The sequence below is a fragment of the Streptomyces sp. NPDC051104 genome (assembly GCF_040682835.1).
Taxonomy (GTDB): domain Bacteria; phylum Actinomycetota; class Actinomycetes; order Streptomycetales; family Streptomycetaceae; genus Streptomyces; species Streptomyces cynarae.
This window is the reverse complement of record NZ_JBFBBS010000026.1, coordinates 1-57671: the sequence shown is the minus strand read 5'-3', so window position 1 is coordinate 57671 and position 57671 is coordinate 1. Positions and strand designations below refer to the sequence as shown.

The following is a 57671-nucleotide window of genomic DNA, read 5'->3' as shown; positions in this document are numbered from 1 at the left end:
ACCTGTTCCTCGGGCGCGAAATCCGAAGGTGGGGATTCCTCGATGAAGTGGAGATGGAACGCTGTACCCGGGACCTGCTGAAGCGCCTGGCGACCGGCCTGGTCGATCTGCGCTCCCCGGTCGTCTCCCTGTCGAGCGGCCAGCGGCAGATGGTCGCCATCGCGCGCTCGCTCCTCGGCGACCCGCGGCTCCTCCTCCTGGACGAGCCGACGGCGTCCCTCGGATTCCAGCAGACCGCCGAGGTCCTGGAGCTCGTCGACCAGCTGCGTGACCGCGGCATGGGGGTACTGCTCATCAGTCACAACATGGCCGACGTCAAAGCTCTCGCAGACCGGGCGGCGGTGCTGCGACTGGGCCGCAACAACGGCTTCTTCAACGTGAACACCGCGTCTCAGGAAGAGATCATTTCCTCCATCACCGGGGCCACGGAGAACGTTCCGCATCGGGTGGCCCACCGGGAGGTGGAGTGGTGAAAGAGAGCCGCAAGAGGGCAGACGAGACGCGGGCCGCCCCCGTCGCCCCCCGTCAGCCGCAGCCCGGGCGGAAGATCGTCCCTGTCGTGGCGGGCTGGGCCGCTGCGTCCCGGCGCAGGTTCATCGCCGGCGAACTGGGCTCGCTCCCGGTCATCCTCGTGCTCGCCTCGGTGTGGATCGTCTTCCAGTCCCTCAACCCCAACTTCCTCTCACCTCGGAACCTGTCCAACCTCAGTGTCGACATCGTGGGTACGGGCCTGATCGCGGTCGGCATCGTCTTCGTGCTGCTGATCGGCGAGCTCGACCTGTCGGTCGGCTCGATCAGCGGCCTCGCGGCGGCCGTCTTCGCCGTACTGAACGTCAACAACGGCATGCCCGAATGGCTCGCCGTCATCCTCGCCGTCCTCACCGGCACGGTGGCGGGGACCATCCAGGGCTTCTCCGTCGCCCGGACCCGCGTACCCGCGTTCGTGGTCACGCTGGCGGGACTGCTGACCTGGAACGGCGTCATGCTCTACATCCTCGGCACCACCGGCACCATCGACCTCGACGAGAACGGTTTCGTCGCCCAGCTGACCAGCCACTACTTCGGCCACCACAGCGTCGCCTACGGTCTGGCGGCGTTCGGCGCCGGCCTGTTCTTCCTCATCTCCTACCGGGACAGGCGCCGCCGGCGCGCCCTCGACCTGCCACACCGCTCGCTCGGGGAGATCGGGGTACGAACGGGAGCACTCGCGGTGGTCGCGTTCGGCGCCGCCTGCGTACTCAACCGGTTCCAGGGCCTGCCGCTGGCCCTCCTGATCTTCCTCGTCATCACGGCCGGCCTGGACGTCCTCCTGCGCGGCACGCACTACGGACGGCAGGTCTACGCACTCGGCGGCGGCATCGAGGCGGCCCGCCGCGCCAGTCTCAGCGTGGTCTGGGTACAGACCGCGGTGCTCGCGTTCTCGGGCACGATGGCCGCGATCGGCGGCCTGTTCCTCGCCTCACGGATCACCTCCGTGAGCCAGTCCTCCGGTTCCGGCGTCCTGCTGCTGAACGCCATCGCGGCCGCGGTCATCGGCGGCACCAGCCTGTTCGGCGGACGCGGTACCACCTGGTCCGCGGTGCTCGGCGCACTGATCATCCAGTCGATCTCCTCCGGCATGGCGATCACGGGCATCCCGATCGCCCTCCAGTTCGTGATCACCGGCGGAGTCCTCTTCGCCGCAGCGGTCATCGACGCGCTGTCACGACGCTCGCAGGAGGCGCATGGGCGGGCGTGAGGGGCCTCCGATTCCGGCCTGCCGCCCGCGGCGGCGCGAAAAAAGTGGAAGAGTAAACGAAAAGAAACTCTCCTCATTCGTTTACGCCGTCAACGAGTCATTTGATTGAAGGGCTGACGCGGCCCTGTGTACGGTGGCTCGCATGGCAGACACACCCGCCACCTCGGGCACTCCCTTGGTCACCGGCTCCGAGATCGCCCGGCTCGCGGGCGTCACCCGGGCCGCTGTCTCGAACTGGAGGCGGCGGTACGACGACTTCCCCGCGCCGGCGGGCGGCGGTGTGAACAGCCCGCTTTTCGACCTGGCCGAAGTGAAGGCATGGCTGGACAAGCAGCGCAAGGGACGGGACCTCTCGGAGGAGGTCCAACTGTGGCAGGCCCTGCGCAGTGCCTACGGTGATGAGATGATCGCCGCTGTCGCGGATGCGGCGCAGCTCGTTGCCGGGCCAGAGAAGAAGGCCCCGGCCGCGCTGCCCGAGGATGCCGTCCGATTGGTGCGCGGCTTGGTCGAGAGCAGTTCGGCGGGGGATGTGGTGAACGCTCTCGCCGAGCGCTTCACCGATTCGGTGCGACGGGCGGGATCGGACCAGGTCACCTCACCGCGGATCGTGCGCGCCGTGCGGCATTTCGCCGGTGAGGTGGAGGTGGATGCGACACTCTTCGACCCGGCGTGCGGTACAGGAACCCTTCTGCTCGCCGTGGGCCCCCAGAGCGGGCCGAGGCGGTGCGGACAGGAGGCCGATGCCCGTAGCGCCAGGTTCGCGCAGCTGCGAGCCGACCTCAGCGGACGTACCCGCGTCGACATCGTCACGGGGGACTCCCTGCGTGACGACCGGTGGGCCGATCTCAAGGCGGACCTGGTCGTGTGCGATCCGCCCGTCGGCGACACCGACTGGGGACGGGAGGAGCTACTCCTCGACTCCCGCTGGGAGCTCGGCACGCCCTCGCGCGCCGAGGGAGAGCTTGCCTGGTTGCAGCATGCCTACGCGCACACCGCACCCGGCGGCCGCGTCCTCATGGTCATGCCCGCCTCGGTCGCCTACCGCAAGGCGGGCCGCCGCATCCGCGCCGAGCTCGTACGCCGCGGCATCCTCACCCAGATCACCGCGCTGCCGCCCGGTGTGGCGGCATCGCATGTACTGCCTGTGCATATTTGGCACCTGCGCCGCCCGCATTCCCTCGGTGACGCAGGCACCAGTGTGCGGATGGTCGACCTGACCACGAACGACCCGGACGGCTCGCTGGACCCACGACTCGATCAAGTGGCGGACGTCTCGCTGATCGAGCTCCTCGACGACCTGGTAGACCTGACTCCAGGCCGCCACGTGGAGGGGTCCCATCGCGACTACGCGGCCGAATACCAAGCGCTGCAGAGGGAGCTGACCGAACAGGTCCGGCTGTTGGCCGAGCCGCTACCTATGCTGAGGGCGGCCGGCGGACCAAGCACCTTGGACGGTGCCTCCGTCAGCGTCGCCGACCTCGCGCGCGCCGGCCTCGTCGAGTACGGCGATCCGGAACCGGTTTCGGCCAGCGACCAGCTCGACACCGACTTCCTCCAAGGCTTTCTGCGCAGCGCGGCCAATACTCGCCGCTCCACGAGCGCCAGCGGTACCTTCCGGCTCGACGGCAAGGGAGCCCGTGTCCCGCAGATGGACATCGCCGAGCAGCGGCGGTACGGGGCCGCATTCCGCGCCCTTCAGGAGTTCGAGGAGCGGGCGAGGAGACTGGCGGAGCTGAGCCGGGAGGCCGCTGCGCTGGCGCGGGACGGCCTCTGTAACGGCGCTCTGGCACCCGACGACTGACGAACCGTCGCTCCTGGGGCCCGCCAGGGCCGCTACGTCACGTCGCCGGTGGTACGAACGAGCTGGCCGTCCCGCTCCACGACACCGCGAGCGCTTCCCGGGCTCGCGTGCTGGCGACGAACAGCAGGCACCGCTCGCGCAGCAGGTCGGACTCGTGCTGGAGTGCGTCCACCGAGGCCGGCGTCACCTCGCGTGCGAACGGCACCGCGCTCGCCGTCACTCCCAGCACGGCGACGCAGCGGAACTCGAGCCCCTTCATGGCGTGCATGGTGGCCAGACGCACCCCGTCGACGTCCGGCGCAGGATTGTCCCGGACCCGGACCACCGGCACTCCGGCGGCGGTCAGCTTGTCGTAAGCCTTGTCGAGCAGCACGTTGAAGCGCGCGCACACACCTACTTCGGAGGGGCGGATGCCCTGCGCGATCCACCCTTCCACGCGCTCGACGAGGGCGGCCACCTCTGCCTGCTCCGATCCGTACGCGTCCACCTGCGGTCTGCGGCCGTGCAGCAGCGAGCGGTAGCCGGCCAGCGTGTCACTGCCCTCGCCGCCCAGGTCGTCGACCGACACGGGGCTGAGTATCCCCGTCGACCAGGCGAGGATCTCTTCGGTGCTGCGGTAGTTGATGCGCAGGCGGTGGGTGCGCCCGGTGACCGAGATGCCCAGTGACCCGAGGGAGACCCTGGAGTCGTAGATCCGCTGGTGCGGGTCGCCCGTGATGAACAGGTCGTCACTGCCGGGTGCCACCGCGCCGCGCAGGACGCGCCACTGGGCCGGGTGGAGATCCTGTGCCTCGTCGACCACCACGTGATCGTGCGTGGGCGTCGAGGCGGCCAACAGCTCGGCGGCCCGTGCGCACACCTTCAGGTGCGTGGTGGCCTTCTGCTCACGCAGCAACGACTCGAACAGCTCGACGGCGGGCCACAGTTGGTCTCGCTTGGCCGGCGACAGTGCGCTGCCACGGCCGCGGCGGGTCGCCGCGCGGTACGCGTCGAGGCTGCGCAGGTCCTGGGCCAGGATCACGTGCCGGTACTCCTGCGCCAGGAACTGCTCCGTCCACGGCAGCCCGAGCTTCTTGGCGACCCGCTGCCACAGCTGCCGTTCCTCCCGGTCGTTGATGGGGGAGGGGGCCTTGCCGTCGAGGCGGGTCACGATGCCGTGCGCATAGGCGTTGACCGTCGTCACCTCGACGCGGGCGAGCAGCGACTCGTCCCCGTCGAGGAGGAGGGAGAGGTTCTCGCGCAGCGAGGCAGCCAGTGCGTTGGTGTAGGTGGTCAGCAGGACCCGGGTGTCCGGCGAGCGACTGAGGAGGTGCTTCACCCGGTGGAGCGCCGCGACCGTCTTGCCGGTACCCGGACCACCCGTGACCTGGACCGGTCCGCCGTACGACACCCGGTAGGCGACCCGTCGCTGCGAGGGGTGCAGGAACACCCGCCAGGCCGCGAACGGCTTCTCCAGGATGTCGGCGAGCTCTTCGGGGCCGGTGACCAGGGTGATGCGGCTCGTGGTGTTGGCGATCGCCACGGCGAGGCTCTCGTCCGGTTCGGGACCGGCATCGACGGGACGCCGCACGGCGACCACATCCCGGTAGACCTCCTCCGGACCGAACCCTTCGGCGAGGTACTGCAACACCTCGAACTGGTCCTCGGGCAGCAGTGTCCCGAACGCCTCCAGCTGCGCCTTGTCCACGATGGTGCGGACCGCACGCAGCACCTGATCGTCGATGCCGAGCTCGCGCAGCACAGTGTCCGAGTAGGCGGCGAACAAAAGGGCATCGGCGGCGGCCGCCGCCTTCTCCAGCTGCGGGGTCAGCTGCTCGATCGCCACCACGTTGCGCACCTCTAGCGCCCTGGTCGCGGAGTTCGTCGTGTACAGCCGCTTGGCAGCCCAGGTGTACGCGTCGTCGTGGGGAACGACGTTGACGAGCAGGAACACGTCACTTCCGTCGTCCGGGGCGAGAACGACACCGCGCCAGAAGTCGTTGATGCGGATGGTCCGCATACGCGGATCCCGGGCGTTCTCGACGGACTCCAAATGCAGCCCCTTGTCCGCCTGCATTTCCGGAACGGTGAGCTGCTGGAACTTCTGCATCGCCTTGCGCACGCCGGCCCTGACGGGCCTCTCGAGGACGTCGTAGCTCTCCCAGAAGCTGTTGGCGAACGCGAGCTGCGGCACGACGTGCACTCCCCACCCTGAACGGACACTGCGCAGTCGATCATACGCGCGGGGTGGTCAGCGCAGGTCAGTCGCGTCGCACGCCGGTCATGCGCTGGGCGACGGCCGAGATGTCCGCCAGGAGCCCCGCCGGCTCCTGATCCAGGTCGAGGGCGTGCTGGTGGATGACGATGCCCGCGTGACGCACTCGGTGGGCCGCGTGCGAGGCGTTGCCCTTGGCGTACACGAGGTGTCCTTCGCGCAGACGCAGGGCGGTGCAGTACGCCAGCATCTGGTACAGGTCGGCGTCCGGGAAGCCGCCCCACTTCTCCGCCTTGTACTTCGCGTCCGCCACCGCGCACGGGGTGCCGTCCGGCCCGTACAGCACGAAGTCCGGCTTCATCCGGATCGCGGCGGCGTCGTCGAGGTGGTGCGTGTCCTGGAACCGGGCGGAGAACCCCGAGCCGCGAAAAGCCTCCCGCAGAGCGACCGTGACGAAGTCCTCGAAAAGCTTGTTCATGTCGAGCAGGAATCCGTCGATCCGCAGCCCGCCCGGCGCGTGCTCGACCGAGGTGCCGTCGAGCACGGCGCGGGCGAGGTGCAGCGCATGGTGGTACCGGGCGTTGAGGCGGGTCGGCCGCCACTCGGGAACCGGCTGCCCACGCACGATCGCCGGGACGTCGGCGAGTCGGGCACGCTGGTGCAGCAGTCTCCGGCGCACGTCGCGCGGTACACCGGGCAGGCGCAGCAGACGTTCGACGGCCGTGCGCAGGATGCGGTTCTCCGCGATGTCGGTGGTGAACTCGTCGTAGGCCACCTCCACGGGCAGCGTCGCCCCGAACCGTCGCCGTATCTGCTCGGCCTCCCGGATCCGGCCGCGGACGACGAGAGCTGTCTCCTCCGTCGCCCGGTACCCTTGCAACAGGCCCTGTCGCAGCGCCCGGTCCACCTGCCGCTCCACGGCGTGCGCGAGTGCGGGCAGCACATCGCGGTGCTCGGCCACCTCGACGTCCCCGTCCCGCCATGTGCCTTTGGGGTCGAGGCTGTAGCCGAGCAGGAAGAAGAGGCGCGCGATGGGCACCTTCGGCCTGACGCGCACGGTGAACGACTCCCTGCCGCCCGGCACCGCGACGGCCACCGCGCCGACCTTGCTGCCGGCGCGCAACGACCAGCGGCCGGGGGTGTAGGGATCGGGTGACGCATCCACGACACCGCCGGCGGCGAGGGCCCGGCCGATGCCATCCGGCAGGGCGATGCTGATCGCCGGCGCGTGCTCGACGAGCTCGACGGACGATGCCGGCCCCTCGACTTCAACGACGGCTGTCACGCCAGGGACTCCCGCAGCGCGGCCAGCCCGTACCGCTTCTCGATGTCCACGCCTTCCCCGTAGTGGTGCTCCTCCAGAAGCGGAAGGATCTTTGTCCGCCAGGTCCGCTCCAGACCGCCTTCCCGAAAGACCCCCTTCTTCATCAGGTACGAGGGCCCGATGCGGAAGTCTGGGTCATCGATACGGGAGTTGAGCGCGTCGAGCAGATCGGCGGGCTCGGCGTCCTTGCCCTCCCTGACCAGCCAGCGGCGCAGCAACCCGCTCGTCGGCTCCGTTCGGGGCGACAGCTCGACGAACGCGAAACGACGGCGCATGGCCGCGTCGACGAGCGCGATGGACCGGTCCGCGGTGTTCATGGTGCCGATCACGAACAGGTTCGGCGGCAGTGCGAAGTCGTCACCGGAGTAGGTCAGGCGCACCGACTTGTTCCGGTACTCCAGCAGAAAATACAGCTCGCCGAAGACCTTCGCCAGATTGGCGCGGTTGATCTCGTCGATGATCAGGAAGTGCGGGATGTGCCGGTTGCCCTCCCGGGAAGCGAGGTCGGCGAGTTCGCGCAGCGGCCCGGCGGTGAGCCGGAAGGCGACCTCCCGGGTCTCCGGGTCCTCCTGCGGCCGGAAGCCCTCGAAGAAGTCCTCGTAGGAGTACGAGGGATGGAACTGTACGAGCTTGACCTGCTCGGGGCCTCCGCCCAGGAACTCCGCCAGCTTCAGCGCGAGGTACGTCTTTCCGGTGCCGGGCGGCCCGTACAGCACGAGCTGCCGCTCGTCCCAGAGCAGATCCCGAACCTCGCGCAGCCATTCCACGCCGTGCACGAGGAGTTCGGCGGCCAGTTCGTCCGTCGGCTCGGGCAGTTGGAGCTCGCGGCGGGCGGTGAGCGCAGCGAGCTCGACGCTCGGATCGCGTTCTATGGCCTCGGCTTCCTCGACCAGCTCCTGATCGCTCAGACCCAGCCCCTCCACGAGGGCCTGAACGGACGACAGGTCGACGACGTCGTGCTGGATGGACAGCCTCTGCTGCAGTTCCTCGGGCAGTTCGTCGTAGGGGTGGCCATCGGGCTGCCACTCCACGGGACGGCGCAGATTGGACCGCCGGTCCTCGGACTCCGTCTGCTCCACCTCACCGGTGACCTCGCCGACGTACAGTCGGCCACCGGAGATGGTGCAGATCGTGTCGCCGGGCTTCATGCGCGACAGGAACGCGTGGAACTCCTCCACCAACTGCTGCTTCTGGCTGTAGGTGGCCGTCGACTCGTAGTCCTCCTGGACCAGTGCGCGCAGCTGGTCCTTGCTGATGCCCTGCTCGACACCCTGCCGCAGCCGCGCCGCGGCAAGGGTGACCCGACCCTCGGGCAGCCAGAGGCGCTGGACGAGGTCCAGCCCGCTGACGTTCGAACCACGTACCAGCCACGGCCGGTTCGGGCCGGGCCAAATCCCTGGCATGAAGTCGGCGAGGGGCCGGCCGTCATCGGCCTTCCAGTCGAACCAGCCGTTCGGGTTGCGACCCGTCAGTACCGCTGCCGCTCTCGATGGGGAACCGAAGGTGATCGCTTCCGTCGTCTCCAGCCAACCGGGCCACTTCCCGGACGGCCCGATCCGCCCCTGCCGAATCAGCTCGTCGCGCTGCCGATGGGCGGCCACCGCGCGGGTGGCGAACGACGGCACGATATCAGGCCGTACGGGCTGGCCCGCGTCTACGACGAAGCTGCGGCTTCCGTTGTCGCCCACCTCGTTCGTAGGGCGCCCCTGGGCGACCGGCCCGCCGTTCGGCAGCCTGAGATAGAACTCCGGGTACCGCAGGCCGTCGTCGGCCATCGTCACCACTCCTCCCACACCGCGCAGAAGATCCACCGAGAACGATAGGGCCCTCCTCTGACAACGAGGCTTCAAGGGAGGCAGAGCCGCCAGCTCTGCGGCGGGCCTCCGTCCGCAGGTGCTCCCGGTCCTGCCGGCGCGGGCAGGTCTGCGTGACGGTCGAGGCGGGGCGACGCCTGCCTCACGCCGGCGACGCGATGGACGCCGAAGGGTGTGCCGACTCCCGATGCCCGCGGAACAGCGGTGACGCAGGGCATCGGGGTGGGATCACCGGCTCCGGGTCATGCTGGAGTGCCGCCCGAGTAGTCGCTGTTGAAGGTGGTCTCAATGGTGGTGGCCACGGGCTCCGCCACCCCGGTACCCGTGAGGATGAGGCCCAGTTCGCGGTTGTTGTTCAGCGAGTTGCTGCTGATGTTCATGGAACCCGCCTCCACCTTCTGGGTGGACAGACCATAGTCGGCGACCATCGCCTTGGCGTGGATGTAGAAGCCGTTGGGGTCTGAGTAGCCGACGACGGTGCCGCCCGCCGCCTTGATCGCGGACACCTCGCTGGAGTAACTGGACGGGTTCTCCAGGACCACCCGCACGGCCACGCCCGCCTTCGCACGTGCCACGACGGCATTGACCACTGAGCTGTCGCTGAGCTCCAGTTCCTCGACATCGAGCTTCGCGGTGGCGCCGTTGATGACGGACAGCAGGCGGTTGCGGGAGTCGGTGGGGGACCAGAGCAGATGGTCGCCGTCGGTCGGAGTGATCGAGGTGCCGCCGTAGTCGGCGTTGAAGACCTTCTCGATCGAGGCGACGTCGCGGCTGTCGTCGTCGAACACGCCGTAATCACGGCTGGTCGTGTAGTACTGGGAGGTGAGGTTGCCCGTCATGATCAGCGACTTGACGGCGTCCACCGTGATGGTCTTCTGGTGGGTGTAGACGAAGGTGGACGGCGACCACACCACTCCCACGCCCGCGCTCTTCAGGGAGTTGTACGCCGAGCTGTTCGCGCTCTGGTGCTGGCGATCCAGGATGACCCGCACGGTGACGCCCTTGTTCTTCAGGGCTATGAGGTCGTTGACCGCCGTGGTGTCCTCCAGCTCGTACATCGTCATGTCGAGGGAGGTGGTGGCCGAGTTGATGAAGTCGTAGATGGTGGGCTGGCTGCCGCTCTGCGAGAAGGCGAACGCGGTGTAGCTCGCGGCGTTCGCGGGGAGGGCGGTGGCGAGTACGGCGGCGCCGGCGGCCAATGCGACACCTGCACGGCCGAGGACCTTCCACAGCATGCGTGACTCCTGGTCGAGTTGACGTTCGGAGTGGGGGATGGGCGCGTGCATGACACCACGCGCGTAGAAGCCGAGGAAGGGCAGCGCGGTTAACTTGGCATGACCGACAGGCCGTGCGCGCGGTCAAAACGGACCCCGCGCAGGTGGAAGGCGGTGTGAGCGATCCCCTCGAAAGCGCAAAGATTTCGTAAGCGACGGGCCACGATCGCGTCCGTAGAGGATGACTGTGCCGCTGGTGCGCCGAGCGGCCGAGCCCCGGCTATCGTGATCGGCATGCCGTCCACGCACCTGCTGATCATCGGAGACCGCGCCGCCCTGAGCTGGGTGGTGACCGAGCAGCGGATGGCGTTCCCGGCGGGGCGGTCCCAGACGGCCCGTGCCCTGCAGGAGGGCGACGAGGTCTTCCTCTACACCACGCGAGGCTGCTTCGGGAATCCGACGCGCGACCTGGGACGTGTCATCGGCCGGGCTTCGGTTGCCAGTCCCGTGCGGGTCCTGGACGAACCGGTGGTCTTCGGGGAGCGCACGTTCACGGAGGGCTGCCGCCTGGAGGTGTCCGGGCTGGCGGGGTTCCGTGAGGGGCTCGTCCTGCGCGACCTGGTTCCGCGGCTGTCCGTGTTCCCGGACCCGGCGACGTGGAGCGTCCGGATGCGGCGGGCGTCGTTGACGCTGCCGCCGGGGGATGCCGACCTTGTGCGTACGGAGCTGAAGCCGCTGTTGCGTCCCTACGACGAGGCTGTCGAGCAGTACCGCTGGGACCCTGCGTCAAGTTGAGCCAGTGTGCGGCTCCCCCTGCGCCTGTGCGAGACGTGTCGGCAACCGGCTTGCTTCTGACCGACGGCTGCCCTGCCGGACTCGATCCCCACTGACTGGCTGACCGGGCAACAGCGCGGTCATTCCCCTGGCTTACTACCTCCACCGACGCGGCCTGGGCGACAGCTACCGCACCTCGGACGCATTCAGGGACGACCGTGCGGCGATCCGCCGATGGCTCCAACGCTCGCTCATGAAGTCCGGCGTGTGGGGCAGCGGTCTGGACCGGTTGCTCACCGGTCTGCGTGCGACCCTGGAGAAGGAAGGCGGACAGGGCTGGCCGACCGAGGCCATCGAACGGGAGATGGCACGGCAGGGCAAGTCGCTCCGCTTCGAGCCCACCGAGATCGAGGACCTGCTGGACCTCAAGTACGGATCGAAGCGGCTGTTCCCGATGCTCGCGATGCTGTACCCGGGTGTCGACACCCGTGACCAGTTCCACGAGGACCACATCTTTCCGCGCAGCATCCTGCGCTCACGGGCCAAACTGCGCGCGGCCGGCCTTTCCGAGGAGGCGCTGCCTCTCATCGAGGACTGTGCGGACAGAGCGGCGAACCTGCAGCTGCTCAGGGGACCCGAGAACATCTCGAAGCAGGCCGCCCTCCCGGCCGCCTGGCTCCAGAAGCACTTCGAGTCGGATGCGGAGCGCGAGAGCTGGTTGCGGGAGTACGACGCCACCGGCCTGCCTGAGGACGTGGTGGGGTTCCCGGAGTTCTATGAAGCACGCCGGGCGCGCATGCGTCAGCGCCTTACGCGCCTCTTGGGGACGGCCACCCTCGCAGAGCAGGCGGTCGACACGCCGGATGCCCCGCAAGCCGTGCCGGACGACGAGCCCGATCCGGGAAACGAGGGGCTGTAGCCCTCCGGTCAGCGGCGGGTCGGGAACGATCTGCGGGGACTCATGCGCGCCCTGGGAGCAGGCGCTGACGTGCCCGCGCACGCGGGACGGCCCGCACGCTCGCACCGGACGCCACGGCACCCTCAGCGCTTCTCGGTGGACTTTATGTGGCCGCGTCCTTTCCCGGTCCAGCGGATGTCGATGCCGCCTTGGAGTTCGCGGCCGGAGCACCGGACGGTGACTCCGTTGCCTACGTCACCGGCGCGCTGCTGGGCGCCGTCCACGGCATCGAGGCACTGCCCGGGGAGCTGGTGAGCCGTCACAACTGGCGTGGGCGCTCGACACCTTGGCCCGCGACCTGCTGCTCGAGCTCGTGGATTCACCCAGCGGCGGCGAGTACGTCCCGGGCTGGTACCCGCACTGGTGGGACCGCTATCCCGGTTGGTGATCTCGCCTCCTAACCGTGCCGCTGCCGCGGCTCGCTGGGACCGAGGAGAGTTCGGCCCACACGGTCTTGCCGCCGGGCGGATACGGCTCTGTGCCCCAGCGGTCGGCCAGGGCGGTCACGAGGAGGAGGCCGCGGCCGGTCTCACTGTCGTGCGTGGTTACGAAGTCGTCCACCGCCGTGGGGAGTCGGTCACCGCGGGCGTCGGTGACCGCGATGCGGAGCACGCCGGCGGCCGGGTGGTCGAGGGTGAGGGCGAGACGGAAGTCGCGGCCCTGCACGCGGCCGTGCAGGACGGCGTTCGCGGCAAGTTCGGCGACGATCTGCTCGGCACGTTCGGTGACGGTGGGGGACAGCTCCCAGGAGCGCAGCTGCTCGTAGGCGAGCAGGCGGGCGAGGCGGGCTCCGCGGCGGGTGGACGACAGCTGCTGCGTGAACGTCCGTGCCGTGGAGGGGAGCTGGGGCGTGGTTGCGCTCATGAGGCCACGGTGACGGGCGGACGGGGTGTGTTCCAGAGGCGACTCCCGTACGGTACGTCGGCGTACGGGCGCCTTCTGCTGTGAGCTTCGTGCTCGGGTCAGCTCGGGAAGTCGAGGGCCCCCTGGCCGGGCCCCGGGCTGCGGCGGGAGGGGCGTGGTGGCTTCGGTTCTTTGGCCGCGTGGGGAGGCACGGGCAGGATGCCCTGCTCCCGGAGATCGCCGATGGTGATGAGGGGGCCGTTGCTCACGGCGTCCAGGAGGCGGGTCTGCTGCGGCTCGAGTGCTACGAGGAGGCCGAGCACGTTGATGAGGTCCAGCAGGTCTATGGTCCACCGGGCCGGCCAGGTCGGCGGCAGGATGTCGTTCAACGGGGTCTGCCGTTCGACGTCCGGCTTGCTCTTGCGGAAGCTGAACCACTTGCGGATCACCTGCACCCCGCCGATGCGGTAGTCCCAGACTTCCGGTGCCACAGGATGGACCGCCCCGGTGCCCACCGCGAGCGTGCGCGTCGTCGGGTCATAGGAGATGCTGTCCGGCAGCCCGTCGTCCTCTCCGATCGCGACGCTGCAGGTGGGTTGCTCTGCCTGGGGCAGTCTCGGGGTCTGTCCGGGAGGGCGGCCGCGTGAGGCGGAAGCGAAACGCTCACCATACGTGTGGATCCACACGGTCCGCCTGCCCACCTCCACGACCTCTTCCCACAAGGCCGAGTCACGAGTGAGTGGGATACGGGTTCCACGTTCAGCCAGGTGAGTGGCGAAGCGGCGCGTGTAGCCGCTGTGGCCGGCTATGCCCGCGATGTACGCGAAGAGGTCTTCGGCGGTGACCGTCACGCCGAGTGTCTTGGTGAGGAGGTGCAGCAGTCCGGGGGTCACGTTTGGTTCCGGTAGTTCGGGGTGCCGGTAGAGGGGGGCGATGCGGCCGCCTTCAGTGCCCTTGAAATGATGCATGTCGGGTATGAGGGCGGTGAAGGTCACTGCCGGACCTGGTCGACCTGACTCGGTGTGAAGTTCGGACAGGTAAATCTGGCGGCGGTCGTTGTGGGCGAACCACAAGGCCGGTCGTGGATAGTCGATCACCCTCCGGTCCGCGATGATGTACTGCTGGTCGAAGGTCATCCGTCCGTATCGGACGATGACCGGCACCGTCTCCTTCTCGTCGGCGAGACTGCCCTTCTCCTGCTGGCCGGGCAGGGGTGCTTCCGGCTTTTCTGGACGGCGATCTCTTGTGCTTTTCAGCAGTGTCGCCTTGGCCGCCGCCGGAGCTTGGACGAGCGTTCGCCAGCGCTTGCGCAGCACGTCCTCGCTGGGTGAGACGGGCCAACTGCGATTGTTCTTGTTGCCGGAGCTCGTCCAGGGCAGCAGGGCGTCCACTGGGGGCATGGCGGTCCACTCAGAGGCGGATGTGACGTGAAAGGGAGCGGTCCACTGCGTCGGACAGAGCTGCCAGGAAGCGCCGTTACTGTGGCCCTCCACGCTGAGTCCTTCAAGCCAGTCGAACTTCTCCTCGCGCGTTCCCGCGGGTAGGTCGAGTCGCCACACCCGCGCCGGGTTCTTCGGGTCCGGGGCGCCCTGGCGGACGAAGACGGCGATGCAGATCTCGCGCTTCACGTCCTGGAAGACGCGCGTGCGCGTCTCGGAGAAGGCGCCTTCGGGGGAGAGACCGATGACCCAGCCCTCGTCGGCCGCCTCGCGCAGGTAGTGGCGCATACCGGCCGCTCCCTCACTGTCCAGATAGCCGGAGTTGGTGATGAGAGCGACGACTCCGCTGGGTGCCTTTGGTGCGCCCGAAGCTGTCACCTGGTCGAAGACCTTCCAGGTGGACCATGCCCAGAAGTACACGTAGAGGTTGTCGAGGGCGTATCCGACGCGCCCGTTGTCCTCGGGGTGGAAGCGCGCGAGGATCGGACCCTGATCATTCGGGTTGCCGTCGGTGACCCAGCGTCCGACCCCCGACTGCTTCGCACCCCGGAGGTAGGGCGGATTGCCGATGACCACCATGACCTTCTCATCGGCCTTGACCTTGTTCGCCATGCGGCGGTGCCGGGCGATCGCCTCGTACATCAAGCCCAAGTGGTGCTCGACGGAGGGATCATCGAGGGTGTCGGCCACCAGAAGCCGTGGTGGCTGGCGCGTGACATCGGCATCGTGAGCCTGGAAGGCGTGGTGCACACGGAGTTCGGCCACCGCGTACGGCCCGGTCTGCTTCTCCAGTCCGACCAACCGTTTCGAGAGTTCACGAAGGAGCCCGGACTTGAGAACGCTGCCGTACTTCAGCGCGAAGTTCTTGGCGACATGGTCGATGATGTTGATGAGGAAGGTACCGGTGCCCATGGCGGGATCGACCACGGTCACGTCCTCACTCCCGTACCCGTCCTCCTGGCCGAGCCGGTCACGCAGCACCTCGTCGGTGAACCTCACCATGAAGCGGACGACTTCGCCGGGTGTGTAGTACGTCCCCGTTCGCCGCCGCAGCTGCGGGTCGTAGGCGCTCAGGAAGCCCTCGTACAGATGGAGGTAGGCGTCCCCCGTCTCGTCCTTGAACATCTCGGGATCGACGGCGGATATGACATCGATCAGCGTGTCGATGACTCCTCGGAGATCATCGAGGGCTTCGTCGGTCAGGACCGCCAGCGCCTTCCCCATCAGGGAATGCCGTTTGCCCAGTCGGACGGCGACGTCGGGAAGGGAGAGCTTCTCCAGATCGATGCGTTCGAGACGGGCCAGCAGGATGGCGAAGGTCAGCGTCTGACTGTAGTGGTCGGCGAACTCCGCCGGCTGTGCGTCGGGAAAGAGCAAGTCCTTCCAGTTTCCGGCGAGGATCGAGAAGGCGGCGTCGGCTTGCCCGTGTTCCTCGCGGGTCAGGCGTTCGGCGACCTCGTCCCGCAGCAGGGCGCAGATGCCGGCGATGCGCCGGACCAATTCGTCGATACTGCCGTGGATGACGGGCGCGGGCGTGAAGAAGTGCGTGAGCGCGCGCTCGAATCCGTTGTCAGCAACGACGAGTTGGCGACGGCCGGTGTCAAGGTCCCCCAAAAGGCGCCCGGTCGGGCCGAGCTGCACGCCGAAACGATAGACCGCCCAGTGGTATCCGTCGGTGTACAGGACGTTGGGGAGGGCCTTGATCTTCTCCCACTGCTTCCGGTCATGGCTCTTCGGGGACCACTTCTGCGGCTCGACTCCTCTTCCCGGCTGTTTCAGCTCGACGTGCCCGATGGTCCTCCCGCCAGTGCTGATGGCGAAGTCGGGTCGTATCCCGAGTCGCTGGACACGGCTCTGGCCGTGGGCGATCAGCTTCATGTGCTGCCGGGCGGCCATACCGCACAGCAGATGCTCGACCGGTGTGGTGAGGCTCTCCTCCTTGCTGCTGACCGCCCCGGCGGGACCTTGCAGCTTCGCCCTGACCTCCCGGCCGAACTGGGCGACGAGGTCGGCGACCGATCGAGTGGTGCTCTTTCCTGTCCGGACGTCCCCTTGCGACATCGGCCCCCCAAGGCACTGCGCACGCACGGCGATCAGACCCATACAGAATGCCCATGACAGAGCAAGCGGCAAACGCCCGCACTTGTGGCGCAATAGCAGCACACATCAGTTCTTGAGGGTGCATCGGGGCGCGAACCGGGAGCGCGACCCGTACGGTGCGTCAGCGTACGGGCGCAATCGGTGGCCGGTACGGCCATCGTTCCGTCACTCTGGGTGCTGTCGATCGCGGGGATGCAGCACAGTACGTACGCACCTGGAGGTGGCCGCGGATGACGAACGGTGGCGCGGACGAGAGCGCTGAGCTTGCGGTGTGTGAGGTGGAGCGGGAGCCCGACCCGTCCGACAGTCTGCGGACGTTCGGGGCTGTCGTCCAGGCCCTGCGCGAGCATGCCGGGTTGAGCAGAGCGGAGTTCGGGGAGCTCGTCTGCTACTCAAAACACACCGTGGAGTCGGTGGAGTTGGGGAGGAGGATGGCGGACGAGTCATTCGTGGAGCGGGCGGAGGAGGCGACGGGGAACACGGGGGCGTTGAGGAGGTCGGCGCAGTTTCTGACGCGGGGTGAGGCGGGGCTGGCGGCTTGGTTCCGGCGGTGGGCGCGGCTGGAGAGGGTCGCAGTGAGTCTGTGCACGTATGAGTGCCGGTTGGTGCCGGGGCTTTTGCAGTCGGAGGCGTATGCGAGGGCGCTGTTCGAGAACCGCATTCCCTTGCTCACTGACGAGCAGTTGGAGGCGCAGGTTGCAGCGCGTCTGGAGCGGCAGAAGATGCTGTACGAGCGGCCGACCGTGCCGTTCCACTTCATCGTCGAGGAGTCCGTCTTCCGGCGGCGGCTGGGCGGTGTTGAGGTGCAGCGGGGCCAGCTGGACCACGTGCTGGAACACACGGCGCCCCGTAATGTGACGCTGCAGATCATGCCGACCGATGCCGAGTTCCACTCCTGCATGGATGGCCCTCTACGGCTGTTGGAGACGCCCCAGGGTCGGCGACTCGCGTACTCGGAGGGGCAGGAGAACGGCCGCCTGATCGCTGACGCGAAAGAGGTGAGCCTCCTTTACCAGCGCTATGACACACTGCGGTCGCAGGCCCTGAACCCCCAAGACTCGCGGGGCCTGCTGGAGCGACTGCGAGGAGAGCTATGAGCACGACCGAACTCGCCTGGTTCAAGTCCAGCTACAGCGGCAGCTCCGGCGACGACTGCGTTGAGATCGCCGTCACCGAGCAGGCCGTCCACGTACGCGACTCCAAGGACGTGACGCGTCCTCGCTTCGCTGTGGGGCGAGAGGGATGGTCGCGGTTCGTGGGGTTCGCGGCGGGGTCCTGAGCCGCGTCGTCCCGGCGGTCGCGTGGTCACGTTCACCGCCGGGACGACGGGTCAGTGGAGGTCGGGTCCGCCCGCCTCGACGATCTCGTCGAGCACGCTGATCTCCTCGTCGGCGTCGTCCGGCGCGTCGGGGTCGTCGCCGAGAAATGGTCCGGGTGCCTCCTCGTCAGCGAGATGCGGGTACTTTTCCAGGAGGAACCGCCGCCGGTACGCCAACTCGGCGGCGTCGACGATTCCCTCCAGAGTCGTCCAGTTGAGGGTGCCTCCTACGACGATCCCGAATGCGGGTACGGCCTTGCCGAGGCCCTTCTTGGTGAGACGAAAGCCGAACGCCTTCGCGAACTGCGTGGAGACCTTGGTGACGACTGACTCGCTGAGGACTTCCCACGTCTTGCCGCGGAAGAGCGCCTGGGTGAGCCGCGAGATGTCGGCCATCGCGGCGTTCTTGGCGGTGGCCGAACTTGCTGTCCCGACGTTGACAACAGACATCACGAAGAGCTTCTCGGCAGGCTCTTCGGGGTCGTAGCCGTAGAACAGCGAGACATGGCCGACGGCGCGGGACGCGAGTCCGAGGACGGCAGCGGTGTCGGCGGCAAAAGCGCCCGCGATCGCACCTCCCGAAGGCGCTGCCGCGGCGCCGGCGGAGGCGGCGAGGACGAGCTCTCCTCCGGAGATCACAAGTCCCGCACCGGCTCCCGAGAGCGCCGCAGCGGCCGGGTAGTACCAGCTCGCCGCCCGTCCACGGACAGCGTCGATCTGCTGGAGGTCGAGGCGGCGCAGGTCGAAGAGCGACGCGACGTCGTGCCCGCGCTTCTTGTGGAGCGCCACCACCCGCTTGGAGGAGAGGCCCGCTCGCGAGACCCGTCCCACCGTCCGCCGCATGGACTGCAAAGCAGTGCCGCTCCAGTCCGGCAGGGCGTCGGCGGCTCCGCGAGCCCCGGCGCCGACCTTCTGAGCGCCCTTGGCGACGATTTCCTGACCATGCGAAACCGCCGATTGGGCCCGTGGGTGGTTCTCCAATTGCTTCGCGGCGCGCTTGCCGAGTTCCGCGACGCCGTTGGCCACATGCTCGCCGGCGTTACTCATCGCTCGTGACAGTGGGCGGCCCTTGAACTGCTGGATGGCACGCCATGCCTCGAGCTCGTAGTCCGATGGGGTTCGGTCGGGCTGCTGCGGGTAACGCGGGCTGCTCATGGTCCGTGGCGCTCCTGTCTCTGGGGCGAGCTGTCAGGCGGGGTGGCGAGGGCCGTGGCCCGGGGGCGGGGTGAGGGTGGAGGTGTAGTTCTCGCCGTCCACCAAGGGGTTTTCGAGGCTGACGCCGGCTGCGGCCATGCGGTCGTACTCGGCGAGGATCAGTTCCTTGGTGCGGTAGGTGCCGTACTTGGCCTCGTCCTTGCGGCGGACTATGGGGAAGGTGTCAAGGATGTAGTCGACGTCGTTGCGACTGACGTCATAGAGGTGAAAGAAGAGAGCGTCGAGTTCGGAACGAATCACCTGACGGCGAGATTCATCCCATCGGAAAGGTGCACCGCTATCCCCCATTTCGCGAGCGAATGGTGCCATGTCCCATGCTGTGTAAACGAGTTCAAGAACTCGGGTTCTCAGAATGTCGCCATGAGCTTTGAGGTCTTGCGGAGACGGCACAGGGAGCTGACGTAGATAGATCATGGTCAAGTGAGTTCCTGCAACCTTTTGGCGTGCTACGTAGTCCAGCCCGAATGACGAGAGGGCTGCCAGTAGCAGAGGAGAATCATGGGGGTTGTTGACGGAGGCCAGTGGAAGCGTGTTGGCAAGCGCGGCCCGTGGAAGCAGCGCGGCAATCACTGTGCGCTCGTCAGTTGATCGGCAGATATCCCGCCAGCCCATCATCCAATTGATATCCCAGCGGCCCTGAAGTCGATCATCCACTATATTCTTGCGTACCCAATAGCGGGGTTTGGCCACCTTGTCGGGTGTGGCGTGAAGGGCGTCATCGACTTCCTCGTAGGTGAACCACCTGTGATCGTAGTGGTGGATCATTTTCGCCTCATAGACCTTGTACGTGTCTATGGTGCCCTGGTCGCCGTTCATTAGTTCGTTGGCTGCGTGGGAGAGATGCAGGACCTCGACATACTGGAATCCCCAGGGGTTACCGTCGGAGTTTTCCTCCTTGATGAGGACTGGGACGCGGCGGTAGATGCCGAGGGTGATCTCGGCGTCGCGGCGAGAGCGGAACACGGGGCACGTACCCGTGTTGGGGTTGAGGACGGTGATCTCCTCCGGAGTGAGAGTGAATGTCTTGTCCCCGTCATTCAGCTCCGCCGGGTCATGGAGAAAGAAGGCGAAACGTGCGGCCGGTTCGTGCAGGCTGCGGCCGGTGAGGGACAGGATGCTGAACTTGAACGAGCGGTGCACACCAGGGAAGAGAGGCGATGCGTTCTCGAAGTCGTACAGTGCCGCGATCGATCCGTTCTGCACCAGTTCCTTGAAGAAGAACTGCGTCGTCGCGTCCGTCGCGATGCCCGTCGGCACGATGATGCCCATGCGGCCCAGCGGTCCCGTCATCACCCGGTCGGTCTCGGCAAAGACGGCGTACGTGTTGATGTCGCCACGCCCGGTGAGTGGGTAGCGCATCGACAACCGCAGAAACTGACTCTCGCCCTCCGACTGACGCTTGGCCGCCGCGAACTCGGCGTAGAGGTCGGGGTTGGTTTCCGGCAGGGCCGCGATCAGGCGCTTGCGGGTGGCCGAGTTCGCAGCGTTGGCGATGACCACATCGCGCTGCGCGAAGAACTCTTGTTCCTGCAGCTTGATGCGCTCCCACGGCGGATTTCCCAGCACGCACGAGAAGCCACCGGCCCACCCCGTACCCGGATCCACGTCGCCGTTCGCAGCTTCGGAAACTTTGAAGACTTCCGGGAACTCCAGGTGCCAGTGGAAGAACCTGTACTCCTGCGCCAGCCGGATGATCTCCTCGTTCGTGCTCACCGGAATGCCAGCGCCCGCGCTCTGGAGGTCGCGGAAGACCCCTTCCGTCACCGGCGTCGGTGCGCCCTGGACCTTCGGCCAGACGAAGGCCGCACACCAGGCGTCGGCGATGTGCAGCGCGCGGAGGTAGTCCGCCGACTGCTCCAGTTCCCGGAAGCGGCTCGACTGGAGGCGGACGTCGTGCAGGGTGTCCGCCGAAGCGGCAGTGATTTCACGCAAGCTCGCTGCGAACGCCGCGTTCGACACCCAGATGCTCTCCTCCGTGTGGAAGCTCAGCTGTCCGCCGCGCTCCGCCGCATTCCGCTTCCTGATCGCCGCCGCGATCTTCTTGTCGTCCCCCTCGATCGGCTTGAACGCGTCGTCGGGGATGCCCTTCGCCAGCAGCGCCGGCGTCGCCCCGATCAGCGCGTTGCCGTGCTTGATGTGGGCGTCCAGGAAGCCCAGCGGCTTGCCCGGTTCCAGGGCCTCCAGCCACAGGGACACCTTGGCCAGCTCGACCGCCATCGGGTTGAGGTCGACCCCGTAGATGCACCGCGCGACCACCTCGTGCAGCGCGTGCCGTACCGCGTCGATCGTCGGCTCCGGGTTCTGTTCCCGCACCGCAGCGACCCGCTTGGCGATCCGCCGGGCCGCCGCCACCAGGAAGTGGCCCGAGCCGCAAGCCGGGTCGCAGACCGTCAGGCTCAGCAGTTCGTCGACGATGGCCGGGCCCGGGTCCGGCTGTCCCGAGCGCGTTGCCCGAATCTCGCCCCGCTTCACCGCGTCGTCGATGACCGGGTCCAGCGCCGAGTCCAGCAGGCACTCGATCAGCGAGGACGGCGTGTAGTAGGAACCCGTCGTCTTCCTCGCGTTGCCCGCCAGCTCGACCAGCTCGAAGGTGCGCTCGGTCGCGTTGTGCTTGGGGACCAGCTCCAGCAGGGACTCGTAGATGGAGCCCAGCTCCTCCGCGTCCAGATGCCGGTAGTCCACCACCCGGTTCCGCTTGGTGCTCGTGTCCCGCACGATCGAGAGTGCCCGGACCGCCTCCAGCAGCGGCTCGTTCGACAGGGACAGGCGGTGCAGGACCTTGTCCGCCTCCGTGTCGTCGAAGATGCCGCCCAGGCCCGGCAGGCCCAGCTCCGGCAGGCCGTCGTCGTTGCCCAGACCCGACAGCACGAAGCGCAGCGCCTGGTACAGGTCGCCGTGGGCCGTGCCCCGGCGTCGCTGGGCGTGCCGGCGCAGGCGGGCCGAGGAGAAGTACGCCGCGTACCGCTCCTTCGCCGTCTCGTCCGCCGACGGGGACAGCAGGACCTCGCGGTCCTCGGCCACGAACAGGAACAGGAGCCGGTAGACCATGCGCAGCAGCGCGTAGTGGAAGGTCTTCACCTCCAGCGACTCCCGCAGCTCCCGGTTGTCCGGGTGCTTCAGGAAGCCCGTGCCGAGGGTCGTGATCGCCCGCTGGACGCCCTTCCTGAGCTGGTCCAGGGCGCGTGTGCCCTGGGCGATCGCCTCCGTGCGCCACTTCTCCAGCCAGCACGTCGACGGCGCCGCGTCCTCTGCGACCTCGAAGCGGGACTCGTGCAGCAGCCGGTACAGCAGTACGAACTCGCTGAACAGCTCGCCGTCGAAGATCGCCTCCAGGTCGAACTCGACGTACGACGCCGTGGCCAGCGCGCTGGAGTCCCGGAGCAGGCGGACCTGGCGGCCGTTCGTCAGGATGCCCCACAGGTGGGCCTCGGTCCGGTTCAGGCACTCCTGGAGCATGGACTGCGGCGGGACCGTGCCCGCGCCGCCCGGTCGCTTGTCCAGGTTGGCGTTCCACGCCACCTGGTGAATGAGTGCGTGCTGCCAGCGGTGCGAGACCTCGAACCGCTTCTCCGCGTCCGAGTCGGCCGTGACGCCCTCCGTGCCGATCGGCGTCAGGCGGCCGAAGCCCAACTCCCGCCACAGCGGCGCCAGCCAGTCGGCACCCGCTCGGCCGGTCGGGTCGGTCGTGGGCAGGCCCGTCTCCCGATCCTCGGGGAGGTGCTTGCGCAGCTCGCGCCAGAGCGGCTTCAGGTACTCCCAGCTGCGCTCGGCCTCGTCCCGTACCGAACGCGACGACGGCAGGCCGTAGTCGGCGGGCTTCGAACCCGGGACGTCCTTGCCCTCGGAGATGCGCAGCAGCATGTCGGCCGGCAGCAGACCTCCGACCGTGTGGACGGCGGTGAACACCTGGTTGCGAGTCGTGGCGGACATCAGGCGGACGCTCCAGAGACAGCAGCAGGGGCGGGGGAAGAAGCAGCGGGGTTGGCGGGCAGGTACAGGTACGCGCCCAGGACGTCGGCCGGCTTCTGGGCCGTCACCGACAGGCCCCGGACGATCTCGCCGGAGGCCTGCCGCACACGGCGGTGCGAGGCGTCCAGCTCGGCGGCCAGTTCCTCGCCGTACGTCTCCAGGTAGCCGTTCGCATCCGGGAGTTGGGCGAGGATGCGCTTCATCATGCGCTCGCCGAAGTGCGGGTCCGTGTTCTCGGACGCCGTCGCGTCCAGCAGCGCCGCCGCACGCTCCTGCGACAGCCACACCGCGTTCTTCGGGGAGCCCTCGAAGGCCAGCAGCCTCGCGTCCTCCGCGACCAGTTGCTTCTCGCCGCTGCGCGACGGCAGGGTCAGGTGGAAGCGGTAGCGGACCAGCAGCAGGGTCGTGCGCGTCGTCACCGCGTCCGTCGTCACCACACCGCAGCGGCGTGCCGGGCGCGCGCCGTCCGCCTGGGCGTCCAGCGCCGCGTTCAGGACGTGCGACGCCAGCGCGCCCACCACCGGGTCCGTCCGCACCAGTGCCGCCTCGCCCCGCGCCACCGCCGGGTCCGTCCGGAACGGGATCGGGCGGTCCTGCTCGATCACCTCCGCGCCCACGGCCGTCGCCAGCGCGTCCCGCAGGCCCGCCGGCGTACCGCCCACCTGGGCCGTGAAGTCCTCCGACGGGTCGGCTCCCCGCAGCACCGCACCCAACGAGCCCAGCGCCTCCCGTACGAACGTCCTCACCTCGCCCGTACCGCCCAGCGCGTCCCGGATCGCGGCGACCTCCCTGGCCACCTCCTCCGGGTGAATCGACCGCTGCGCGAACCGCGAACGCGACGCCTTCTCCCGCTCTGCCGCCGAGTTCCAGTCACTGTCCAGCTTCGCCGTGCTCACCTTGAACGCGTCCGCGCTGAACAGAGCGTCCTCGTTCTCGCGGCCGCGCATGAGCAGCCACTCCACGATCGCGTCCGTCACGCCTGTGGACAGCTCGTCGGGGACGGACACCGAGATGCCCAGGTCCTTCTTGATCTGGCGGTGCTTCTTGATGAGGACTTCGAGGACCTTGCCGTCGATGCCGTTGTCGTCGCCGTACAGGGTGATGACGCGGACCTCGTCCCGCTTCTGCCCGTACCGGTCGACGCGGCCCTCGCGCTGGTCGTGGCGGGTGGGGTTCCACGCCAGGTCGTAGTGGACCACGGCGTCGAAATAGTGCTGGAGGTTCACGCCCTCCGACAGGCAGTCCGTGGCGATCAGCACACGGCGCGCGGCGGCGTCCGCGCCGGCCTCCGTCGCCAGCGCCTCGATGTTGTCGATGCGCTGCTGCGGCGACAGCTCGCCCGTGACCGCCTTGACGACCGTCTTGGCACCCAGCGGGCCGCGCTTCTTCGTCTCCGGGTCGTTGGCCAGCTGCTCGGCCAGGTACTTGGCGGTGGGGATGTAGCGGCAGAAGACGATCGGGTTGTAGCCGTCGGCCAGCAGCCCCTTGAGGTGCTTGATCAGCGCCTTCAGCTTGAGGTCCTGCGCCGGGCCTTCCAGCTCCTGCGCGCGGTCGGCGAGTTCGGCCAGGCGCGAGCGCGGGTCGTCGGTCTCGATCTCGGCGCCCGGTGCTACGTCCATGCCCTCCATCGAGTCGCTGTCGGCCGCGTCGCTGTTCAGCGGGGCGCCCAGCTTGTCGGCCTCCTCCGCCGAGGACGCGACCGCCGCCGCGGACCTCGTGCGCAGCGTCTGCGCCGCCGCCCGCGGGGACGACACCAGCGAGCGCAGCAGCGCGATCGCCGACCACCACGCTATTCGGGCCTCCCTCCGGCCCCGGCCGTCCGCCTCCTCCACCCGCTCGCTCGCGTAGGCGATCGCGTCGTCCAGCAGGGCCCGGTACTCCGGGGACAGCTTGTACGTCTCATCCTTGAAGTAGCGGTCCGAGGGGAGCGCGGTGCGCTCGGCGAGCGAGTCGTCGGCCAGGCCGTCCTCCTTGGTGAGGTACTGGCGCACGTCCGCGCGCTTGCGGGCCACGAAGTGCTGGGCCAGCAGCTTTCGGCCCGCGTCCGACTCCAGGTTGACGTGTGCCAACTCGGGCTTGACCAGGCCCAGCAGGTTGCGGAATGCGGACTCCTTGCCGCTGTGCGGCGTCGCCGTCACCAGCAGCAGGTGCCGTTCCGCGTCCTCGGCCACCCGCCGCAGCAGCTCGTAGCGCAGCTGGTTCTGCGTGCCGGTCTTGGTGTCGTCGGCAGCCACGCACGTGTGCGCCTCGTCGACGATCACCAGGTCGGGGCAGTGCCGTACGAAGTCGTCGCGGTGACGGGTGGACTTGATGAAGTCCGTGGAGACGATGACGTTCGGGTAGCGGTCGAAGAGGGACTGGCCGAGGTCCAGGCCTCGCTCCAGGCGAGTCACGGTCGATGACAGCACCAGCTCCGCGTCGATGCCGAACTTGCTGCGCAGCTCCTGCTGCCACTGTTCGGCGAGCGCGGGGGAGCACAGTACCGCCAGGCCCGACGCCTCGCCCTGTGCGAGGAGTTCGCTCGCGACCAGGCCCGCCTCGACGGTCTTGCCGATGCCGACGTCGTCGGAGATCAGCATGCGTACCGTCTTCTGACGCAGCGCCATCAGCAGCGGGACGAGCTGGTACGCGCGGGGTTCCACCGCGATGCCGGCCAGCGAGCGGAACGGGCCCGCGCCCGAGCGGAAGCCGACCCGCAGGGCCGTGCGGAGCAGGCCGGCCGCGCGCTGGTCGCCGAGGTCGCTCGGTTCCGGCGTGGCGAACCGGGCCTCCTCGACCGTTTCGAACGCCGGGAAGACGGCGGCGACATCGTCGTCCGAGCCGCCTAGCGGGCGCAGGACGAGCAGGTCGGGCTTGCTCTCGGGGAGCACCACCCATTCGCGGCCGCGGGCCTTCACCAGGGAACCTGCGGAGTACGTGAGTGCCATGTGTGTTTTCGAGTCCTCAGGAGAAGCCGGTCGTCAGTTGGCGGTCGGCGTGCCGAAGTAGCGGGCGTTGTCCGTGGCGATGGCGTCCCAGTCGGCATCGTGCGGGAAGCGGACGACGTCCCAACTGGCGTTGAAGAGGCGGTCCTCGGCGTCCTCGTCCCGGAAGGTGTCCTGCTCCTTGCCGGGGGTGTCGACGAAGACGGCCACGTTTCCGCCCGGGAGCCGGTACACGAAGTCGGGCATCGCGTTCGCCTCGGTGAGGAAGGGTCCCGCCTCGTCCGGCAGGTGCAGTCCCCGCGCCTTCGCCCAGCCCAGGAAGTCACCGCGCGCGGCCAGTTCGGCGGCGACCGAGGCCTCGACCGCCGCCGGTGCCGCCGGGGTCTGGTCGAGCAGCCGCCGGTACTGCTCCGACCGCGACTCGCCGCGCGACTCGCGCTCCGCCCTCGTCGAGCCGAACCGGACCAGCAGGTGCCGCGCCGAGTGGCGGTTGATCAGCGCGTGGTCGAGCTGATTGCCGTACGTCAGCAGGCACTCGTAGCAGCCCAGGGCGCAGGGGCGGTCCGGGTGCGGGCCGCCCAGGTCGGTGCCGTCCTCGTCGAAATGGCAGATCGACAGGGCGTACCGGGCCGCCTTCGCCAGGGCATCCGGCTCCGCCTGGAGGCGGCGCAGCACGCCCGCGCCGCCCTCGGCGGCCTCCATGAACAGGAACCGGTTGCGCGGTCCGCCGTCCGGCGGCAGCAGCTCACTGGACAGCTCGGCGTCCTCCAGCTCGAACGCGGCCTCGATGCCCCGCTCCAGCGCGTACATCAGGGACAGCGCCTCGGGCTCCGGCAGGGCCTCGTCGAGGGTGATGACGAGGATGTTGCGGCGGTCCTCCACGTACGGGATGACCCGCTTCTTGCGGCGCCGCTCCTTGCCGTCCTCGTCGACCACCGGCAGCTCGCTGGAGTCGCCGGAGGCCTCCGCGGCGTCCTTGTCGTTCATCCAGCGGCCGTCGGCGAGGTCGAGCCAGTAGCCCGCGGGCTCGTCCTTCTTGGCCCGCACCCGGCCGAGGTTGGTGATGCGGACGGTCGCCGAGTCGCCGTACGCCAGATCGGCCAGCGACGCGCCCGTGGCGTCCGCGACGGAGGCGTTGAGGCGGCCCTTGCGGGCGCCGTGGTCCTGGAAGCGGTACGACATCTCCAGGCGGAAGCCCGCCCGGCGGCGCTCCTCCTCGTCGGAGGAGATCCGCTCCCGGCGCGTCGTGTACACGGTGTGCAGTTGCAGCAGGCCGTGCGTGGCAGCGCCCAGCGGTTCGTCGCACATGTGGCAGCGGTCCTGCCGCTCCGCCGGGTCGTGGTGGTAGCCGCACTGTGCGCAGCGGCGGGCCTCGCTGGTCGCCAGGTCGCCGGAGGAGTCCGGCGGCAGCTGGATGCGGGTCACCTGGTAGCGGGCGCCCTCGTGGTAGATGAGCGCGCCGGGCCCGAACTCGCGGATGGCGAGGAAGCGGGGACGCTGGAGGTAGTCGCCGTCGCCCCGGCGGCGGCCGATCGTCGGGATGTAGGCGGCCAGGGGCAGGCGCGGGAAGCTGTAGCCGGGCAGGAAACCCTCGGAGGCGAGGTAGCGGTAGGGGTTGAAGTCGGAGAGGACCGACTTGCTGTCGACGCTCTCGTTCATCAGCAGGTTGAGCTGAGTCTCCGCCTCACGACGGCGGGCGTTGGCCCGGTTGCGGTCGCTCTCGGTGAGGCTGTAGTCCAGACGCCGCTTGTTCTGGATGTACTGGTCGTCGAGCGCCGCGCGGAACAGCTGCCGCCACCGGTCGAAGGCCCGGTCGAAGCGCTCCGGCACCGTGCGGACCCGGTCCTGGATCCAGTCGTCGTGCCACCACGTGGTGTCGGCGAAGTCGGGCAGAAGCGGGCCGAGCACCCGCAGGGCCGCGTCCACCGTGCGGTGCTGCGCGGTCTCGTCCAGGGAGGCGTCGAGGATGTCGGGGAGCAGCTTCAGGGCCGGGTTCGGGCGGTCGCCGGTGTCCGGGTGCGACACGTCCAGGACCTCGGGTATCGCGCGGCCCAGCTTCAGGCCGGCCTCGGCGATCCATATGCCCTGCAGGTGGGAGAGGACCAGGTCCTCGTTGGCGAGGTCCAGACGCGGCGGGGCCACCGCGCCCGCCACCATCCGCTCCGAGCGGCGGAAGTAGTACTGGTCGTGGCTGTTGCCCGTCGCGCAGTACGTCGTCACCAGCGCGGGCTGGCCGCTGCGGCCCGCGCGACCGGAACGCTGGGCGTAGTTGGCGGGCGTCGGCGGCACATTGCGCATCATCACCGCGTTGAGGGAGGAGATGTCGACGCCCAGTTCCATCGTGGGGGAGCAGTAGAGCAGCTTCAGCTCCGCCTTGCGGAACGCCTCCTCGCGCCGCTCCCGTTCCTCCGGGGCGACCTGGGCGGTGTGCTCGCGGGCGAACAGCCCGGACAGCGCGCTCGCCGCCTCCTGGTACAGGTCCCGGAAGAAGGTGTTCACGCGCGGGCCGTCGCCACTGGGGTAGGTGCGGGTCAGCGGGTCGTGCGTGCCCGTCTCGCCCTTGCCGGCGCGCCAGATCAGCGACTGGGCCGCCACCCGGTAACCGGTCGTGGCCGGCGTCGTCGGCCTGCGGTAACGGCCCGCGCGCTGCGGCGCCTCCGCCACCTCCTTCACCAGGCCGTTGGCGGCCAGCACCTTCAGCAGTTCCGCGATGAGGAGCTGCAGATCGTCGGGGGAGAGCTTCTTGAACGAGGCGTCGGCGCGCTTGAGGTACTTGCCGAACTTGCCGCGCGCCGAGAGGAACAGGCCCGAGCGGTCCAGTCCCCGGCCCGAAGGACGTGGGTAGGCGGTGCCGACGCTGGGCCGATCGGAGGCCGACAGCACCCACGGGTCCACCAGCCGCTCCTCGCTCGCCCGCTGCAACGCGTCGAAGTCGTCCCGGAAGTACGACACGTCGATGGCGAGCGAGCGGCGCATCTCGTTGAGCAGCACCTTCATGATCTCGGCCCGCAGCGCCGGGTCGGCGTCCCGCAGCGCCGCGTGGGTGTGCGCCCAGCGGTCCTGCTTGTCCGCGACCCAGCGCAAGTCCGCGTAGTCGATCTCCAGCAGACCGGTCTGCTCCAGGTTGGGCATAGTGATGCGCCAGCCGCGCTCCAGGTCCAGGTAGAGCCGGAAGGCGACCACGTCGCGCAGTGTCTTGGCCGCCGACTTGGCGAGCGTCGGGGGCTGGTCGGCCTCGCCGGTGTAGTCCATGGGGCTGATACCGAGCGCGTTCGTCACCGCAGAGGCCAGCTCCTCATGGGTGAGGCCGTCCTCGCCCGCGTCCAGGGCGGCCCGGTACAGCGCCCCGCGCAACTGGGTGATCTGCACGAAGTCGTTGAAGTGACCGGCCTGGAGCGAGGCGTCCTGGCGGTTGTCGACGAAGGTCAGGAACTTGCGGGCCTCCTTGTCGAGGGCCTCCTCCGGCACCGACTTCAGGGACCGCACCACCGAGGCCGAGATGAGGGAGGTCGCCGAGGAACGGCCCTCCTGGTCCAGCGTCGCCAGCTTGGCGAAGTCCCGGCCGCGCGTCTGCTCGTAGGCCACACCGCAGTGCAGGCAGAACAGGAACGGCGACGGGATGAACGCGGCCTGCAGCTCGCCCCGGCCCTCGTAGCCGAGCGGGTCCACGGTGACCGCGCGCGGCACACGGTCGCGGTACGTCTTCCTGACCACCTCCTGGTCCCTGTCGTCCAGCTCCAGCCAGGACTCGGGCAGCCGGCGGTCGTCGACGGCGTACTGGACGCTGGACGGCCAGGGCCGCTCCTGGTCGATGAACAGGTAGCCGTCGCCCTGGCGTCCGCCCGTGGCGGAGGTGTCCCGGCGGGCCTCGTAGCGAACCTCGCCGTCCTTCTCGGTGCGCCAGACGGTCAGGTACTCCTGGCCGCACTCGCGGCAGAACGCCAGCGGCATCAGCAGCTTGCCGCCGCTGCCCGGCTGCTCCAGCTGGTAGGAGCGGGTGAGATGGCGGGAGAGCTTGTCCTCCAGGGTGACGTACACGGTGTCGCCCTTGGAGAGGAACTGGTGCAGACGGAAGGCGAACAGAGGACGGTTGGTGACCGGGTGCCGGGCTTGCGAGCCGGCCTCCAGAGTCGCCTCGATGGCCCTCGCGCAATCATCCTTGGCCACACCCGACTGCTCCGCCAGTTCGCTTGCCGCGACCTCGATCTTCGTGGGGCGGCGGCGCACCAGACGGCCCGTGTCCTCGTCCGTGGCGAGACCGAACCGCGTCTCGATCCAGCGGGCCAGCGGGTCGCGCACCAGATCGTCGTACGCGCGCGGCGGCGCCGGTGAGGTCAGGCGCTCGGCGGGGACGGTGTCGGGAGCCTCGTCCGTGGCGCGTACGAGCGTCTCGCCGATCACGTGCTCAGGGCTGACCGTCGTGCCGAACAGCCGGCTCGCCACGTCGGCGACCACCTTCTTCTGGTCCTCGACGGTGCCCTCGGTCGACATGGTCGCCGAGGTGCCGATGCACTGCACGTCGGGTGCCTGACAGGCCTCGCGGACCCGGCGGATCAGCAGGGCCACGTCGGCGCCCTGCCGTCCGCGGTAGGTGTGCAGTTCGTCGAAGACCAGGAACTCCAGGCCCTTGGCCATCTTGATGAGGCTCGCCCGGTCGGCGGGCCGGGTCAGCATCAGCTCCAGCATCACGTAGTTGGTGAGCAGGATGTCCGGCGGGTTGTCGCGGATCTCCTTGCGCTTCTCGTCATCCTCCTGGCCCGTGTAGCGGGCGAAAGTGACCGGCTCATGGTCCTGGCCGTAGCCGTCGCGAAGGTACTTCTCCAGTTCCTTGAGCTGACTGTTCGCCAGAGCGTTCATGGGGTACACGATGATGGCGCGAACCCGCTTGACTGCTTTCGAACCTTCGGAGTCCCGCTCATGAAGGACGCGGTTCACGATCGGAACGATGTACGACAGCGACTTACCGGAACCGGTTCCGGTGGTCAGCACGTACGAGGCACCGTGCGCGGCGGCGTCGATGGCCTCGCGCTGGTGGCGGTGGAGGGTGAGCGGCCGCCCGTCCGGGACGGTGCCGCCCTCCGTCTTGCCGGCCTGGAAGATGCGGGCGCACTCCGGGTGGAGGACCTTCTCCCCGACGAGTTCCGCGACGGTGCCGCCGCTCTGGAAGAACGGGTTGAGCGACAGCCATGGATCCGGCCACTGCGACTTGTCGTCGAGGTCCTTCTCCACGAACGCGGCGACGCGGTCGTCACGGATGACGGTGCCGCCCTCGGTGAAGTCGCGGTAGTCCTTGATGAGAGCGCGGTGAACACCGAACACGTCCATCGCCGTGCCGGAGGCGGTGACGGGCGCCGGTCGCGGCGACGGCGAGGACGGCGGGGGGACGATGCGGGCGGCCATGGCGGCCAGGGGCCGAGTCGGGTCGAGAGCGCTCCAGTGGGGAAGTCGCGGCGTGTCGCCGTCGCCTACGGCCAGCGGATACAGGGCGTCGTGGACGTCGGCCGCGCTCGCCGGGCGGTCGGCGGGGTCCTTGGCGAGCAGCCGGCCGACGAGACGGATCAGTTCGGAGGGAATCTCCCCCCGGATGACGCCGAGCGGCGTCGGCTCGGTCTCGAGGTGCTTGCGGGCGAGTTCGAACGGCGACTCGCTGACGAAGGGCGGTACGCCGACCAGCATTTCGTACAGCACACATCCGAGGGCGTACAGGTCGGCGGCCTGAGTCACCTGGCGGGCCTCGAACTGCTCGGGCGCCATGTATCGGGCGGTGCCGACGCTGACGCCGGTGCTGGTCAGCCGTGCCTCGTCCGGGTCGTCGACGATACGGCCCATGCCGAAGTCGAGCACCTTGACTGTGCCGCCCCGGGTCAGCATGACGTTCGCGGGCTTCAGGTCGCGGTGCACCACGTCGGCCGCGTGGGCCGCGCTCAGGCCGTCGGCTATCTGGGCGCCGATCGCTGCCACCCAGGAGATGGGCAGTTGGCGCTCCTCCTCGATGAGGTCGCGCAGTGTCTCGCCGTCCAGGAACTCCATGGCCAGGTAGGGCAGTCCGCCGTCCGCACTGATTCCACCGGCTATGAGGCGTGTGAGGTTCGGGTGCTCGAGGCGGCGCATGATGCGCACCTCGCGTGCGAAGCGCTCCACGGCCTTGCTGTCCGCGCCGGTGTCGATCAGGCCACCCGTACGGCGGCGAAGGATCGTCTTCACGGCGACCGGGCGTTCGGCGCTGCCCTCCGGGGCCTGGAGGTCCTCGGCCCGATGCACCTCCCCCATGTTGCCCTTGCCGATGACCTGTCCGATGCGGAACCTGCCATCGATCAGCTCTCGGCTCACGGGCTCTCCTCTGCGCTCATCTCGCCGTCCCCCCAGGGACTTGCCCCCTGCACCTGACGCCGCTTCGCTCATGTGGTGTCACAGTGCGCAGTGCGGTCCCGCGTACCGTACACGAGAGGGGTCATCTTTCATAGAGGTTCAATCCGTTGACAGTGTTAACGAGTCAGCTCTACGCTCCACCCGTGTAGTTGGGTTGGGGGGTGGACGAAATGCGGCATCCGGCGGCCGACGCCCAGGGCGCGCCCGTGACGAGAGCCGCGCCGGCCGAGCTGCTGACTCGCCTTCGGTGCGCTTCCCTTGACGGTGTGGTGCCGGACGGGGTGTTCGCGGCGCACGTGCAGCGGCTCGGGCTCGCGACGTCGAGCGGGAGCGGCTGCGTGAGGAGCTCGCCACGCTGGGCGCGCTCGTCCGGAAGTCGATGGTGCATGCACACATCGACCGTCCCGATGTGGAAAAGGTTGCATCAAAGCGTGGGGAAAATGTGTTCGCTCGACTCGCTCCCGTCTTGCCGCTCCTCGAGAGGTACGCGGACGCAGAGGGGTATGTGACGACTCGGGTCCTGGAAGGGGGCGTCCGACTGGCCGGGCTCAATGCGCGTGAGGCAGTAGCCCTTAGGGAGACGGCCAAGGTGCGGGAGCCTCTGTCGGTCGGGAAACCAGACGCCGAAAAGCGGCCTGACGGCACGGAAGGCCAGCCGCTCCACGCGTCCTCCCCGTCAGCCGCGCCCACGGACACCGGCCTTGGCGCTGCCATGGCCGCGGCCCGGGTGCTCCTGCATGAGGACCGCTTTCGTCGCCGACCCGAGGAGTACCTGCTCACGGCCGAGGAGGAGGTAGGACTCAGTGTGCTCCTGAGGGGCGGCGTCGACCGCGTGGATGGGGAACCTGACCAGGAGACGCTGAGCGCCCTGCCGCGGGACGACATCAGAGTCCGCGCGCGGGACTGCGTGGTCCTGCACAACCAGCGGCTCGTGCATTCCCTGGTGCGGCAGCACCTGGAACAGGGGCTGGACTACGAAGACCTCTTCCAGCACGGCGTCCGGGGCCTCCATGAGGGAGGCGCTGAAGTTCAACGCGACCATGGGCAACAAGCTCTCGACGTGCTCGTCGTGCCGGCGGCGGGCGGTACCGCGCTCGGAGCGGGCCGGTCGCCCGTCGTGACCGTCACCGCTGCCGAACCGCCTACGCCGTCGGCCTCGGGCGGGGTCCGGGACCTCGCCCCCGCCGTGACACGGCAACTCGACGAGGCCGTTCGGCGGGTCATGAGGGGAGGCGCACGTGCCCGGCGTGACCGTGGGGCTGTGGACGCCCACCAGGGCAGCTACGTACGGTCGTTCGGCGTCGCCGACCGGAGCAGCGGTCGGCGGATGTCGCCGGACCTGTACCTGCGGATCGGCAGCGAGACCAAGACGTTCACCGTGACCGCGCTGCTCCAGCTGGTCGATCGGGGCAGGGTGGCCCTGGACGACCCGATCGGGAAGTACGTCGACGGCGTACCGGGCGGCGACGGGATCACCCTGCGCCAACTGGCCGGTATGCGCAGCGGATTGTTCAACGGTGCCGCTGGCCGAGCTGTTCGGCTACGCGACCCGCCTGCGCAGCCGCACCCAGGGCCGGGGGACCTTCACCAACCGCCCCGCCGGGTACGCCCCGGCCCCGCACGGCACACCGACCCGGTAGTTCAACGATGGTCCCAACTCGGTAGCCCGACGACGGTCCCGACCCGGTAGTTCGGCGACGGACCCAACTCGGCAGCCCGACGACGGCCCCGACCCGGTAGTTCGACGACGGGTCAACCCGGCAGCCCGACGACGGTCCCGCCCCGCGCGTGGGGCGGGACCGTCCGCTCCGCACGTCCGCACGTCCACACGTCCACTCACCTCCGAACATCCGTACGTCGCCACGCCTGCGCCGCGCAGGCCCCACGCGCCTGCCGTGCGCCGTCGTGTGCGGCCCGCGCTCCGGTGGCTCGCCGCCGCCGGTCGTCCCACGGGACGTTTTCCCCTGTCCCTGGCACAACGGGACGGAATCCCCGGCCGTCCGCACGGAAACGCTGGGCGACATGAGATCACGCAGACCGTGATCGGCATCGTCAGCACGGAGGTTCCCATGATTCGCCGGACACTGCAGAGCGGCCTGGTGGCCGCGGTCGCGATGTTCGCGCTGGTGCCCACGGCCGCCGTCGCCGCCGACGGCGGCCGGCCCACCTCGGCGCCGGTCGTGCGGACGGTTCCGCACCGCCCGCACATCCTGCTCCCCGCCCCGGCCCGGCACATCCCGGCCCGGCACCGCGCGCACCGCTCCACACGGTGCTCCCACCCCGCCCGCCACACCCGCCACGTCACGCGCGTGGTCCACCACCGGCGCCCCGTCCGCCTCGTGGGACACGTCGCCACGCGCCACGTCAGGCTGAACGTCCGCTCCGGTCCCGGCTTCCGCTACCGCGTCGTCGGCCACGCGCACGTCAACGGCCGCCTCGTACTGGTCTGCAAGAAGAACGGCTCGTACGTCTTCGGCAACCGGCGCTGGTACAAGCTCTCGGGCAACCAGGGCTACGTCTCCGCCCACTACGTCCGCACGCGGGGCGCCCTGCCCTGGTGCTGACACCGCGACCGCTCTCCCCTCCAAGGGGCGGCCTGCCCGGTCACCACGTGACCGGGCAGGCCGTCGGTGTGCTCCGCCCCGGCTCCCGTTTCGCATTTCTCATACCGGTGCCGATGTGTGGCGGCACCGCACCCCCGGGAACACATCTCGACAACCAGGGCGAACCGCCCAAATAGGATTAGGTGTTGAGGGACAGGTCATGCGACAGCCCCAAGGATCCAGACCGTGAAGGCCGGCGCGGCACGCACGGCGGCGCCCTGCGGCCCCTCGGCCGCATCGCCCGCACCGCCCGCACAGACGGACGAGGCGTTCGTGACCACGCTGCGCGATCTGAAGGAGCGCACCGGTCTCAGCCTCGCGGCCCTCGCCGCGCGCACCCCGTACAGCAAGTCCGCCTGGCACCGCTATCTCACCGGCGCCCAACGGCCCCCTCGTTCGGCGGTCGAGGCGCTCGCCGCACTCGCCGGCGCCGACCCCGCACCCGCGCTGACCCTGTGGGAGGCGGCCGACCGCCCGCCGCCGGCGGACACGCCGCCGTACGACGGCCCCCCGCCGCGGACCGTCCGGCCGCGCCGGCTGCCGCTTTCGGCGGTCGCGCTGATCGTCACGGTCACCGCGGTGGCAGTCGCCCTCCTCGCCTCCGACCGCTCCGGTGCGCCGGGCGGACGGCTCGCCGCGGCCTCGCCCCGGTGCCGGGGCGACGCCTGCCAGGGGCAGCTGCCCGACGTGTCCGCCTGCGACCGGGACGCGCAGACCAAGAGCAAGGTCCGCGACACCTCCTATGCGGTGCGCCTCGAGTACTCCGCGACCTGCGGCACCGCATGGGCCGAGGTCGACGCGGACGCCTCCGACGCCCGCGTCATCTCCGTCCGCAAGGGGCGGGACGTGCTCTCCGCGGCGTATCCGGGAAACGGTTCCGGCGGCTCGGCGAGCCCCATGCTCGCCGTGACGTCACCCGACGACGTGGAGGCGTGCGCCAAGGTGGACGGCAAGCTGGCGTGCACCGGCCTGGACGCCGAGCCGGCCGAGGAGCACTGACCGCATGCCCGAGCCGGCCGCCGCCCCGGGGAATGTGCGGTCTGCACACACTGCCCCTGCCGGAGGTCCTACATGTTGTAGGGTTTGGCTCGTCCGTCCGCCGGTCGGTATCGGCCGGCCCGTTGTGCGCCGATCGGGGGATCTGTGCGAGAGTCCGAGGAGCCGTCACCAGCGGGCGGTCCGATCTTCGAACGCATGGTGGACCGAGCCCTCGGCCATCCGGGGATCGCGGCTGCGATCGGCGCCACCGATGCGGGAGCGGCGCGCGAGCGGCTGCGCACGCGGGCGCTGGAGGCGCGCGACCGCCTCGCCGGGATCGCCGCCGACGAGTACCACCACTACCTCGCACTGCGGGCCGCGGCAGCCCACCGTGACAGGCCGGAGGGGGACGGCGACGATCGTATGCAAAAAAGACTGCTGCCGGCGCTTGCGGTCCTGGTGCCGAGCCTCGGAGCCGCGGCCACGGGAGTGTTCCTGCTGTGCGGCTTCGGGCTGCGGGCCTTCGCCGTGCGCCCGCACATCGGCGATGGGCTCGTGATGTCGGGGGTGATCGCGGCCGTCGTGACGGCGGGAGCGGCCCTCGGGGACCTCGCCTGGCTCCTGGCGGCCCGCGCCCGGACCCGCCACGACGACGGCGACGACCCCACGGACCGCGATCCCCGGGTGCGCCGGGCCCGCGAGGTCTGGGAGCGCGCCCTGCTGGAGCGGGCGATCGTGCCGTTCCTGCTCGAACACGCGGACCTCGAACGCGCCGGACTGGAGCACGCCGAGGAGAGAGCCCCCTAGACAGCCCGTAGACTTCCAGGGGTTCTCGTACGGGTGAACCTGTCGGCCCCCCGGCGGCCGTTCCGCGCCGCCCTGCCGGGTTCGCGGGGAACGGGATCGTCCTTGCCGGACTCCTACCCTAGGAAAATCCACCGTTACCCCTACGAAATATAGGGTCGATGCGAGTGCTTCCGTCCACGCCGGTCGCTCCGGCCTCTCTCTCGTCAAGGTGAGTCATCGCGGTGCCCCCACAGCAGCAAGCAGAGATCGTCCAGCAGCGCGCCCGGCGCCCGCAGGGCGCGGCGGGGGAGGGCCCGTCCCTGCCCGCGCGCCTGGGTCCCGGGGCGGCCGTCGCCACGGTCTGGTACCTGCGGCTGATGGCCCTGCTGAACATCGTGGCCGTCGTCTCGCTGCCCTTCCGTGAGGAGGTGCACGAGCACAACGGTGGTCAGTTCTTCACCCCGTACCTGGCCACCGCCGGACTGGTCTCGGCGGTCCTCGCCCTGTTCCTGGCCATGGTCATGCGGCGCCGCAAGCGGGCGGCCTGGGTCGCGAACATCCTGCTCGCCGGCCCGCTGCTCGCGCTCTACGTGGCAGCCCTGACCCAGCACCAGTACAACCGGCACGTCTTCAACTGGATCTCCGCCCTGCTCACCGGCCTGTTCGTGGCCGCGCTGCTGCTCGGCCGCAAGGAGTTCCGGGCCGTGGGCGACCGCTCCAACCCCAAGCTCGCGCTGATCGTCGCCGCCTGCGGCATCGTCGTCAGCGGCGGCATCGGCACCCTGCTGGTGGACGCCACCAACAAGGCGCACACCGAAGCCTCGGCCTCTCTCGCGGACAAGATCGTGTACGCGCTGCTGCGCGGCGTCAGCGTCGGCCCGCTCGCCGACCACATCGAGCATGTGCACGCCCCCCGCTGGGTGGACATCACCATCAACGTCCTGACCGCGGCGACCTTCCTCCTCGTCCTGTACGCCTGCTTCCGCGCGCCCCGCGGCCGCGAGCTCCTCGGCGAGGAGGACGAGCGACGGCTGCGCGAACTGCTCGCCAAGCAGGGCGAGCGGGACTCCCTCGGCTACTTCGCGCTGCGCCGCGACAAGGCCGTGATCTGGTCCCCGAGCGGCAAGGCCGCCATCGCCTACCGGGTGGTCGGCGGCGTCACCCTCGCCTCCGGCGACCCGATCGGCGACCCCGAGGCCTGGCCCGGCGCCATCGAGGTGTGGCTGGAGGAGGCCCGTCGGCACGCCTGGACGCCCGCCGTCATGGGCGCGAGTGAAGAGGCCGGCACGATCTACGCCCGGCACGGACTGGATGCCCTCGAACTGGGTGACGAGGCGATCGTGGAGGTCGCCGACTTCAGCCTCGAGGGACGCGCGATGCGGGTCGTGCGGCAGGCGCACAACCGGGTCCGGCGCGCCGGGTACACCGTGACCATCCGCCGCCACGGGGACATTCCCGAGTCCGAGATGGCCGAGCTGATCGAGAAGGCCGACCATTGGCGCGACGGCGCCACCGAGCGCGGCTTCTCCATGGCCCTCGGCCGCCTCGGCGACCCCGCCGACGGGTGCTGCATGATGCTGGAGTGCCGCGACAGCGAGGGCGAGCCGCGGGCCGTGCTCAGCTTCGTCCCCTGGGGCGAGCACGGCCTCTCCCTCGACCTGATGCGCCGCGACCGCGACTGCGAGAACGGCCTGATGGAGTTCATGGTCATCGAGCTGCTGCTGCGCGCCCGCGACCTCGGCATCGAGCGGGTGTCGCTCAACTTCGCCATGTTCCGCGCCGTCTTCGAACGCGGCTCCCGTCTCGGCGCCGGCCCCGTACTGCGGCTTTGGCGGTCGGTGCTGACGTTCTTCTCCCGCTGGTGGCAGATCGAGTCCCTGTACCGGGCCAACGCCAAGTACCGGCCGGTCTGGGAGCCCCGCTTCCTGCTGTTCGAGAACACCCGCGACATACCGCGCATCGGTATCGCCAGCGCACGGGCCGAGGGGTTCCTGACCGTGCCGAGCCTGCCGTCCCTCCCCCGCCGCCGGCACGTCCCGGCCGCCGGGGGACAGCCGAAACCGGCTTACGGCAGCGGCCGGTGACGGCTGAAGGTCATTGAGCGGCAAAGTCCCGGGTCCGCGGTGAGACACCGCGCCCGGGACTTCGTACAGATGGGGAGGGGAAGCCCCCCGCGCCGCCCGCCCCTTTCCGGAGGTACCCCGCCCGTGACCGTCGTCAAAGCGCCTCCGGCCCCGGTCGACCGGGGTCACGACGAGGAGCCTTCGCAGGGCTGGCAGTTCAACTCCTCCCTCGGCCTGACCCTGCTGCTGCTCGTGCTGGTCGTCGGGCAGGGTCCGATCCGCCGGGCGCTGGGCGCCCCGGTGATGCAGAGCTGGATGACCGTGTTCCTCGCGGTGGTCGTCCAGGCGCTGCCGTTCCTCGTCCTCGGCGTACTGCTGTCCGCGGCGCTCGCGGTGTTCGTCCCGCCGTCGTTCTTCGCCCGAGCGCTGCCGAAACGGCCCGCCCTCGCGGTGCCCGTCGCAGGGATGGCCGGGGCGGTCCTGCCCGGCTGCGAATGCGCCTCGGTGCCGGTCGCCGGGGCGCTGGTGCGCCGGGGGGTGACGCCCGCGGCGGCGCTGGCCTTCCTGCTGTCCGCGCCCGCGATCAACCCGATCGTACTGACCGCCACCGCCGTGGCCTTCCCGCGTGACCCGGAGATGGTCCTCGCCCGGTTCCTGGCGAGCCTGCTGGTGGCGTGCGCGATGGGCTGGCTGTGGCAGCGGCTCGGCCGCACCGACTGGCTGCGGCCGCCGGCCCGGGCGTCGTACGAAGGGCAGAGCAAGGGGGCCGCGTTCTGGGGATCCGTACGGCACGACGTGATGCACGCCGGGGGCTTCCTGGTCGTCGGCGCGATGGCCGCGGCGACCCTCAAGGCCGTGGCGCCGGCGAGCTGGCTGCGGACGGCGGCCGGCAACCCGGTGGTGGCGGTCCTCGCGCTCTCCGTGCTCGCGGTGCTGCTGTCGATCTGCTCCGAGGCCGACGCGTTCGTGGCAGCCTCGCTGTCGCAGTTCTCGCTGACCGCGCGGCTGGCGTTCCTGGTGGTCGGGCCGATGATCGACCTGAAGCTGTTCGCGATGCAGGCCGGCACCTTCGGCCGCTCCTTCGCACTGCGGTTCGCGCCGGCCACCTTCGCGCTGGCGATCCTGGTGTCGGTCCTGACCGGGGCGGTGCTGCTGTGAACCGACAGGCGCAAGCGGCCGTCCTGTTCCTGGTCGGCGGGGCACTGCTGCACGCCGGGACCACCAGCCTGTACCTGCGCTACGTCAAGGCGGGCCTGCAGCCGCTGCTGCTCGCGGCCGGCGCCGTCCTGATCGTGGCGGCGGCCGCCACCTTCTGGTACGAGCTGCGCCGCACGCGGGCGGCCCGGAGGCACCCCGGCGGCGAGGCACACGACCAACATGACGAACACGCCGACGGCCACGGCCACGCCCACCGCGAGCCGCGGATCTCCTGGCTCCTCGTGCTCCCCCTGTTCGCGCTCATCCTGGTCGCCCCGCCCGCGCTCGGCTCCTACAGCGCCGTGCGCTCCGGTACGGCCCTCCAGCAGCCCCTGGCCTATCCGGCCCTGCCGTCCGGCGACCCGGTCAGGCTCGGCCTGGTGGACTACGCGGGCCGCGCGGCGTACGGCCACGGACGCTCCCTTCGCGGCCGGAGGGTGGAGATCACCGGGTTCGTCGCCCTGGACCACACGGGGGCGCCCTACCTGGTCCGCATGGCCCTCAACTGCTGCGCCGCCGACGCCCAGCCGGTCAAGATCGGCCTGACCGGCAAGCTGCCGCCCGTCCTGCAGCCGGACTCCTGGCTCGACGTCACCGGCACCTACACGGCGAAGCGCACCGAGGACCCCGTCAACGGCGGGATCATCCCCTACCTCGACGTCATACGGGCGAAGCCGGTCGCGACCCCCGGCGACCCGTACGACGAGAGCTGGAACAGCTGAGTGCGTGCTTCTGAACCGGGTGTAGTAACGGTGGTCGGCGGGCTTTGAGGAATCGCCGGCGCCGCGTAGGTCCTCTCGGTCGGTTGCCTCAGGGAGGCGGGGGAAGGTGCCGGGCGGGCCGGCGGCGGAGCGGGGCCGGCCCCCTCTGACCAGGAGCCCCCTCTGACCAGGACCCGGGCCAGATCCGCGAACGCTTCCTTCCGGTGCCGCCAAGCCCGCGGTCCGGCGCCTGAGCACGGTCAGGCGCCGGCGGCCCGCACCCCGTCCAGGGCCACGGTCAGGACCCGGTCCCGCTGGGCGTCGTCCAGGAAGTTCGTCGCCGTGATGCCGGCGACCATCCGCAGCAGGTCGTCGAAGGTCATGTCCGTGCGCGCCTCGCCGCCCTGCTGCGCGCGCTCGAAGAGCGGGCCGCCCGCCCGGTACATGGACTCCCGGCACGCCAGGAAGATCTCCGACTCGTCGTCCATCGCCTCGCGGATCGCCCGCTTGGTCACCGTGTAGTCCACGAACCGGCGCAGCCACGAGGTGAGTGCCTCCCACGGCTCACGGTCCGCGACCTCCCGCGCCACCCGGCACAGGTCGTTCACCTCGCCCGCGTAGACGCTCTCGAAGAGGTGGCGGCGGGTGGGGAAGTTTCGGTACAGCGTGCCGATCCCGACGCCCGCGCGGCGCGCGATGTCCTCCAGGGACGCCTCCGCGCCGTGCTCCGCGAAGGCCTCGCGGGCGGCGGCGATCAGGGCGTCGTAGTTGCGGGCGGCGTCCTTACGGTGCGGCCGCTGGGACGCCACGATCTCACTGACGGGGAACGGCGGGGTCGTCACTGCTGCCTCCCGGAGCCGGACGGGTTGAAGCGGAGGTATGCCTCCGTTACAGTGGAGGCGCACCTCCACTTTAGCAGTCGGGGTGCGCCCGCCCTGGGCGCGTGCGGCCGCACGCCCCCGCGTCGGCCTCGTACCCCATGACCTCGTACCGCGGGCCCTGCGCCGATCGCACCGCCCGTCCGTCCAGTCCATCCGCTCCGCGACCGCTCCCCGCGGCCGTCGGCGTGCTCCACGTTGCCCTGCGGCGCGACGGAGTCCTACGACCGCGGCCGGAAGATCTCGGCCGCGCCCTGTTCGGAGAGGCTTTTCATGCCCCGGAAGTCCACCCGCCTCACCTTCGCGGTCCTCGCGACCGGTGCGGGCGTGTTCTCCATGTTGCAGTCACTGATCGCGCCGGCCCTGCCGACCGTCCAGCACGCGCTGCACACTTCGCAGTCCACCGCGACCTGGGTGATGACGGCGTACCTGTTGTCGGCCTCGGTCTTCACACCGATCCTCGGCCGGGTCGGCGACCTCGTCGGAAGGAAACGCACACTCGTCGCCGTGCTGCTGACGCTGCTGGCCGGCTGTCTGCTCGCCGCGCTCGCGCCGAACATCGGCGTGCTGATCGTCGCCCGGGTCGTCCAGGGCGCCGGCGGCGCGCTGTTCCCGCTGTCGTTCGGCATCATCCGGGACGAGTTCGCCCCGGCCGAGGTGAGCGGCAGCATCAGCGACCTGTCCGCCGTGATCGCCGCCGGTGGCGGCGTGGGCATCGTGGCGGCCGGTCCCATCGTCTCCGCGCTCGACTACCGCTGGCTGTTCTGGATCCCGGTCGCCGTCGTCGCCGTCACCACGCTGATCGCCGCGCGCTTCGTGCCCGAGTCGCCGAGCCGTGCCGAGGGACGCGTCAACTGGCTCGGAGCCGTCCTGCTGTCCGCGTGGCTGGTGGCGCTGTTGCTGCCGCTCAGCCAAGCGACCAGGTGGGGCTGGGGATCGGCTCCGGTGATCGGTCTCTTCCTCGCCGCCGCCGTGCTGTTCGCGCTGTGGCTGTCGGCCGAGGCGCGTTCCCGCAGCCCGCTCATCGATCTGCGCGTCCTGCGGCTGCCCGCCGTGTGGACGACCAACACCGCCGCGCTGCTGTTCGGCGCGGGCATGTACGCGATCTGGTCCTTCCTGCCCGCCTTCGTGCAGACGCCCCGCGCCGCCGGATACGGCTTCGGCGCGTCCGTCACCGCGTCCGGGCTGCTCATGCTGCCCATGCTGGTGGCCATGTTCGTCTCCGGCGTGCTGAGCGGCCGCCTGGAGCCGGTGGTGGGAGCCAAGGCGCTGCTCACGGCGGGGGCCGCGCTGGGTGCGGTCGCCTGCGGGTTCCTCACCCTGTGGCACGACGCGCAGTGGCAGGTGGCTCTCGTCGCGGGTGTGTTCGGCTTCGGCATCGGACTGGCCTTCGCCTCCATGGCCAACCTGATCGTCGGCAGCGTTCCGGCCGAGCAGACCGGTGCGGCGACCGGAATGAACGCCAACATCCGGACGATCGGCGGCTCCATCGGCGCGGCGGTCACCAGTGTGCTGGTGACGGGTCGGTTGCAGCCGACGGGGCTGCCGTACGGCTCCGGGTACACGCATGGCTTCGGTCTGCTGGGGGTGCTGTGCCTTGGCGCTGCGCTGGCCGCGCTGTTGGTGCCCGGCAGGCGCGCGTTGCGCACCGCGGGTGCGCTGCGAGCCGTTTCGCGTCCGGAGCGGGAGGCTGCCACGTCGGGTACGTGACGTGGCCCGGCGGTCACCAGTTGCCCGGCGCCGGGGCGGGCCGGAGGTGGGGCACGCTTCCCGGCGCCGGCCGGGTGCCTTCCCCAAGCTCTTCGAGCAGGGGGTACCCTCAGCGCCCACCCGTGCCGCCCCTGGGGTCGCCCCAGGCCGTCAAGGCTCTGGGGGAGGCACGCCTGCCCGCAGGCTACTTACGTTGACGACTGCCCGCAGTCACGTATGTGCACGACCGCCCGCAGCTACAACGCTACGCACGCTCGCGGACCACCTCGCTCGCCCGCTTGTCCTCCCGCAGGCCCAGGAACCGTGGGTGGCGCAGCATGCCGTCCCTCGTCCACTCCGTGAACGCGATCTGGGCGACCAGCTCGGGGCGCACCCACCGCGCACCCCTCTCGCGCACCGGATCGGTGAACGGCGAGGCGGAGGCGGTCAGTTCGTCGAGGCGGGCGCGCAGGGCGAGCAGGGCGCGGCGGTCGAAGCCGGTGCCGACCTTGCCGGCGTAGCGCAGGCGGCCGTCCTCGTGGTAGCCGAGCAGCAGGGCACCGAGGCCGACCCGGCTGCCGGCCGGTTCGGTGTAGCCGCCGATGACGAACTCCTGGCCCAGGGAGCACTTGAGCTTGAGCCAGTCCGTGGAACGGCGCGACTGGTACGTGCTGTCGGCCCGTTTGGCGATCAGCCCCTCCCACCCCCGGGCGCACGACGCGGCCAGCAGCTCGGCGCCGCCCTCGTTGCGGTGGGTGGTCAGCCGCAGCGGGGCCCGGTAGGCGAGCGCACGGCGCAGCAGCGACTTGCGGGTGCGCAGCGGCAGCCGCCGGGTGTCCGCTCCCTCCAGCCGCAGCAGGTCGAAGAGGTAGTAGGTGACGGCGACCCCGCTCGCCTCGACGTCCCGCCGCCGCGTCAGCCCCATGCGCCGCTGGAGGAGGGAGAAGTCGGTGCGGCCGTGCGTGAGAGCGACGATCTCGCCGTCGACGGTGAAGTCCGCGCAGCTCTGGGCGGCGAGCGCGTCGACGATCTCCGGATACGTGGCGTTGAGGCGATGGCCCGAACGGGACAGCAGTACGACCCGGTCGCCCTCGCGCACCGCGAGCACGCGGACGCCGTCCAGCTTCCGCTCGAAGATCCACTTTCCGCCGCCGGGGAAGTCGCGCCGATCGCTGAGCGTGGCGAGCATGGGCCGGGCGGCGAGTTCGGTGCCGGGGCGCGCCGCGCCGACCAGCTCGCGCTGCTCGGCGGGCAGCGCCTGAAGGAGGCCGTTCATGGCCCCTCACCCCTCACCGCCGTCCGCGGCCACCTGCGCGAGTGTGCGTCCACTGCGGACCGACCGGGCGCGGCGCGGGTCGGGCGTCCCGTGGCCGCCGGAGCCGGCACGCCCCGCCTTCACCAGCAGCCAGGCCTCCTGCTCGCCGCCCCTCTTGCCGCCGCGGAACCGGGTGAGCGCGTACTCGCCGTGCAGCTTCGACCCGTCCAGCCGGAACGTGGCGTGCCCGTGCTCCAGCGACTCCTCGAAGGGCACGGGGCGCCCGCGCCGGTCGTGGCTGAGCGGCTGATAGGTGCCGCGGTCCCAGACGATCACGGTGCCGCCCCCGTACTCGCCCGCAGGAATGACGCCCTCGAAGTCCTCGTAGGCCAGCGGATGGTCCTCGGTGGGCACGGCGAGCCGCTTGTCGCCGGGATCGGCGGACGGGCCCTTGGGGATGGACCAGGACTTGAGGACGTCGCCCACCTGGAGCCGGAAGTCGAAGTGCAGGGTGCTCGCGTCGTGGATCTGCACCACGAAGTGAGGCTCCGCGCCGGATGCCGCCGTGTCCCCCCGGGGCTCGGCGGTCCGGTCGAAGTCACGTTTGCCGCGGTACTCCCGCAGCCGATCGCTGCCGCCCACGTCCGGCTCCTTCCGCCTCGGTCCGGGGGCCGAGTACCCCGCAGGCCGGCGGAACCACCGGATGGGTGTGAGCGGGTACCCTCCGAGACATGCGGATCTCCGTTTCCTCGGACATGGACGAACCCGTGGCCCGCAGCCTGGTCGCCGAACTGCGCGGCCGTGGCCACGACGTGCTCACGCACGGGGCGCTGCGCGCCGGGGACGACCCGCAGTGGGCCGCGTGCTCCGAGGCGGCGGCCCGCGAGGTCGCCGACGGCACCTCCGACCAGGCGGTCGTGTGCTGCTGGACCGGCACCGGCGCGTCGATCGCCGCGAACAAGGTGCCGGGCGTACGGGCGGCGCTGTGCACGGACGCGTACTCGGCGGACGGCGCCCGCCGCTGGAACGACGCCAACGTGCTCGCGCTCAGCCTGCGCCTGACCTCCGAGCCGCTCCTGAAGGAGATCCTCGACGCCTGGTTCGCCGCCCGCCCCAGCGAGGACCCCGAGGACCGGGAGAACGTGGCCCGCATCGCACGGCTCGACGGCCCGAGGGCCACCGCCTGACGACCTGAGGCGATGGCGCCGGTCAGCCGCCCGCCACCAGTTCCGCGACCGGCTCCACCACCACCTCGGCGGTCGTCCCCACCGTCGCGCCGCCCCGCACGCTCCACAGCCACAGCACGTCCCGCCCGAACGACCACACCAGCGACGCCAGCGCGCACCCGACGACCCCCACGCCCGCCGCGTACGGCAGCAGGCCCGACGCGGCCACCAGCAGCGCGACGCCCTGCACCGCCGCCACCGTCTTGCGGGCCATGCTCGGCGGCAGTTCGCCGTTCAGCCACGGCAGCACCCGGGCCGCCGCCACGAACACGTACCGCATCGCCCCGATCAGCAGCACCCACGGGCCCAGCGCCATCGACACGTACACGCTCAGCACCAGGATCAGGAACGCGTCGACCTCCATGTCGAAACGCGCGCCCAGCGCCGTCGACGTGCCCGTGCGCCGGGCCACCTTGCCGTCCACGCCGTCCAGGATCAGCGCCACCGCCGTCAGCCCCACGAACACCGTCACCGGGGGCGCGCTCTCGAACGAGTCCGCGACCAGCGCCGTCACCCCACCGACCAGGATCGCCCGGCCCAGCGTCACCCGGTTGGCCGGGCCGAACGAGCTGAGCCGGGAGCGGAGCACGGCCCGGGTGAGCACGGCCCAGGTGGCGAGCGCGAACGCCAGGCCCGTCAGCCAGCCGGCCGGACCCATGCCGATCGCCGTGCCCAGCAAGGTCAGCAGCAGTACCTGCACGCCCGCCCCCACGGTCGTCTCCTGCTGCAAGAGCCTCGCCTCGTATGTGTGGTTCAGGGCCACCGCTCACCCTCCGGCCAAGTGACAGATTCGATCTTCGCGCGTACCTTGTGCGCGACTTCTCGTAGCTGCGTACGTGGTGAAACGCCGGATCGTTCAGGGAGACGCACATGGACCTCACAGCTCGCGCCTTCTGGCTGCGCTCGCCGGGCCACGGGGAGCTGCGGGACGTGGAGCTGCCGAAGCCCGGCGACGGCGACGTGCTGGTGCGCGCGCTGTACTCCGGTGTCAGCCGCGGCACCGAGACCCTCGTCTTCCGCGGCGGTGTGCCTCAGAGCCAGCACGCCGCCATGCGTGCCCCGTTCCAGGAGGGCGACTTCCCGGCCCCCGTGAAGTACGGCTATCTGAGTGTCGGGCAGGTGGAGCAGGGGCGGGACGAGCTGGTCGGACGGACCGTCTTCTGCCTCTATCCGCACCAGAGCCGGTACGTCGTCCCCGCCTCGGCCGTCACCGTCGTCCCCGACGCCGTGCCCGCCCACCGCGCCATCCTGGCCGGCACCGTCGAGACCGCCGTCAACGCCCTGTGGGACGCGGGCCCGCAACTCGGCGACCGGATCGCGGTCGTCGGCGGCGGCATGGTCGGATGCTCCGTCGCCGCCCTCCTCGCCCGCCACCCCGGCGTCCGCGTGCAGCTCGTCGACGCCGACCCGGAGCGCGCCGCGACCGCCCGCGCGCTCGGCGTCGACTTCGCCCCGCCCGAGGACGCCCTCGGCGACTGCGACCTCGTCGTCCACGCCAGCGCCAGTGAACAGGGTCTCGTACGCTCCCTGGAACTCCTCGCGCCCGAGGGCACCGTCGTCGAACTCAGCTGGTACGGCGACCGGCGCGTCACCCTGCCGCTCGGTGAGGCCTTCCACTCGCGCCGCCTCACGATCCGCAGCAGCCAGGTCGGCACCGTCTCGCCGCGCGCCCGCACCGGACGTGTCTACGCCGACCGCATGGCCCTCGCCCTCGACCTGCTCGCCGACCCCGCGTTCGACGCGCTCGTCACCGGCGAGTCCCCCTTCGAAGACCTCCCCGACGTGCTGCCACGGCTGACCCGTGGTGAGCTCAAGGGGTTGTGCCACCGCATCCTGTATCCCACCGACTGAGTCCCGCCCCGCCCGAGTTGCCCGCTCTTGGGGCGAACTCCCAAGGAATTCCCCAGGAACCTCCGAACAAGGAGAACGGGCAGCTGAACAACGCGGAGGGGTCAGCCGTACTACACGGCATACCCCGGAAGGGGACCAGACGCACCGCACCTGGAGGGTCGTCCGTTGTTCAGCATCACCGTCCGCGATCACCTGATGATCGCCCACAGCTTCCGCGGCGAGGTCTTCGGACCCGCGCAGCGCCTGCACGGAGCGACGTTCCTCGTGGACGCCACCTTCCGTCGCGCCGAGCTGGACGACGACAACATCGTCGTCGACATCGGACTGGCCACGCAGGAGCTGGGCGCGGTGGTGAGCGAGCTCAACTACCGCAACCTCGACAACGAGCCGGACTTCGCGAACACCAACACCTCGACGGAGTTCCTGGCCAAGGTGATCGCCGACCGCCTCGCCGAACGGATCCACAAGGGCGCCCTGGGCGAGAGCGCCCGCGGCATCGCCGGCATCACCGTCACGCTGCACGAGTCACACATCGCCTGGGCGAGTTACGAGCGTGCCCTGTGACCGACACGACCGTCGACCACGCGTCCGTGAACACCGCCGGGCAGCCGGCCCAGCCCCGTCTCGGCTATGTGCCCGTGCAGAACACGGCCCTCAGGAACGCCGACATCATCCCCATGTCCCTGCGCACCGTGCACTTCGTGATGCCGGGCGGCGTCGACGACCCGGCCACCCCAAGTGGCGGCAACGCCTACGACCGCCGGGTCTGCCTGGACCTGCCCGGCTTCGGCTGGCAGGTGGAAAGGCACCTGGTCGAGGGCTCCTGGCCCCGGCCCGGCGCGCAGGCGAGGGCCGAACTCGCCCGTACGCTGCGTGACCTACCGGACGGCACGGTCGTCCTGCTGGACGGCCTGGTCGCCTGTGGCGTCCCCGAGATCATCGTGCCCGAGGCCGAACGTCTGTGCCTCGCCGTCCTGGTGCACCTGTCGCTCGGCGACGAGACCGGTCTCGACCCCGAGACCGCGGCCGAACTGGACGCCAAGGAGCGCGCCACCGTGCGGGCCGTGCCCGCCGTGATCGCCACCAGCGACTGGGCGGTGCGCCGACTCGTCTCCCACCACGGGCTCGCCCCCGAGCGGGTCCATGTCGCCGCGCCCGGCGCCGACATCGCGCCCCTCGCCCCCGGCACCGACGGCGTCTCCCGGCTGCTGTGCGTCGCCGCCGTGACCCCCCGCAAGGGGCAGCACCGGCTCATCGAGGCCCTCGCCACCGTCAAGGATCTGCCGTGGACGTGCGTGTGCGTGGGCGGGCTCGGCCACGACCCGGAGTACGTGGAGCGGCTGCGCGCCCTCATCGACGAACACGGCCTGGCCGACCGGCTGCACCTGGCCGGACCGCGGTCCGGTGCCGAACTCGAGGCGAGCTACGCCTCCGCCGACCTCATGGTCCTCACCTCGTACGCCGAGACGTACGGCATGGCCGTCACCGAGGCCCTGGCGCGCGGCATCCCTGTCCTCGCCACCGATGTCGGCGGCCTGCCCGAGGCGGTGGGGCGCGCGCCGGACGGCGGGGTGCCCGGCATCCTCGTCCCGCCGGAGGACCCCGCCGCGATCGCCGCCGAGCTGCGCGGCTGGTTCGGCGAGGCGGACGTACGGCGCCGGCTCAAGGCCTCCGCGCGCGGCCGCCGGGCAGCACTGGACGGTTGGGCGACCACGGCACGCAGCCTGGCGGGTGTGCTGGGCCGGCTGCACGACCCTCGGAGGGCGGCATGAGCACGGGTACGACATCGGAGGCGGGGTCCGAGACGTCCCCGGAACCGGGGCCCGGGGTGCTCCCCGCGATCCCCGCGCCCGGCGGCGGCGAGACCGAGGTGCCGCGATACGCCCCGCAGTGGCTGAGGCTGCGGGAGCCCGCCGACGCGGAGGCGCGGGCGCACGACCTGCTCGACCCGCTGCGGATCCGCCTCGCGAACCGGCCCCGGCACGGCACCGAGCTGATCGTGCACGACCTGGGCTGCGGCACCGGTTCCATGGGCCGCTGGCTCGCCCCGCTGCTCGACGGCCCCCAGCACTGGGTGCTGCACGACCGGGACCCCTACCTGCTGCACTTCGCCTCGGTGGGGGCGCCCCGCGCGGCGGCCGACGGCAGCCCGGTGACGGTCACCACCCAGCGCGGCGACATCGGGCGGCTCACGGCGGACGCGCTGACCGGGGCGTCGCTGGTGACCGCGTCCGCGCTGCTGGACGTGCTCACCGCCGAGGAGATCGACACGCTCGCCCGGGCCTGCGTGGGCGCGGGCTGCCCGGCGCTGCTGACGCTGTCCGTCGTGGGCCGTGTGGAACTGACGCCCGAGCACCCCCTGGACCGGGAGATCGGCGAGGCGTTCAACGCCCACCAGCGGCGCGGTGACCTCCTCGGCCCCGACGCGGTGGGCGCGGCCTGCGAGGCCTTCGACCGGCTCGGCGCGAGCGTACGGGTCCATCCGAGCCCCTGGCGACTGGGCGCCGAGCAGCGGGAATTGACGCAGGAGTGGCTGCACGGCTGGGTCGGTGCGGCCGCGGAGCAGCGCCCTGACCTAGCGGCCCGGGCAGAGACGTATCTGCGGGACCGCCTGGCTGCCTGCGCGGCCGGCGATCTTCGCGTGACGGTCCACCACAGCGACGTACTGGTCCTGCCCCGCCCGACGGGAGGCGCGTGATGACGAGGCGGACGGCGGCCTTGGCGACGGCGGCGGAGGAGGTGCGCGTGCCGGTGACGGAAACCGTCCCCGTGGCGGTCGCCGCCCACACCGAGGCACCCCCGCGCCGCCGGGCCCTGCGCACCCACTTCGGGACCGTCGCCGGGGCGCTCATCCTCGGGGTGCTGCTGTGGCGGCTCGGGACCGGGGTGCTGCTCGACGGGCTGCGGCGGATCGATGTGCCGACCCTTCTCGCCGGGCTCGGGATCGGCCTGCTGACCACCGTGTTCAGCGCCTGGCGCTGGTGCCGGGTCGCCCACGCGCTCGGCATGGGGCTGCCGCTCGGCGCCGCCGTCGCCGACTACTACCGCGCCCTGTTCCTCAACGCGGCGCTCCCCGGCGGCGTGCTCGGCGACGTGCACCGCGCGGTGCGGCACGGGCAGAGCGCCGGTGACGTCGGCCGCGGCGTCCGCGCCGTGGTCCTGGAACGCACCGCCGGCCAGGTCGCCCTGGTGGCGGTGGGCGTGCCGGTCCTGCTCACGCTGCCCTCGCCGGTGCTCACCCAGGCCCGTCATCTGGCCGGACTGACGGCGCTCGCCACGCTCGGTGCGCTCGCCATCGTCGTGGCCGTCCGCATGGGCCGCGCCCCGCGCCCCTCCCGCCGGCGCCGGGCTCTCGGCGCCGCGCTCGCCGAGGCGCGCACCGCCCTGCTGGCGAGGGGGAGTTGGCCCTCCGTCCTGCTGTCGTCCGTCGTCGTGCTCGCCGGGCACCTGCTGATGTTCCTGGTGGCCGCGCGGGTCGCGGGATCGCACGCCTCCCCGGTCACGCTGCTGCCCCTGGCCCTGCTCGCGCTCATCGCGATGGGCCTGCCGCTGAACATCGGCGGCTTCGGCCCCCGGGAGGGCGTCACCGCCTGGGCCTTCGGCGCGGCGGGCCTCGGCGCGGACACCGGGCTGGGCGTCGCGGTCGTCTACGGCGTCCTCAGCTTCGTGGCGAGCCTGCCCGGCCTGCTCGTCCTCCTCGCCCGCTGGTACACGGGTCTGCGGCACCCGCGCACCGCGACGGAGAACGCCGCCGAGGAGGACCAGGCCCCCGCGGCACCCTCCCGGCCCCCCGTACCGGGCGCGGAGCGTATCCCCCACGCGCTCCGCGCCCCCCGTCCGCACACCCGCCGCACCCGCTGCGCCCCCGCGTCCTTCCTGACGCGGGGTCACCGGCGATGTGTCACACCGTCCTCGTCGCCGTCCGACCCGACCAGGGAGAAATACGGCTCGAAGGACTCCGCGAGCGTCGCGAGCAACTGCTTCCCCTTGTCCGCGGAAGCCAGCGAAGGACGCCCGATGACACCGGACTCCGTATAGGCCGACATACCGAGGGTGAGCAGATGCCGTCGGTCGTCGGCGATGAAATCCGTGGTCTCGTGACCAGGCCTGACCAATTCGGGATGACAGTGCAGAAGAATGGAGGTCTCGATTTCCCCGGCATGCATGTCGCTGAGCAGCGAGGTGCGCACCCCGGCCCGTTCCCGGGCAGCCTCCCAGTCCTCCGGGGCCGGGAAAAGCGCCATCCGCACACCGCTGCCCGAGGAATCCCGGACGGCATTGCCCTCCTGGACGACATTGCCGAGGACGTAATTACCGCCGTGACCGTTGACCAGGACCAGGGCCCCGACGCCCGAGCGTTCGAGCGACGCGGCGATGTCCCGTACCACCGCATGGAGAGTGACGGAGGAGATGCTCACCGTTCCCGGCCACGCCGCGTGCTCGTGCGAGCAGGAGATCGTCACCGGAGGAAGGAGGTGAACCGGATACGCGGCGGCCAGCTCGCGGGCGATCGCGCAGGCGACCAGCGTGTCGGTCGCCAACGGAAGGTACGGACCGTGCTGTTCGAAACTGCCCACGGGAAGGACGGCCACCTGACGGTGCGGGCCCTCCGCCCGCTCCCGCACGTCCCGCGAGGTGTCCGACGGCAGTACACCCGCGGCGTGGCCCCCGGCAGTGTCCGCAGTTCCCGGACCGCTCATCTTTTCACGGCCTTTCGTCTCGTACCGCCTGCGCTTACCAGATAGGAATCAGATCATGACAGACATTGACGGCGTGCTCGGCGGGAATGCCTCCTCGGGAGTCACCCGGATCGCGAACGTGCCCACCGGGATCACCCGAGTCGTGAATGCGCCCCTGCCCACCAAGTACGGTGATTTCCAGGCCGTCGGCTACCTCGACCACGACCGCGGCGACGAACAAGTGGCGCTGGTGTTTGGCGACATCGAGGAAGAGGGCATGCTCGTCCGCCTGCATTCCGAGTGCCTGACCGGGGACGCCTTCGGCTCCACGCACTGCGAGTGCGGACCCCAGCTCTCCACCGCCCTGAGGCAGGTCGTGGCCGAGGGCCGCGGCATCGTCGTCTACCTGCGCGGCCACGAGGGCCGCGGCATCGGCCTGCTGGCCAAACTGCGCGCGATGAAGCTCCAGTCGGAGGGCCTGGACACCGTCGAGGCCAACCTCGCCCTCGGTCTGCCGGTGGACGCCCGCGACTACCGGGTCGCGGCGGAGATCCTGCACGACCTCGGCGTACGGTCCGTGCGCCTGCTCTCCAACAACCCGCGCAAGCGCGATGCGCTGCTGCGGCACGGCATCAAGGTCGACGAGCAGGTGTCGCTGCTGATACCGCCGTGCGAGAACAACATCACCTACCTGCGCACCAAGCGGGAGCGGCTCGACCACTACCTGCCCCACCTGGACGCGGTGGTGCAGTCCTCGTGAGCGGCCCGCGCGGCGGCCGTCCGGCGCCGGCCGCCGCGCACTCCGCTCCCGTCGGTCCATCCATCGCGGTGGCCACGGCCTCCCGCGGGGACCCGCCGTCTACGAGATCCTGAGGGATCTCCTCCCGGGGCGCGTACCCTTCGTCGACGTCAGCCCCGTGAGCGTCGGACGCTTCGCCGCCGACGCCCCGCGCCCGGAGGTCAACCGCGTATGACCGCACTCCACCTGTGGCTCCGCCACGAGTCCCGTACCACCGAACGGCGCACACCGATCGTGCCGTCCGACGCCCGGCGCCTGGTCGAGAGCGGCGGGACCGTGACGGTCGAGGACTCCCCGCAGCGGGTGTTCCCGGCCGAGGCGTACGAGCAGGTGGGCTGCCGTGTCGCCGAGCCGGGCTCCTGGGTGTCGGCGCCTCCCGAGGCGCTGATCGCCGGTCTGAAGGAACTCCCCGACGAACCGTCCGCGTTGGTGCACCGTCACCTGTTCTTCGGGCACGCCTACAAGGGGCAGCCGGGCGCCGAGGCCCTGCTGCGCCGGTTCGTCGCCGGCGGTGGCGCCCTGCTGGACCTGGAGTACCTGGTGGACGAGGACGGGCGGCGGCTCGTCGCGTTCGGCTACTGGGCCGGATACCTGGGCGCCGCCCTCGCCCTGCTCCAGCACCGGGGCCGGCTGACCGCGCCGCTGCGGCCGACGTCCAAGGAGGAGCTGGACGAACAACTGCGCGCCGCCTCGGGCGAGGTGAGGGCGCTGGTGATCGGCGCCCTCGGCCGCAGCGGACGCGGAGCCCGGGTCGCGCTCGGCGTCGCGGGCGCCGACCCCACCTGCTGGGATCTGGCCGAGACCCGGAACCTGGACCGTCAGGCCCTGCTCGCCCACGAGCTGATGGTCAACACCGTCCTGACGACCCGGCCCGTCCCGCCCTTCCTCACGGACAAGGACCTCGACGACCCCGGACGTCGGCTGCGCACCCTGTGCGACGTGACGGCCGACGTCGGCTCGCCCCTGAACCTCCTGCCGGTCTACGACACCCCGACCGACTGGGACCACCCGGTACGCCGACTGCGTGAGCACCCCGTGCTCGACCTCATCGCCATCGACAACCTCCCGTCCCTGCTGCCCCTGGAGGCCAGCACCGACTTCTCGGCCGCGCTCACCCCGCTGCTGCTGGACTTCGAGGTGGGCGGCGCCTGGGGCCGCTGCCGGGAGCACTTCGACGCGGCGGTCCGGGCACTCGGCGCCGGGGGAGAGGAGCGGGGCGATGTCTGAGTCCTCGACGTACGGGCCGGCTCCGGGCAGACCTGGCGGGGCCACTACCTGCTGGACTACCTGCTGGGCCCTGCTGCGGACCTGACGCTTCCCGGCAGGGCCTCGTGCACGAGCTGCTTCAGCTCCGGGTACACCGTGTGCGAGCCGGTGGGCCGCAACTGGGTGAGGAACTGGACCGTCAGGTCGTGCTGCGGGTCCACCCAGAACGTGGTGGTGGCCACCCCGCTCCAGCCGAACGCGCCTCGCACCGCCGGGGACCGGGTGAGTTCCGGGTCGGTGACGACGGAGACGCCCAGGCCGAAACCGAGGCCCGCCTTGCCGGGCTTGTGGTGCACCCGGCTGCCGTACGACCGCAGATCGGCGTCGTCCGGGAGGTGGTTCGAGGTCATCGCGGTGACCGTGGCGGGGGTCAGCAGCCGGGTGCCGTCCAGTTCGCCGCGGCGGCGCAGGAACTCCATGAAGCGGTGGTAGTCGTACGCCGACGCCACCATGCCGCCGCTGCCCGAGAGGAAACGGGGCCGGCCGTGCAGCGGCAGACCGGGTATCGGGGTGATGCCGCCGCTCTCCGTCTCGCCGTACAGCTCCGCGAGGCGCGGCGCCCGGTCCTCGGTGACGTGCAGGCCAGCGTCGTCCATGCCCAGCGGCCCGAAGATCCGCTCGGCGAGGAAGGCGTCCAGGTCCCGGCCCGAGGCGACCTCTACGAGCCGGCCCAGGACGTTGGTCGCCACCGAGTAGTTCCACTGCGTGCCCGGCTCGAACTGCAGCGGCAGCCGCGCGTACACCTCGCAGGTCTGCGCGAGGTCCGTGCCGGGCACCACGGACGAGTCGATGCCCGCCTCCCGGTACAGCGCGTCCACGGGATGCGTGTGGTAGAAGCCGAACGTCAGGCCGGCCGTGTGCGTGAGCAGATGGCGGACCAGGATGGGCCGCTGTGCGGGGCGGGTCCGGACGGCCCGGCCGGTGCCGTCGACGTACACCCGCGGCTCGGCGAACGCCGGCAGGAAGTCGGCGACGGGCGTGTCCAGCCCGAAGCGGCCCTCCTCCATCAGGATCAGCGCGGCGACGGACGTGACCGGCTTGGTCATCGAGTACATCCGCCACAAGGTGTCTGTCTCCACCGCGAGCCGCTCGGCGACGTCCCGGTGTCCGTACGTGGTGAGGTGGGCTATGCGGCCGTGCCGGGAGAGGGCCACCAGGTAGCCGGGCAGCCGGCCGTCGTCCACCTGGTGTGCGAAGTGCTGGTCGAGGCGGGCCAGCGCCTTCGGGTCGAGGCCGGCCTCCTCCGGCTCGACCTCCTGCCGCAGGTGTCCCATCGTTCTCCTCCGGTCTCTCCCGGTGCGGTCCCGGGCTTCCGGGTCCAACCTTTCATGCTCCGCCACGGACCGGGGCCGGTCCCTCCTTGGCGGAGCGGTCCGCCCCGGGGCGGGGCCGAGCACCCTCCTGCAGCAGGTAACTGCTCATTACCCAGCTGATCCCGGGGCCACCCCGATCGCCACGCCGCCCCGGCGCAGAGGGTGCCCACCAGACGTGCGTAGACAGCGCCCACTCGGGAATGCGCAGCTCGGCCCGGGCAGTTGACCCGGGTATGACTCAGGACGGGACACAGAACGCGCTGCTCGCGCTGCTCTCCGAAGGGCACGGTGGGGTGCTGGTCACCCTCAAGCGGGACGGTCGGCCCCAGCTGTCGAATGTCAGCCACGCCTATGACCCCGGCGAGCGGATCATCCGGGTCTCGATCACCGACGACCGCGCCAAGACCCGCAATCTGCGCCGGGATGCCAGGGCCTCCTACCATGTCACCAGCGCCGACCGGCGGGCGTACACGGTCGTCGAGGGCACCGCCGAACTCTCGCCCGTCGCGAAGGACCCGTACGACGCGACGGTCGAGGAGCTCATCCGGCTCTACCGCGACGTCCTGGGCGAGCACCCCGACTGGGACGAGTACCGCGCCGCCATGGTCCGCGACCGCCGCCTGGTGCTGCACCTGCGCGTCGAACGCGCATACGGCATCCCCAAGGGGGCGAACCTCGGCTAACCGTGGAGGCCGTCCTGCGTCCGTGACTCGATCGCGCGCAGGACGGCCACCATGTCCTCGTGGCCGTGGCCCAGCGTCACGGTCTCCTCGAACAGGGCGTGGCAGACGTCGAGCAGCGGGGAGGCGACCCCCGCCTTGCGGGCGGCCTCGGCGATCAGCCGGTTGTTCTTCAGGACGTCGTGGGCCGCCGCCTGCACCGTGAAGTCGCGGGCGTACAGCTTCGGCGCCTTCATACGGGACACCCCGCTGGCCATCGGGCCCGCGTCCAGGACGTCAAGGAAGAGCCGCCGGTCCAGGCCGTGCCGGTCCGCGAAGTGGTACGCCTCCGACAGCCCGGTCACCAGCGTGATCAGGAACAGGTTGACCGAGAGCTTCATCAGCACGGCGTTCGGCGCGGCACCGCAGACGAACGTCTCCCGGCACAGGGGTGCCAGCAGCGGCCGTACGACCTCCACGGCCGAGTCGTCCCCGGCCAGCATCGCCACCAGCTGCCCGTTCTCCGCGGGCACCCTGGACCCGGAGACCGGTGCCTCGACATAGCGCCCGCCCGCCGCGCGCACATCGGCCTCGAGGGCGCGCGAGTATCCGGGCGACGTCGTGCCCATGTGGACCACGACGCGTCCGGCGACGCGGGTCGCGAAGTCCGGGGTGCCGCGGCCCAGGGTGGCGTCGATCGCGAGGTCGTCGGCCAGCATGAGGATCACGATGTCCGTCCGCGCGAACACCTCGGCGGGATCCGCCGCCACCTCGGCGCCGGCCGCGCGCAGCGGCTCGGTGCGGGCGGCCGTGCGGTTCCAGACCAGGAGCGGGGTGCCGGCCCGGGCCAGCCGGAGCGCCATCGGCTGACCCATGACCCCGAGACCGATGAAGCCGACGTCCATGGGGACCGCCCTCCTTGCGAGGCGTCGTCATGAGTTATGACAGCGGTCATAGTAGCGGGCCTTATGACACCGGTCATAGGGTGGGTGCCGAAGTGTCGAGACGGAGGTCACGATGGCGGTGCCCGAGCGCGGGCCACGCGAGCGGATGGTCTTCAGCGCGGCCCAGCTGATCCGGCGCGACGGCGTCACCGCGACCGGTATGCGCGACGTCGCCGCGCACGCGCGGGCGCCGCGCGGCTCGCTCCAGCACTACTTCCCCGGCGGCAAGGAGCAGCTCGTCAACGAGGCGGTGGAGTGGGCCGGCCGGTACGCCGCCAAGCGGATCGCCCGCTTCCTCGCGTCGATGGGCGAGCCGACCCCGAGCGGGCTGTTCGCCGAGATGGTCCGGCAGTGGACGGACGAATACGCCAGGACCGGCTTCGAGGGCGGCTGCCCGGTGGCCGCGGCGGCCGTGGACTGCGCACAGTCCACCGACTCCACGCGCGCGGCGGCCGCCGCGGCGTTCGCCCACTGGACGCGCCCGGTCGCCGAGGCGCTGACGGACATGGGAGTCCCGGCGGCCCGGGCGGCACCACTCGCGACGCTCATGATCAGCGCCCTGGAGGGCGCCCTGCTGATCGCCCGCGCCGAACGGGACGACCGGGCCCTGAGGACCGTGGTGCGGGAACTCGGACCGCAGCTCGACGCGAACGTCGACAACGGCACCCCTGGGCCTGGGCAGACCTAGTGCCCCGACAGGCGACGTTCGCCCCGTCGCGACGCCCGGCACTCCCCCAAGCTCTCGGCTTCGCTCGAGCAGGGGGGACCCCCACCCCCAAGCTCTTCGAGC

42 protein-coding genes and 4 pseudogenes (1 of these 46 running past the window's edge) are annotated in these 57671 nt (G+C 70.5%); 27 read left to right on the top strand and 19 right to left on the bottom strand.

The window, feature by feature from the left end; all coding sequences use genetic code 11:
- The 3 genes from AB0N14_RS28100 to AB0N14_RS28090 form a co-directional block, all read left to right on the top strand.
- Positions 1 to 473 carry the 3' portion of an ATP-binding cassette domain-containing protein gene (locus tag AB0N14_RS28100; protein ID WP_366028502.1) on the top strand. 310 nt of this gene lie to the left of the window's left edge, so the window shows 473 of its 783 coding nt (coding positions 311-783); its start codon lies off the left edge, out of view; its stop codon occupies positions 471 to 473.
- A gap of 122 nt (positions 474 to 595) precedes the next feature.
- The gene (locus AB0N14_RS28095; protein ID WP_366028534.1) at positions 596 to 1738 is read left to right on the top strand and encodes a sugar ABC transporter permease; all 1143 of its coding nucleotides are present in this window, start codon (positions 596 to 598) and stop codon (positions 1736 to 1738) included.
- Positions 1739 to 1880: 142 nt separating this feature from the next.
- Positions 1881 to 3539 (top strand): N-6 DNA methylase, encoded by a 1659-nt coding sequence (locus AB0N14_RS28090; protein ID WP_366028501.1) that lies wholly within the window; start codon positions 1881 to 1883, stop codon positions 3537 to 3539.
- A gap of 37 nt (positions 3540 to 3576) precedes the next feature.
- Here the strand turns inward: AB0N14_RS28090 and AB0N14_RS28085 are convergent, their stop codons facing one another.
- The 4 genes from AB0N14_RS28085 to AB0N14_RS28070 form a co-directional block, all read right to left on the bottom strand.
- Entirely contained in the window at positions 3577 to 5712 is a 2136-nt protein-coding gene (locus tag AB0N14_RS28085; RefSeq protein WP_366028500.1) for a UvrD-helicase domain-containing protein, read from the bottom strand.
- A gap of 67 nt (positions 5713 to 5779) precedes the next feature.
- A complete protein-coding gene (locus AB0N14_RS28080) occupies positions 5780 to 7018 on the bottom strand; it encodes a restriction endonuclease (RefSeq protein WP_366028499.1) in 1239 nt (412 codons plus the stop codon).
- Positions 7015 to 8832 (bottom strand): DUF4357 domain-containing protein, encoded by a 1818-nt coding sequence (locus AB0N14_RS28075; protein WP_366028498.1) that lies wholly within the window; start codon positions 8830 to 8832, stop codon positions 7015 to 7017. The genes AB0N14_RS28080 and AB0N14_RS28075 overlap by 4 nt, the downstream gene beginning before the upstream one ends.
- A gap of 281 nt (positions 8833 to 9113) precedes the next feature.
- On the bottom strand, positions 9114 to 10106 hold the full coding sequence (locus AB0N14_RS28070; protein WP_366028497.1) for a phospholipase D-like domain-containing protein: 993 nt from the start codon (positions 10104 to 10106) through the stop codon (positions 9114 to 9116).
- Between the two features lie 273 nt (positions 10107 to 10379).
- Between AB0N14_RS28070 and AB0N14_RS28065 the strand changes: the two genes are divergently transcribed.
- A complete protein-coding gene (locus tag AB0N14_RS28065) occupies positions 10380 to 10880 on the top strand; it encodes a hypothetical protein (RefSeq protein WP_366028496.1) in 501 nt (166 codons plus the stop codon).
- A gap of 232 nt (positions 10881 to 11112) precedes the next feature.
- Positions 11113 to 11778 carry a hypothetical protein gene (locus AB0N14_RS28060; RefSeq protein WP_366028495.1) on the top strand — a complete coding sequence of 222 codons (666 nt, stop codon included), beginning with the start codon at positions 11113 to 11115 and terminating at the stop codon, positions 11776 to 11778.
- Positions 11779 to 11900: 122 nt separating this feature from the next.
- On the opposite strand, the gene AB0N14_RS28055 is transcribed toward AB0N14_RS28060, so the two are convergent.
- From AB0N14_RS28055 to AB0N14_RS28045, 3 genes are all read right to left on the bottom strand, one after another.
- On the bottom strand, positions 11901 to 12080 hold the full coding sequence (locus AB0N14_RS28055; RefSeq protein WP_366028494.1) for a hypothetical protein: 180 nt from the start codon (positions 12078 to 12080) through the stop codon (positions 11901 to 11903).
- A 109-nt stretch (positions 12081 to 12189) separates the two neighbouring features.
- Positions 12190 to 12681 carry an ATP-binding protein gene (locus tag AB0N14_RS28050; RefSeq protein ID WP_366028493.1) on the bottom strand — a complete coding sequence of 164 codons (492 nt, stop codon included), beginning with the start codon at positions 12679 to 12681 and terminating at the stop codon, positions 12190 to 12192.
- Positions 12682 to 12779: 98 nt separating this feature from the next.
- Positions 12780 to 16160 carry a type ISP restriction/modification enzyme gene (locus AB0N14_RS28045; RefSeq protein WP_366028492.1) on the bottom strand — a complete coding sequence of 1127 codons (3381 nt, stop codon included), beginning with the start codon at positions 16158 to 16160 and terminating at the stop codon, positions 12780 to 12782.
- A 269-nt stretch (positions 16161 to 16429) separates the two neighbouring features.
- On the opposite strand from AB0N14_RS28045, the gene AB0N14_RS28040 reads away from it, so the two are divergent.
- The gene (locus AB0N14_RS28040; RefSeq protein WP_366028491.1) at positions 16430 to 17296 is read left to right on the top strand and encodes a helix-turn-helix transcriptional regulator; all 867 of its coding nucleotides are present in this window, start codon (positions 16430 to 16432) and stop codon (positions 17294 to 17296) included.
- Positions 17293 to 17478 (top strand): DUF397 domain-containing protein, encoded by a 186-nt coding sequence (locus tag AB0N14_RS28035; protein ID WP_366028490.1) that lies wholly within the window; start codon positions 17293 to 17295, stop codon positions 17476 to 17478. The genes AB0N14_RS28040 and AB0N14_RS28035 overlap by 4 nt, the downstream gene beginning before the upstream one ends.
- A gap of 51 nt (positions 17479 to 17529) precedes the next feature.
- On the opposite strand, the gene AB0N14_RS28030 is transcribed toward AB0N14_RS28035, so the two are convergent.
- The 5 genes from AB0N14_RS28030 to AB0N14_RS28010 all read right to left on the bottom strand — a co-directional run bounded on the left by AB0N14_RS28030 (position 17530) and on the right by AB0N14_RS28010 (position 33036).
- On the bottom strand, positions 17530 to 18672 hold the full coding sequence (locus AB0N14_RS28030; protein ID WP_366028489.1) for an EcsC family protein: 1143 nt from the start codon (positions 18670 to 18672) through the stop codon (positions 17530 to 17532).
- 33 nt (positions 18673 to 18705) lie between these two features.
- Positions 18706 to 22662, bottom strand: coding sequence for a DNA methyltransferase (locus AB0N14_RS28025; RefSeq protein WP_366028488.1), 3957 nt, complete (start codon positions 22660 to 22662; stop codon positions 18706 to 18708).
- Positions 22662 to 25628 carry a helicase-related protein gene (locus AB0N14_RS28020; RefSeq protein WP_366028487.1) on the bottom strand — a complete coding sequence of 989 codons (2967 nt, stop codon included), beginning with the start codon at positions 25626 to 25628 and terminating at the stop codon, positions 22662 to 22664. Before AB0N14_RS28020 ends, AB0N14_RS28025 begins: the two co-directional genes overlap by 1 nt.
- A gap of 33 nt (positions 25629 to 25661) precedes the next feature.
- Entirely contained in the window at positions 25662 to 31955 is a 6294-nt protein-coding gene (locus tag AB0N14_RS28015; protein WP_366028486.1) for a protein kinase, read from the bottom strand.
- 715 nt (positions 31956 to 32670) lie between these two features.
- A complete protein-coding gene (locus tag AB0N14_RS28010; protein WP_366028485.1) occupies positions 32671 to 33036 on the bottom strand; it encodes a hypothetical protein in 366 nt (121 codons plus the stop codon).
- 27 nt (positions 33037 to 33063) lie between these two features.
- Between AB0N14_RS28010 and AB0N14_RS28005 the strand changes: the two are divergent.
- The 8 genes and pseudogenes from AB0N14_RS28005 to AB0N14_RS27970 all read left to right on the top strand — a co-directional run.
- Positions 33064 to 33510: pseudogene (locus tag AB0N14_RS28005) on the top strand (serine hydrolase domain-containing protein); the annotation flags it as partial.
- Positions 33506 to 33634 (top strand): annotated as a pseudogene (locus AB0N14_RS28000) (hypothetical protein); the annotation flags it as partial. The pseudogenes AB0N14_RS28005 and AB0N14_RS28000, both read left to right, overlap by 5 nt.
- A gap of 429 nt (positions 33635 to 34063) precedes the next feature.
- Positions 34064 to 34558: an SH3 domain-containing protein gene (locus AB0N14_RS27995; RefSeq protein WP_366028484.1), complete on the top strand. Its 495-nt coding sequence runs from the start codon at positions 34064 to 34066 to the stop codon at positions 34556 to 34558.
- 225 nt (positions 34559 to 34783) lie between these two features.
- Positions 34784 to 35596, top strand: coding sequence for a DUF2690 domain-containing protein (locus tag AB0N14_RS27990; protein ID WP_366028483.1), 813 nt, complete (start codon positions 34784 to 34786; stop codon positions 35594 to 35596).
- Between the two features lie 195 nt (positions 35597 to 35791).
- On the top strand, positions 35792 to 36382 hold the full coding sequence (locus tag AB0N14_RS27985) for a hypothetical protein (protein WP_366028482.1): 591 nt from the start codon (positions 35792 to 35794) through the stop codon (positions 36380 to 36382).
- A gap of 299 nt (positions 36383 to 36681) precedes the next feature.
- Complete coding sequence (locus AB0N14_RS27980; protein WP_366028532.1) at positions 36682 to 38445, top strand: phosphatidylglycerol lysyltransferase domain-containing protein; 1764 nt, start codon at positions 36682 to 36684, stop codon at positions 38443 to 38445.
- A gap of 123 nt (positions 38446 to 38568) precedes the next feature.
- Positions 38569 to 39582, top strand: coding sequence for a permease (locus tag AB0N14_RS27975; RefSeq protein ID WP_366028481.1), 1014 nt, complete (start codon positions 38569 to 38571; stop codon positions 39580 to 39582).
- The gene (locus AB0N14_RS27970; protein ID WP_366028480.1) at positions 39579 to 40343 is read left to right on the top strand and encodes a TIGR03943 family protein; all 765 of its coding nucleotides are present in this window, start codon (positions 39579 to 39581) and stop codon (positions 40341 to 40343) included. Before AB0N14_RS27975 ends, AB0N14_RS27970 begins: the two co-directional genes overlap by 4 nt.
- Before the next feature lie 239 nt (positions 40344 to 40582).
- Here the strand turns inward: AB0N14_RS27970 and AB0N14_RS27965 are convergent, their stop codons facing one another.
- Positions 40583 to 41164 (bottom strand): helix-turn-helix domain-containing protein, encoded by a 582-nt coding sequence (locus tag AB0N14_RS27965; RefSeq protein ID WP_366028479.1) that lies wholly within the window; start codon positions 41162 to 41164, stop codon positions 40583 to 40585.
- Positions 41165 to 41473: 309 nt separating this feature from the next.
- On the opposite strand from AB0N14_RS27965, the gene AB0N14_RS27960 reads away from it, so the two are divergent.
- Positions 41474 to 42910: an MFS transporter gene (locus AB0N14_RS27960; protein ID WP_366028478.1), complete on the top strand. Its 1437-nt coding sequence runs from the start codon at positions 41474 to 41476 to the stop codon at positions 42908 to 42910.
- A gap of 244 nt (positions 42911 to 43154) precedes the next feature.
- On the opposite strand, the gene ligD is transcribed toward AB0N14_RS27960, so the two are convergent.
- Together ligD and AB0N14_RS27950 are read right to left on the bottom strand one after the other, a co-directional pair.
- Positions 43155 to 44165, bottom strand: a complete 1011-nt coding sequence (gene ligD / locus AB0N14_RS27955; RefSeq protein WP_366028477.1) for a non-homologous end-joining DNA ligase — start codon at positions 44163 to 44165, stop codon at positions 43155 to 43157.
- A gap of 6 nt (positions 44166 to 44171) precedes the next feature.
- Positions 44172 to 44786 carry a DNA polymerase ligase N-terminal domain-containing protein gene (locus AB0N14_RS27950; protein ID WP_366028476.1) on the bottom strand — a complete coding sequence of 205 codons (615 nt, stop codon included), beginning with the start codon at positions 44784 to 44786 and terminating at the stop codon, positions 44172 to 44174.
- Between the two features lie 89 nt (positions 44787 to 44875).
- Between AB0N14_RS27950 and AB0N14_RS27945 the strand changes: the two genes are divergently transcribed.
- Entirely contained in the window at positions 44876 to 45331 is a 456-nt protein-coding gene (locus tag AB0N14_RS27945; RefSeq protein ID WP_366028475.1) for an RpiB/LacA/LacB family sugar-phosphate isomerase, read from the top strand.
- Positions 45332 to 45353: 22 nt separating this feature from the next.
- Here AB0N14_RS27945 and AB0N14_RS27940 read toward each other — a convergent pair whose 3' ends face one another.
- Entirely contained in the window at positions 45354 to 46133 is a 780-nt protein-coding gene (locus AB0N14_RS27940) for a CDP-alcohol phosphatidyltransferase family protein (RefSeq protein ID WP_366028474.1), read from the bottom strand.
- Positions 46134 to 46240: 107 nt separating this feature from the next.
- Here AB0N14_RS27940 and AB0N14_RS27935 point away from each other — a divergent pair, with 107 nt between their 5' ends.
- The 5 genes and pseudogenes from AB0N14_RS27935 to AB0N14_RS27915 all read left to right on the top strand — a co-directional run.
- Positions 46241 to 47221, top strand: a complete 981-nt coding sequence (locus tag AB0N14_RS27935) for an FAD-dependent oxidoreductase (protein ID WP_366028473.1) — start codon at positions 46241 to 46243, stop codon at positions 47219 to 47221.
- A 165-nt stretch (positions 47222 to 47386) separates the two neighbouring features.
- On the top strand, positions 47387 to 47785 hold the full coding sequence (locus tag AB0N14_RS27930; RefSeq protein ID WP_351237621.1) for a 6-carboxytetrahydropterin synthase: 399 nt from the start codon (positions 47387 to 47389) through the stop codon (positions 47783 to 47785).
- The gene (locus AB0N14_RS27925; protein ID WP_366028472.1) at positions 47782 to 48993 is read left to right on the top strand and encodes a glycosyltransferase family 4 protein; all 1212 of its coding nucleotides are present in this window, start codon (positions 47782 to 47784) and stop codon (positions 48991 to 48993) included. The genes AB0N14_RS27930 and AB0N14_RS27925 overlap by 4 nt, the downstream gene beginning before the upstream one ends.
- A complete protein-coding gene (locus AB0N14_RS27920) occupies positions 48990 to 49919 on the top strand; it encodes a class I SAM-dependent methyltransferase (protein WP_366028471.1) in 930 nt (309 codons plus the stop codon). The genes AB0N14_RS27925 and AB0N14_RS27920 overlap by 4 nt, the downstream gene beginning before the upstream one ends.
- Positions 49919 to 50845: pseudogene (locus tag AB0N14_RS27915) on the top strand (lysylphosphatidylglycerol synthase transmembrane domain-containing protein); the annotation flags it as partial. The gene AB0N14_RS27920 and the pseudogene AB0N14_RS27915, both read left to right, overlap by 1 nt.
- Before the next feature lie 263 nt (positions 50846 to 51108).
- Here AB0N14_RS27915 and AB0N14_RS27910 read toward each other — a convergent pair.
- Positions 51109 to 51921 (bottom strand): creatininase family protein, encoded by an 813-nt coding sequence (locus tag AB0N14_RS27910; protein ID WP_366028470.1) that lies wholly within the window; start codon positions 51919 to 51921, stop codon positions 51109 to 51111.
- A 55-nt stretch (positions 51922 to 51976) separates the two neighbouring features.
- Here AB0N14_RS27910 and ribA point away from each other — a divergent pair, with 55 nt between their 5' ends.
- The 3 genes and pseudogenes from ribA to AB0N14_RS27895 all read left to right on the top strand — a co-directional run bounded on the left by ribA (position 51977) and on the right by AB0N14_RS27895 (position 53926).
- Positions 51977 to 52660 (top strand): GTP cyclohydrolase II, encoded by a 684-nt coding sequence (gene ribA / locus AB0N14_RS27905; RefSeq protein WP_366028469.1) that lies wholly within the window; start codon positions 51977 to 51979, stop codon positions 52658 to 52660.
- A 70-nt stretch (positions 52661 to 52730) separates the two neighbouring features.
- Positions 52731 to 52874 (top strand): annotated as a pseudogene (locus AB0N14_RS27900) (sarcosine oxidase subunit beta); the annotation flags it as partial.
- The gene (locus AB0N14_RS27895) at positions 52871 to 53926 is read left to right on the top strand and encodes a saccharopine dehydrogenase (RefSeq protein WP_366028468.1); all 1056 of its coding nucleotides are present in this window, start codon (positions 52871 to 52873) and stop codon (positions 53924 to 53926) included. The pseudogene AB0N14_RS27900 and the gene AB0N14_RS27895, both read left to right, overlap by 4 nt.
- A 56-nt stretch (positions 53927 to 53982) precedes the next feature.
- On the opposite strand, the gene AB0N14_RS27890 is transcribed toward AB0N14_RS27895, so the two are convergent.
- Positions 53983 to 55239, bottom strand: coding sequence for a serine hydrolase domain-containing protein (locus AB0N14_RS27890; RefSeq protein WP_366028467.1), 1257 nt, complete (start codon positions 55237 to 55239; stop codon positions 53983 to 53985).
- A gap of 272 nt (positions 55240 to 55511) precedes the next feature.
- Here AB0N14_RS27890 and AB0N14_RS27885 point away from each other — a divergent pair, with 272 nt between their 5' ends.
- Positions 55512 to 55961, top strand: a complete 450-nt coding sequence (locus AB0N14_RS27885; protein WP_366028466.1) for a PPOX class F420-dependent oxidoreductase — start codon at positions 55512 to 55514, stop codon at positions 55959 to 55961.
- On the opposite strand, the gene AB0N14_RS27880 is transcribed toward AB0N14_RS27885, so the two are convergent.
- A complete protein-coding gene (locus AB0N14_RS27880; RefSeq protein WP_366028465.1) occupies positions 55958 to 56842 on the bottom strand; it encodes an NAD(P)-dependent oxidoreductase in 885 nt (294 codons plus the stop codon). The two genes, AB0N14_RS27885 and AB0N14_RS27880, sit on opposite strands and share 4 nt — an antisense overlap.
- Before the next feature lie 112 nt (positions 56843 to 56954).
- On the opposite strand from AB0N14_RS27880, the gene AB0N14_RS27875 reads away from it, so the two are divergent.
- Positions 56955 to 57569 carry a TetR/AcrR family transcriptional regulator gene (locus AB0N14_RS27875; protein ID WP_366028464.1) on the top strand — a complete coding sequence of 205 codons (615 nt, stop codon included), beginning with the start codon at positions 56955 to 56957 and terminating at the stop codon, positions 57567 to 57569.
- The last annotated feature ends 102 nt before the right edge of the window (positions 57570 to 57671 follow it).

Coding starts and splice junctions, on each gene's coding strand:
- AB0N14_RS27890 (WP_366028467.1), bottom strand. CDS start 55,239: ATGGGACACCTGCGGCAGGAGGTCGAGCCGGAGGAGGCCGGCCTCGAC.
- AB0N14_RS27895 (WP_366028468.1), top strand. CDS start 52,871: ATGACCGCACTCCACCTGTGGCTCCGCCACGAGTCCCGTACCACCGAA.
- AB0N14_RS28090 (WP_366028501.1), top strand. CDS start 1,881: ATGGCAGACACACCCGCCACCTCGGGCACTCCCTTGGTCACCGGCTCC.
- AB0N14_RS28050 (WP_366028493.1), bottom strand. CDS start 12,681: ATGAGCGCAACCACGCCCCAGCTCCCCTCCACGGCACGGACGTTCACG.
- ligD (WP_366028477.1), bottom strand. CDS start 44,165: ATGAACGGCCTCCTTCAGGCGCTGCCCGCCGAGCAGCGCGAGCTGGTC.
- AB0N14_RS27995 (WP_366028484.1), top strand. CDS start 34,064: ATGATTCGCCGGACACTGCAGAGCGGCCTGGTGGCCGCGGTCGCGATG.
- AB0N14_RS27935 (WP_366028473.1), top strand. CDS start 46,241: ATGGACCTCACAGCTCGCGCCTTCTGGCTGCGCTCGCCGGGCCACGGG.
- AB0N14_RS28010 (WP_366028485.1), bottom strand. CDS start 33,036: ATGGTCGCGTTGAACTTCAGCGCCTCCCTCATGGAGGCCCCGGACGCC.
- ribA (WP_366028469.1), top strand. CDS start 51,977: ATGACAGACATTGACGGCGTGCTCGGCGGGAATGCCTCCTCGGGAGTC.
- AB0N14_RS28070 (WP_366028497.1), bottom strand. CDS start 10,106: ATGCTGTGGAAGGTCCTCGGCCGTGCAGGTGTCGCATTGGCCGCCGGC.
- AB0N14_RS28030 (WP_366028489.1), bottom strand. CDS start 18,672: ATGAGCAGCCCGCGTTACCCGCAGCAGCCCGACCGAACCCCATCGGAC.
- AB0N14_RS27880 (WP_366028465.1), bottom strand. CDS start 56,842: ATGGACGTCGGCTTCATCGGTCTCGGGGTCATGGGTCAGCCGATGGCG.
- AB0N14_RS28065 (WP_366028496.1), top strand. CDS start 10,380: ATGCCGTCCACGCACCTGCTGATCATCGGAGACCGCGCCGCCCTGAGC.
- AB0N14_RS28060 (WP_366028495.1), top strand. CDS start 11,113: ATGAAGTCCGGCGTGTGGGGCAGCGGTCTGGACCGGTTGCTCACCGGT.
- AB0N14_RS28035 (WP_366028490.1), top strand. CDS start 17,293: ATGAGCACGACCGAACTCGCCTGGTTCAAGTCCAGCTACAGCGGCAGC.
- AB0N14_RS27960 (WP_366028478.1), top strand. CDS start 41,474: ATGCCCCGGAAGTCCACCCGCCTCACCTTCGCGGTCCTCGCGACCGGT.
- AB0N14_RS27945 (WP_366028475.1), top strand. CDS start 44,876: ATGCGGATCTCCGTTTCCTCGGACATGGACGAACCCGTGGCCCGCAGC.
- AB0N14_RS28040 (WP_366028491.1), top strand. CDS start 16,430: ATGACGAACGGTGGCGCGGACGAGAGCGCTGAGCTTGCGGTGTGTGAG.
- AB0N14_RS28075 (WP_366028498.1), bottom strand. CDS start 8,832: ATGGCCGACGACGGCCTGCGGTACCCGGAGTTCTATCTCAGGCTGCCG.
- AB0N14_RS27910 (WP_366028470.1), bottom strand. CDS start 51,921: ATGAGCGGTCCGGGAACTGCGGACACTGCCGGGGGCCACGCCGCGGGT.
- AB0N14_RS27875 (WP_366028464.1), top strand. CDS start 56,955: ATGGCGGTGCCCGAGCGCGGGCCACGCGAGCGGATGGTCTTCAGCGCG.
- AB0N14_RS27985 (WP_366028482.1), top strand. CDS start 35,792: ATGGTGGACCGAGCCCTCGGCCATCCGGGGATCGCGGCTGCGATCGGC.
- AB0N14_RS27920 (WP_366028471.1), top strand. CDS start 48,990: ATGAGCACGGGTACGACATCGGAGGCGGGGTCCGAGACGTCCCCGGAA.
- AB0N14_RS28045 (WP_366028492.1), bottom strand. CDS start 16,160: ATGTCGCAAGGGGACGTCCGGACAGGAAAGAGCACCACTCGATCGGTC.
- AB0N14_RS28020 (WP_366028487.1), bottom strand. CDS start 25,628: ATGGCACTCACGTACTCCGCAGGTTCCCTGGTGAAGGCCCGCGGCCGC.
- AB0N14_RS27885 (WP_366028466.1), top strand. CDS start 55,512: ATGACTCAGGACGGGACACAGAACGCGCTGCTCGCGCTGCTCTCCGAA.
- AB0N14_RS28025 (WP_366028488.1), bottom strand. CDS start 22,662: ATGTCCGCCACGACTCGCAACCAGGTGTTCACCGCCGTCCACACGGTC.